This window comes from Rhodococcus sp. FW305-130, assembly GCF_058788335.1.
Genome location: NZ_JBYTAP010000015.1, coordinates 1 through 57671, shown reverse-complemented (window position 1 = coordinate 57671; position 57671 = coordinate 1). Strand labels below are relative to the sequence as shown.

The 57671-nt window shown below is 62.9% G+C and carries 52 protein-coding genes (1 of these 52 running past the window's edge); 26 read left to right on the top strand and 26 right to left on the bottom strand.

Translation table 11 applies throughout. The features are described from left to right. The 4 genes from AC3WQS_RS30700 to AC3WQS_RS30685 form a co-directional block, all read left to right on the top strand. Window positions 1–944, top strand: the 3' portion of a protein-coding gene (locus tag AC3WQS_RS30700) for a sensor histidine kinase (RefSeq protein ID WP_492713235.1). It extends 199 nt beyond the left edge of the window; only the last 944 of its 1143 coding nucleotides appear in the window; its start codon lies off the left edge, out of view; it ends in the stop codon at window positions 942–944. Then, entirely contained in the window at window positions 941–1555 is a 615-nt protein-coding gene (locus tag AC3WQS_RS30695) for a response regulator transcription factor (protein WP_019746140.1), read from the top strand. Before AC3WQS_RS30700 ends, AC3WQS_RS30695 begins: the two co-directional genes overlap by 4 nt. Before the next feature lie 153 nt (window positions 1556–1708). Continuing rightward, window positions 1709–2116, top strand: coding sequence for a YciI family protein (locus tag AC3WQS_RS30690; RefSeq protein ID WP_021346141.1), 408 nt, complete (start codon window positions 1709–1711; stop codon window positions 2114–2116). An 8-nt stretch (window positions 2117–2124) separates the two neighbouring features. Continuing rightward, window positions 2125–3306 carry an RNA polymerase sigma factor gene (locus AC3WQS_RS30685; protein ID WP_021334420.1) on the top strand — a complete coding sequence of 394 codons (1182 nt, stop codon included), beginning with the start codon at window positions 2125–2127 and terminating at the stop codon, window positions 3304–3306. Here AC3WQS_RS30685 and AC3WQS_RS30680 read toward each other — a convergent pair. From AC3WQS_RS30680 to AC3WQS_RS30630, 11 genes are all read right to left on the bottom strand, one after another. After that, on the bottom strand, window positions 3292–4038 hold the full coding sequence (locus AC3WQS_RS30680) for an amino acid ABC transporter ATP-binding protein (protein WP_020909781.1): 747 nt from the start codon (window positions 4036–4038) through the stop codon (window positions 3292–3294). The genes AC3WQS_RS30685 and AC3WQS_RS30680 overlap by 15 nt on opposite strands. A gap of 4 nt (window positions 4039–4042) precedes the next feature. Continuing rightward, window positions 4043–5860: an ABC transporter substrate-binding protein/permease gene (locus AC3WQS_RS30675; protein WP_019746136.1), complete on the bottom strand. Its 1818-nt coding sequence runs from the start codon at window positions 5858–5860 to the stop codon at window positions 4043–4045. A gap of 151 nt (window positions 5861–6011) precedes the next feature. Next, window positions 6012–6926, bottom strand: coding sequence for an SMP-30/gluconolactonase/LRE family protein (locus AC3WQS_RS30670; protein ID WP_492713236.1), 915 nt, complete (start codon window positions 6924–6926; stop codon window positions 6012–6014). A gap of 31 nt (window positions 6927–6957) precedes the next feature. Further along, a complete protein-coding gene (zigA, locus tag AC3WQS_RS30665) occupies window positions 6958–8157 on the bottom strand; it encodes a zinc metallochaperone GTPase ZigA (RefSeq protein WP_020971430.1) in 1200 nt (399 codons plus the stop codon). Between the two features lie 98 nt (window positions 8158–8255). Then, window positions 8256–8894 carry a nitrile hydratase subunit beta gene (gene nthB / locus AC3WQS_RS30660; protein WP_070797546.1) on the bottom strand — a complete coding sequence of 213 codons (639 nt, stop codon included), beginning with the start codon at window positions 8892–8894 and terminating at the stop codon, window positions 8256–8258. Between the two features lie 26 nt (window positions 8895–8920). Further along, window positions 8921–9544: a nitrile hydratase subunit alpha gene (gene nthA, locus AC3WQS_RS30655; protein WP_003946052.1), complete on the bottom strand. Its 624-nt coding sequence runs from the start codon at window positions 9542–9544 to the stop codon at window positions 8921–8923. A gap of 73 nt (window positions 9545–9617) precedes the next feature. Continuing rightward, window positions 9618–11183, bottom strand: coding sequence for an amidase (locus AC3WQS_RS30650; protein ID WP_069147415.1), 1566 nt, complete (start codon window positions 11181–11183; stop codon window positions 9618–9620). Between the two features lie 114 nt (window positions 11184–11297). Then, the gene (locus AC3WQS_RS30645; RefSeq protein WP_029256767.1) at window positions 11298–12704 is read right to left on the bottom strand and encodes a substrate-binding protein; all 1407 of its coding nucleotides are present in this window, start codon (window positions 12702–12704) and stop codon (window positions 11298–11300) included. 45 nt (window positions 12705–12749) lie between these two features. Then, on the bottom strand, window positions 12750–13118 hold the full coding sequence (locus tag AC3WQS_RS30640) for an ArsR/SmtB family transcription factor (protein WP_020909773.1): 369 nt from the start codon (window positions 13116–13118) through the stop codon (window positions 12750–12752). A gap of 115 nt (window positions 13119–13233) precedes the next feature. Continuing rightward, on the bottom strand, window positions 13234–14295 hold the full coding sequence (gene oxdA, locus AC3WQS_RS30635) for an aliphatic aldoxime dehydratase (protein WP_020971427.1): 1062 nt from the start codon (window positions 14293–14295) through the stop codon (window positions 13234–13236). 204 nt (window positions 14296–14499) lie between these two features. Then, on the bottom strand, window positions 14500–15480 hold the full coding sequence (locus tag AC3WQS_RS30630) for a helix-turn-helix domain-containing protein (protein WP_020909771.1): 981 nt from the start codon (window positions 15478–15480) through the stop codon (window positions 14500–14502). Between the two features lie 175 nt (window positions 15481–15655). On the opposite strand from AC3WQS_RS30630, the gene AC3WQS_RS30625 reads away from it, so the two are divergent. From AC3WQS_RS30625 to AC3WQS_RS30615, 3 genes are read left to right on the top strand one after another with little or no spacing between them, the layout of a single operon-like run. Next, window positions 15656–16291 (top strand): TetR/AcrR family transcriptional regulator C-terminal domain-containing protein, encoded by a 636-nt coding sequence (locus AC3WQS_RS30625; protein ID WP_007735239.1) that lies wholly within the window; start codon window positions 15656–15658, stop codon window positions 16289–16291. A gap of 36 nt (window positions 16292–16327) precedes the next feature. Then, window positions 16328–17833 carry a class I adenylate-forming enzyme family protein gene (locus AC3WQS_RS30620; protein WP_492713237.1) on the top strand — a complete coding sequence of 502 codons (1506 nt, stop codon included), beginning with the start codon at window positions 16328–16330 and terminating at the stop codon, window positions 17831–17833. 10 nt (window positions 17834–17843) lie between these two features. Next, window positions 17844–19535 carry an acyl-CoA dehydrogenase family protein gene (locus AC3WQS_RS30615; protein WP_492713238.1) on the top strand — a complete coding sequence of 564 codons (1692 nt, stop codon included), beginning with the start codon at window positions 17844–17846 and terminating at the stop codon, window positions 19533–19535. On the opposite strand, the gene AC3WQS_RS30610 is transcribed toward AC3WQS_RS30615, so the two are convergent. After that, window positions 19532–20410, bottom strand: a complete 879-nt coding sequence (locus AC3WQS_RS30610) for a LysR family transcriptional regulator (RefSeq protein ID WP_031333904.1) — start codon at window positions 20408–20410, stop codon at window positions 19532–19534. The two genes, AC3WQS_RS30615 and AC3WQS_RS30610, sit on opposite strands and share 4 nt — an antisense overlap. A gap of 146 nt (window positions 20411–20556) precedes the next feature. Between AC3WQS_RS30610 and AC3WQS_RS30605 the strand changes: the two genes are divergently transcribed. The 3 genes from AC3WQS_RS30605 to AC3WQS_RS30595 are packed head-to-tail and all read left to right on the top strand — an operon-like array spanning window position 20557 to window position 24868. Continuing rightward, window positions 20557–21927 (top strand): MFS transporter, encoded by a 1371-nt coding sequence (locus tag AC3WQS_RS30605; protein ID WP_042953443.1) that lies wholly within the window; start codon window positions 20557–20559, stop codon window positions 21925–21927. Further along, window positions 21927–23642, top strand: coding sequence for an acyl-CoA dehydrogenase family protein (locus tag AC3WQS_RS30600; RefSeq protein ID WP_492713239.1), 1716 nt, complete (start codon window positions 21927–21929; stop codon window positions 23640–23642). Before AC3WQS_RS30605 ends, AC3WQS_RS30600 begins: the two co-directional genes overlap by 1 nt. Beyond that, a complete protein-coding gene (locus AC3WQS_RS30595) occupies window positions 23639–24868 on the top strand; it encodes a CaiB/BaiF CoA transferase family protein (protein ID WP_492713241.1) in 1230 nt (409 codons plus the stop codon). The genes AC3WQS_RS30600 and AC3WQS_RS30595 overlap by 4 nt, the downstream gene beginning before the upstream one ends. Here AC3WQS_RS30595 and AC3WQS_RS30590 read toward each other — a convergent pair. Next, window positions 24790–25584: an LLM class F420-dependent oxidoreductase gene (locus tag AC3WQS_RS30590; RefSeq protein ID WP_020971420.1), complete on the bottom strand. Its 795-nt coding sequence runs from the start codon at window positions 25582–25584 to the stop codon at window positions 24790–24792. The two genes, AC3WQS_RS30595 and AC3WQS_RS30590, sit on opposite strands and share 79 nt — an antisense overlap. A 254-nt stretch (window positions 25585–25838) precedes the next feature. Here AC3WQS_RS30590 and AC3WQS_RS30585 point away from each other — a divergent pair, with 254 nt between their 5' ends. Then, window positions 25839–26447 carry a ClpP family protease gene (locus AC3WQS_RS30585; RefSeq protein WP_492713242.1) on the top strand — a complete coding sequence of 203 codons (609 nt, stop codon included), beginning with the start codon at window positions 25839–25841 and terminating at the stop codon, window positions 26445–26447. Window positions 26448–26451: 4 nt separating this feature from the next. Continuing rightward, on the top strand, window positions 26452–27039 hold the full coding sequence (locus AC3WQS_RS30580) for an ATP-dependent Clp protease proteolytic subunit (protein ID WP_003945993.1): 588 nt from the start codon (window positions 26452–26454) through the stop codon (window positions 27037–27039). Here AC3WQS_RS30580 and AC3WQS_RS30575 read toward each other — a convergent pair whose 3' ends face one another. The 3 genes from AC3WQS_RS30575 to AC3WQS_RS30565 are packed head-to-tail and all read right to left on the bottom strand — an operon-like array spanning window position 27040 to window position 28785. After that, window positions 27040–27408, bottom strand: a complete 369-nt coding sequence (locus AC3WQS_RS30575; protein ID WP_003946041.1) for a helix-turn-helix domain-containing protein — start codon at window positions 27406–27408, stop codon at window positions 27040–27042. Between the two features lie 58 nt (window positions 27409–27466). Beyond that, window positions 27467–27964 carry a TIGR04338 family metallohydrolase gene (locus tag AC3WQS_RS30570; protein WP_019746117.1) on the bottom strand — a complete coding sequence of 166 codons (498 nt, stop codon included), beginning with the start codon at window positions 27962–27964 and terminating at the stop codon, window positions 27467–27469. Further along, window positions 27961–28785, bottom strand: coding sequence for a DUF2786 domain-containing protein (locus AC3WQS_RS30565; RefSeq protein WP_021346121.1), 825 nt, complete (start codon window positions 28783–28785; stop codon window positions 27961–27963). The genes AC3WQS_RS30570 and AC3WQS_RS30565 overlap by 4 nt, the downstream gene beginning before the upstream one ends. Window positions 28786–28899: 114 nt before the next feature. On the opposite strand from AC3WQS_RS30565, the gene AC3WQS_RS30560 reads away from it, so the two are divergent. The 6 genes from AC3WQS_RS30560 (at window position 28900) to AC3WQS_RS30535 (ending at window position 35996) form a co-directional block, all read left to right on the top strand. Further along, window positions 28900–29973, top strand: coding sequence for an ABC transporter ATP-binding protein (locus AC3WQS_RS30560; protein ID WP_477847737.1), 1074 nt, complete (start codon window positions 28900–28902; stop codon window positions 29971–29973). 170 nt (window positions 29974–30143) lie between these two features. Beyond that, window positions 30144–31433: an ABC transporter substrate-binding protein gene (locus tag AC3WQS_RS30555; protein ID WP_003946022.1), complete on the top strand. Its 1290-nt coding sequence runs from the start codon at window positions 30144–30146 to the stop codon at window positions 31431–31433. A 20-nt stretch (window positions 31434–31453) separates the two neighbouring features. Then, window positions 31454–32629, top strand: a complete 1176-nt coding sequence (locus AC3WQS_RS30550; RefSeq protein ID WP_020971415.1) for a carbohydrate ABC transporter permease — start codon at window positions 31454–31456, stop codon at window positions 32627–32629. Beyond that, window positions 32626–33462 (top strand): carbohydrate ABC transporter permease, encoded by an 837-nt coding sequence (locus AC3WQS_RS30545; protein ID WP_019746113.1) that lies wholly within the window; start codon window positions 32626–32628, stop codon window positions 33460–33462. Before AC3WQS_RS30550 ends, AC3WQS_RS30545 begins: the two co-directional genes overlap by 4 nt. A 22-nt stretch (window positions 33463–33484) precedes the next feature. Beyond that, window positions 33485–33694, top strand: a complete 210-nt coding sequence (locus AC3WQS_RS30540; RefSeq protein ID WP_019746112.1) for a hypothetical protein — start codon at window positions 33485–33487, stop codon at window positions 33692–33694. A gap of 112 nt (window positions 33695–33806) precedes the next feature. Continuing rightward, a complete protein-coding gene (locus AC3WQS_RS30535; RefSeq protein WP_492713243.1) occupies window positions 33807–35996 on the top strand; it encodes a transglycosylase domain-containing protein in 2190 nt (729 codons plus the stop codon). Between the two features lie 24 nt (window positions 35997–36020). Here the strand turns inward: AC3WQS_RS30535 and AC3WQS_RS30530 are convergent, their stop codons facing one another. Both AC3WQS_RS30530 and AC3WQS_RS30525 read right to left on the bottom strand, forming a co-directional pair. After that, on the bottom strand, window positions 36021–37319 hold the full coding sequence (locus tag AC3WQS_RS30530; RefSeq protein WP_256065796.1) for a T3SS (YopN, CesT) and YbjN peptide-binding chaperone 1: 1299 nt from the start codon (window positions 37317–37319) through the stop codon (window positions 36021–36023). Between the two features lie 142 nt (window positions 37320–37461). Continuing rightward, window positions 37462–38520 (bottom strand): SDR family oxidoreductase, encoded by a 1059-nt coding sequence (locus tag AC3WQS_RS30525; RefSeq protein ID WP_492713244.1) that lies wholly within the window; start codon window positions 38518–38520, stop codon window positions 37462–37464. Between the two features lie 91 nt (window positions 38521–38611). Here AC3WQS_RS30525 and AC3WQS_RS30520 point away from each other — a divergent pair, with 91 nt between their 5' ends. Further along, window positions 38612–38923, top strand: a complete 312-nt coding sequence (locus tag AC3WQS_RS30520) for an ArsR/SmtB family transcription factor (RefSeq protein ID WP_492713245.1) — start codon at window positions 38612–38614, stop codon at window positions 38921–38923. Window positions 38924–39073: 150 nt separating this feature from the next. Further along, window positions 39074–40465, top strand: coding sequence for an amidase (locus tag AC3WQS_RS30515; RefSeq protein ID WP_256065794.1), 1392 nt, complete (start codon window positions 39074–39076; stop codon window positions 40463–40465). Here the strand turns inward: AC3WQS_RS30515 and AC3WQS_RS30510 are convergent. Further along, window positions 40457–41188, bottom strand: a complete 732-nt coding sequence (locus AC3WQS_RS30510; protein WP_020909757.1) for an oxygen-binding di-iron domain-containing protein — start codon at window positions 41186–41188, stop codon at window positions 40457–40459. The two genes, AC3WQS_RS30515 and AC3WQS_RS30510, sit on opposite strands and share 9 nt — an antisense overlap. 97 nt (window positions 41189–41285) lie before the next feature. On the opposite strand from AC3WQS_RS30510, the gene AC3WQS_RS30505 reads away from it, so the two are divergent. Beyond that, window positions 41286–41831 (top strand): ATP-binding protein, encoded by a 546-nt coding sequence (locus tag AC3WQS_RS30505; protein WP_230091044.1) that lies wholly within the window; start codon window positions 41286–41288, stop codon window positions 41829–41831. Here AC3WQS_RS30505 and AC3WQS_RS30500 read toward each other — a convergent pair. From AC3WQS_RS30500 to AC3WQS_RS30490, 3 genes are read right to left on the bottom strand one after another with little or no spacing between them, the layout of a single operon-like run. Further along, window positions 41799–42458, bottom strand: a complete 660-nt coding sequence (locus AC3WQS_RS30500; RefSeq protein ID WP_020971410.1) for an enoyl-CoA hydratase-related protein — start codon at window positions 42456–42458, stop codon at window positions 41799–41801. The two genes, AC3WQS_RS30505 and AC3WQS_RS30500, sit on opposite strands and share 33 nt — an antisense overlap. Beyond that, window positions 42455–43114: a TetR/AcrR family transcriptional regulator gene (locus AC3WQS_RS30495; RefSeq protein ID WP_020971409.1), complete on the bottom strand. Its 660-nt coding sequence runs from the start codon at window positions 43112–43114 to the stop codon at window positions 42455–42457. The genes AC3WQS_RS30500 and AC3WQS_RS30495 overlap by 4 nt, the downstream gene beginning before the upstream one ends. Before the next feature lie 43 nt (window positions 43115–43157). After that, complete coding sequence (locus AC3WQS_RS30490) at window positions 43158–44345, bottom strand: CaiB/BaiF CoA transferase family protein (protein WP_020971408.1); 1188 nt, start codon at window positions 44343–44345, stop codon at window positions 43158–43160. 282 nt (window positions 44346–44627) lie between these two features. On the opposite strand from AC3WQS_RS30490, the gene AC3WQS_RS30485 reads away from it, so the two are divergent. The 3 genes from AC3WQS_RS30485 to AC3WQS_RS30475 all read left to right on the top strand — a co-directional run bounded on the left by AC3WQS_RS30485 (window position 44628) and on the right by AC3WQS_RS30475 (window position 49071). Next, a complete protein-coding gene (locus AC3WQS_RS30485; protein ID WP_020909752.1) occupies window positions 44628–45743 on the top strand; it encodes an XdhC family protein in 1116 nt (371 codons plus the stop codon). A gap of 102 nt (window positions 45744–45845) precedes the next feature. Beyond that, the gene (locus AC3WQS_RS30480; protein ID WP_003945987.1) at window positions 45846–47489 is read left to right on the top strand and encodes a PucR family transcriptional regulator; all 1644 of its coding nucleotides are present in this window, start codon (window positions 45846–45848) and stop codon (window positions 47487–47489) included. 148 nt (window positions 47490–47637) lie between these two features. After that, window positions 47638–49071 carry a uracil-xanthine permease family protein gene (locus AC3WQS_RS30475; protein WP_020971407.1) on the top strand — a complete coding sequence of 478 codons (1434 nt, stop codon included), beginning with the start codon at window positions 47638–47640 and terminating at the stop codon, window positions 49069–49071. 96 nt (window positions 49072–49167) lie between these two features. Here AC3WQS_RS30475 and AC3WQS_RS30470 read toward each other — a convergent pair whose 3' ends face one another. The 4 genes from AC3WQS_RS30470 to upp all read right to left on the bottom strand — a co-directional run bounded on the left by AC3WQS_RS30470 (window position 49168) and on the right by upp (window position 54605). Then, window positions 49168–50679, bottom strand: coding sequence for a carboxyl transferase domain-containing protein (locus AC3WQS_RS30470; protein WP_492713246.1), 1512 nt, complete (start codon window positions 50677–50679; stop codon window positions 49168–49170). Beyond that, entirely contained in the window at window positions 50676–51902 is a 1227-nt protein-coding gene (locus tag AC3WQS_RS30465; protein WP_133729496.1) for a CaiB/BaiF CoA transferase family protein, read from the bottom strand. The genes AC3WQS_RS30470 and AC3WQS_RS30465 overlap by 4 nt, the downstream gene beginning before the upstream one ends. A 289-nt stretch (window positions 51903–52191) precedes the next feature. Further along, window positions 52192–53889 (bottom strand): PucR family transcriptional regulator, encoded by a 1698-nt coding sequence (locus AC3WQS_RS30460; protein WP_492713247.1) that lies wholly within the window; start codon window positions 53887–53889, stop codon window positions 52192–52194. 92 nt (window positions 53890–53981) lie between these two features. Next, window positions 53982–54605 (bottom strand): uracil phosphoribosyltransferase, encoded by a 624-nt coding sequence (upp, locus tag AC3WQS_RS30455; protein WP_019746096.1) that lies wholly within the window; start codon window positions 54603–54605, stop codon window positions 53982–53984. Between the two features lie 223 nt (window positions 54606–54828). On the opposite strand from upp, the gene bar reads away from it, so the two are divergent. Further along, on the top strand, window positions 54829–55938 hold the full coding sequence (gene bar, locus AC3WQS_RS30450) for a barbiturase (protein WP_003946033.1): 1110 nt from the start codon (window positions 54829–54831) through the stop codon (window positions 55936–55938). Window positions 55939–56075: 137 nt separating this feature from the next. Continuing rightward, window positions 56076–57554 (top strand): amidase, encoded by a 1479-nt coding sequence (locus AC3WQS_RS30445; protein ID WP_492713248.1) that lies wholly within the window; start codon window positions 56076–56078, stop codon window positions 57552–57554. Window positions 57555–57671 lie beyond the last annotated feature (117 nt).

Sequence of the window (57671 nt, the reverse complement as noted above, 5' to 3'; positions counted from 1 at the left end):
CCATCGCCGTGTCTCGGATGCCAGATCTGGGTGGAGTCGTGGCCAAGCCCGTCCAGATTCCTCTTGCCGTGATGACGTTGTCGGCGTTCTGCTCGGCGGGAATCGCCTTGGGAAGCAATGGCGAGAACGGTCCGTACTTCTGGCTGGCGGCAATCCTTGTCGTGCCCCTTGCCGGGTTGACGTCGTTGCGCTGGCTGATCGTGGGCTCGGTGGCCGCCGGGGTTGTACTGGGACTGCTTGCGGGTCCGGAAAGCGGCGTGTCCGTCGGAATCGTCGCCGCCTTCATGGGGCTGACCGTCTACATGTCGGTGTGGCTGCTTCGCATGGTCACCGAATTGGACGAGGCTCGCGGAGCTGCCGCTGCCCTGTCCGTCGCCGAGGAGCGATTGCGATTTTCGCGCGATCTCCATGACGTCGTCGGGCGGGCACTGTCTGCAATTGCGGTGAAAAGCGAACTAGCAGCGACACTTTCACGACGCGGCGACGATCGTGCAGCCGCGCAGATGGACGAAGTACGCGAACTTGCGCAAGATTCTCTCGACGAAGCGCGCGAGTTGGTTCGGGGATACCGGTCCATCGCCTTGGCGTCGGAGCTGGCCGGTGCGCAGTCTCTGCTCGAGGCCGCCGGAATCTCCACCGCGATACGTGGATCGGCAGATCAAATGCCGGTGGAACTGGCCGAGGCCGCCGCGTGGGTCGTCCGTGAAGGCGTGACCAACATTCTCCGGCACTCCAGTGCCGAGAATTGCAGCATCGAGGTGTCCGCGGACGGCGTCGTGATTGCCAACGACGGCGCACGGATCGCAGAGCCGAACAACGGAACCGGCCTGAACGGCTTACGCGAGCGCGTCGGCGCCGTCGGAGGAACTGTCGAAACCGTGCAGGACGAAGATCGCTTCACCCTCACCGCCCACTTTCCGTCCCGAACGAAGGAGTCTCGGTGACCGAGCCGATCAAGGTACTGCTGGCCGACGACGAGAACCTGATCCGCTCGGCTCTGGCCATGATGTTGTCGCTCGAGGACGACATCGTCGTCGTGGCAGAAGCCGAATCCGGCGAGGATGCCGTGATCGCTGCTGCAAAGCATCAACCTCACGTAGCCGTGCTCGACCTTCAGATGGCGGGTATCGACGGCATCGAGACGGCGCAACAGATTGCGCAGACGGTCTCGGGGTGCGTCTCGATCATCGTGACGAGCCACGGGCGTCCTGGGTACTTGAAGAAGGCACTGTCAGCAGGTGTCCGCGGATTTCTACCGAAGACGACGCCTGCGGCGACGCTCGCCGAGGTGGTCCGCAGCGTCCATGCCGGTGGGAGGTACGTCGACCCGTCGTTGGCTGCCGAGGCGATCGGCGCCGGCGACTCACCGCTTACTCCGCGCGAGGCGGACGTACTCGAATACGCGGCCGACGGGGCATCCATCGAGCAGATCGCTTCCCGGGCACACCTGTCTGCGGGTACCACCCGAAACTATTTGTCGTCAGCTGTCACCAAACTCGGTGCGGCCAATCGGCACGAAGCTGCAGTGATCGCCCGCCGGCAGGGGTGGATTTAGGGCCTCCGGCCCCCGTGCGCCTTTCTGGTTGCGGGCACTACCAAAAAGGCGCACAGGGCCGAAGGCCCTGCGATGTCGAGAATCCCCGACTTGCTTCGTCCCTGTAGTGAAGTGCGACCAGAATGGGTGGCACCGACACAGAGGAGATTCACGATGGCCAAGTACTTGCTGCTCAAGCACTACCGCGGCGCTCCGGCTGCAGTCAACGACGTGCCGATGGACCAGTGGACACCGGAAGAGATCACGGCCCACGTGAAGTACATGCAGGACTTCGCGGATCGGCTCGAGAAGGCGGGCGAGTTCGTCGACGGTCAGGCTCTCGCTCCTGAGGGCACCTTTGTCCGGTACGACGGTGAGGGTCGCCCGCCGGTCACCGACGGCCCGTTCGCGGAAACCAAGGACCTCATTGCCGGCTGGATGGTGATCGACGTCGACAACTACGACCGAGCCGTCGAATTGGCCGGGGAGCTCTCGGCCGCGCCCGGCGCAGGCGGGAAGCCGATTCACGAATGGCTCGAACTGCGCCCGTTCCTGACCGAGCCGCCGACCATCACGGACTGACGACTCTCATGGACGACGCGCTGCTTCGAAGTCTGACTCCGAGCGTGCTCGGCATCCTCGTCCGCCGCGGAGCAGATTTCGCGTCGGCCGAGGATGCCGTGCAGGATGCTCTGCTCGAGGCGGTCAGGACCTGGCCGGACAACCCGCCGAGGGACCCCAAGGGCTGGCTGGTCACAGTGGCCTGGCGGCGGTTCCTCGACGGGATCCGGTCGGATGCGGCTCGTCGCAAGCGGGAGTTTCTGGTTGACGAGCAGCCAGGCGAGCGGCCGGTCAGCGGGTCGGTGCCGGGCGTGGACGACACACTCCAGCTCTACTTTCTGTGCGCTCACCCGTCGTTGACGCCGTCGTCCGCCGTTGCACTTACGCTGCGCGCCGTCGGCGGGCTGACCACTCGCCAGATTGCGCAGGCCTACCTGGTGCCCGAAGCGACGATGGCTCAGCGCATCAGCCGAGCCAAGCGCACGGTCTCCGGCGTGCGGTTCGAGCAGCCCGGCGATGTTGCCACCGTTCTACGTGTCCTTTATCTGGTCTTCAACGAGGGGTACTCCGGCGACGTCGACCTGGCTGCCGAGGCCATCAGGCTCACCCGGCAGCTCGCCGCTGCGATCGATCATCCCGAGGTGGCGGGGTTGCTCGCTCTGATGCTGCTTCATCACGCTCGCCGCGCCGCGCGCACTGCCGCAGACGGCAGCCTGGTTCCGCTTGCCGAGCAGGACCGCGGACGGTGGGACACCGAGACGATCGCGGAAGGGGTCGTGATCCTTCAGGGAGCCCTCGCTCGCGACCGACTGGGCGAGTTCCAAGCCCAGGCCGCGATTGCCGCACTTCATGCCGACGCTCTCACAGCAGACGAGACCGATTGGGTGCAGATCGTGGAGTGGTACGACGAACTCGCAGCCCTGACCGACAGCCCGATCGTCCGGCTCAACCGAGCGGTGGCGGTCGGCGAGGCGGACGGGCCACGCGCCGGCTTGGCAGCTCTTGCAGCGCTGGACGATTCACTTCCGCGCCATGCCGCAGTCGAGGCCTATCTCCGTGAACGCGACGGAGACCTGGAGACGGCGGCGAGGTTGTATGCCGATGCAGCGCACAAGGCATCCAACCTCGCCGAACGTGACCATCTGATGCTTCAGGCGTCGAGGATCAACGCCCGTCGATCTCTGAAGCGTCCTGGGTCAGAGAACCTGTGACAGGAACGCCTGCAGTCGATCGGTCTCGGGATCGTCGAAAAGCTGTTCCGGAGTACCGGTTTCGACAACGGCGCCGCGGTCCATGAAGAGCACCTTGTCGGAAACGGAACGCGCGAAGCCCATTTCGTGCGTCACGACGACCATGGTCATACCGGACTTCGCGAGATCGGCCATCAACGCCAGAACACCCTTGACCAGTTCGGGGTCGAGAGCTGACGTCGCCTCGTCGAAGAACATGACCTCGGGCTTCATCGCCAAGGCGCGGGCAATGGCGACGCGCTGCTGCTGACCACCGGAAAGGTTGCCGGGCCGCGAGTCCGCCTTCTCCTTGAGCCCCACCAGATCCAGCTGCTCGAGCGCGAGCGCCCGAGCTTGTTCCTTGGACAACCCCTTGAGCTTGTTCGGCCCGAGCGCGATGTTCTCGGCGACGGTCTTGTGTGGGAACAGGTTGAAGTGCTGAAACACCATGCCGATTCGCTGGCGAAGCTCGTCGGGGTTGTCCTTCAAGACGGACTTCCCGTCGAGCAGCACGTCACCCTGCTCAGGCTCGTGCAGACGGTTCAGCACGCGCAGGAGCGTCGACTTGCCCGAACCGGAGGGCCCGATGACGGTGACGGTGTTTCCGGCGTCGACGTGCAGGTTGACGCCGCGAAGAACCTTGTTTGTGCCGAAGGACAGATGCAGGTCCTTGCCGGTGAGCGATACGGACTTCAGTTCAGAGCTGGTGGTCATGTCCTCAGCCCCTTTCCACGACGATGGCCTGCTCGAGCGGATCCAACGTGCCTGAAGTGTCGGCGCGTCCGGTCCGGAGCCGGTTGTCGATGTAGTTGACGAGGTGCGTCAGCGGGATGGTCAGAGCAAGGTAGAACAAGCCTGCCGCAACGAGCGGGGACAGGCTGCCGGTCTGGGCGTTGAGATCACGTCCGACGGCAAAGAGTTCCCGCTGGGTGACGAGGAGACCGAGGAAGTAGATCAGCGACGAGTCCTTGATCAGCGAGATGAACTGGTTCATCAACGCCGGCAGAACGCGTCGTACACCCTGCGGGATGACGACAAGCGACATGGACTTGCGGTAGCTGAAGCCGAGGGCGCGGGAAGCCTCGAGCTGCCCGGACTCGACGCTCTGGATACCGGATCTGAAGATCTCACCGATGTATGCCGACGCGAGCAGCGACAGCGCCGCGACGCCCAGCCAGTACGGATTGCTGCCGGTGATTCCCTTGACGATCGGTCCGACGCCGAGCCCGATGATCAAGATGATGACGACGGCGGGCAGGCCACGGAAGATGTCGGTGTAGACGCGGGCGGGCCAGCGCAGCCAACGGGTGCGCGAGATACCGGCGACAGCGAGCAGCATGCCGAGGACCGTGCCGATGATGCCAGACGCGAGCGCAAGGATCAGGGTGTTGGGAAGACCGGTCTTGAGGAGATCGGGGAATGCCTTCTTGTACAGATCCCAGTCGAAGAACGTGTCCTTGAGCTGTTCGAGCGTCGACTTCGGTTGGTACGACGCGGTATCGCCACCGTCACCGTTTGCTGCGTTTTCTGCCGCAATGGCTGCGAAGTCGGGCAGTTCCGGAGTGGCCGCGGCCTTGGATCCGGGCTTCCAGCCTTCAGGGAGTTGGCGCGGTACCCAGTCGGCGTACAGCTGAGACCAGGTTCCGTCGTCGATGACTGCGTCGAGGCCGGAGTTGAGGGCGTCGATCAGCGGCTGGTTTTCCTTGTTCACCGCCCAGCCGACGAAGTTGTTGACCGAGAAGGTGTTCTGGATGATCGAGGTCGGGTCACCGGGAGCGATTGCGCCTTCGGCCTGCTGAGACGGAGCTACCCAGGCGTCGATCTGTCCGGATTTGAGGTTCGCGTACGCCGTGGCGTAGTCGGGAAACTTCACGGGATCGAGCTTGAGCGTGTTCACGACGTAGTCGTCCTGCACGGTTCCCTGCACGACGCCGATGCGCTTGGATGCGTCCAGGTCTCCGAAGCCGGTGATCGGGCTGCCGTTAGGAACGACGAGGGAGAAGTATCCGAAGTCGTAACCGTTGGTGAAGCCGACGGTGTTGCGACGGTCGTCTGTGGTGGTGATGGACGACGAGCCGACGTCGAAGCGTCGACCGGCAACCTGGGCGAGGAGCCCGGCGAACTCGGTGCCGACGAACTCGACCTTCAGGCCCAGCTTGTCCGCGACGGCCTTCAGCAGCTCGTTGTCGTATCCGGTGTACTGATTATCGGAGTTGACGCAGATGCTCGGGGGCGCGTCACCGAGCGTGCCGACCGTGATGACCCCGGGTTTGATCAAGTTCAGCTTCGAGGTGTCGATCCGATCGACCGGGGTGACGGTGGCCGTGGTGTAGCGGTCTTCGGCGCCCGCACCCGCTGCCGCATCCAGATTGGTGGGGGCCGCGGTTGCGGCTCCCACTCCTGGAGGTGCACACAGGTCTGTGGGGGCTGCCGACGAATCCGAACCACTCGAGCACGATGACAGAGTCAGCGCCAGGAGGGCAGTGAGGAGCAGTGCCACCACCAGGCGGATCTTCGCTGCGACGGAAGAAAACATGCGAGCAGCGTAAACCTAAGGGTAGCCATTTCTCCGTGTAGAACTGTTGACAGTTTTCGGACAAGCGGCCGCTGCGCTGCGGGCATGCCTTCAAATCAGCGTGATTTTAAGTATCGCCAGGTCGGAGAATCCCGTCTCGAAGAGAACGGAGTTACCGAACCGGTGCGAGTTCGACGCCCGCCGGAGGTACCAGGCGGCGCAGCGTCCCGTCGAAGCCGGTGACGTAGAGCGCCCAGCCGTCGCCGTCCCGGCCGATACGCACTGAACTCGGCCCGGTCCACCCACCCGACAGACCCGAAGCGACGACGCAGGACTTCCCGGTCTCGGGATCTACACGATAGATCGCGCCCTCGAGGTGAGCAGCGACGTAGAGCATCCCATCCCGCGACACGGTCAGATCGTCGAGACCGGGTACCGGGCTCGGGACGGTTGCGACAACGGCCCACGCATCAGGGGTATCCACAGGGACTCGAATGATCTGACCTGTGAACAGATCATCGGTGTACACGGCTCGATGATCCGGACTGAGCGCGAGCCCCTCCGAACGTGGCACTGCGGCCCAATTGGGTACGTCGGTTCGGGAGTCATGTTGATAGCGCGACACGCCCTTCGACGGGCCGCCCTCCGTTCCGACCCACGTGGTCAGCAGATCGCCGTCAGGTAGGCGGAGCAAGCCGTTGCCCGCGAAGTCGGCGGGCGCGGACAGCTGATCCGTCGTGGTGTCCAGTTGCCACAGCTTGCCGTCCTGTCTGGTGAGGAAGGACAGCCTCGAACCGTCGAGCTGCAAACCGCCAGGAGCAGCAATGCCGTCGAGGACGGTTCGTACCTGTCCTTCGGCGTCGACGTGATAGATCTTCGACTCGCCGGAGAGGTAGAACCCGCCGTTGTCATCGGTCTCGAGGTTTTCGAGCTGTTCCAACCCTTGGGCTACGGCCTCGACCTGCCAATCGCCGCACATCGGCGCGGTTGTCCAGGTGGCCTCCGCCGGTTTCGCCGCGGCAGCGGTCCCGGCTGCGATTGCCGCGACGATCAACAACGCCCGAGTTCGGTTGCGTGATAGCCCCATTGCGCACAACTTACGGCAAATCGGACCAATATCAAACGGTCTGGTCGGTATAGCCGACGCCCAGGGGGTCGCTCCAGGTGGTCCACACGTCTGGCCCGAGTTCGATCTCGGCTGTGGTGAGTAGACACGCGTCGAGTTCTCGGTGCAGTCGAGACGGGTCGATGGATTGGCCGATGAAGACGAGTTCTTGTCGGCAGTCACCGACAGGTTCTTCCCACTTGTCGAGGATTCCGTCGCGACGGTAGTCGTCGGCCGGCCACTCGTCACGGGGTAGAAACTTCCACCAACGGCCGACGTATCCGTGGCGAATGAGATGACCGGCCTGAGAAATACTCCCGATCTCGGTGAACCGGCCGGCATTCCAGTAGTAGCCCTTGGCCCGAAGTAACTTTCCGTTGGTCCACTCGCTGCTCAGGAAATCATGCAGGCGTTGTGGGTGGAAGGGCGCGCGCTCGCGGTACACCACCGAACCGATTCCGTACTCCTCGGTTTCGGGGGTGTGTTCACCTTGGAGTTCTTGTAGCCATCCAGGGGCCTGAGCAGCTTTCTCGAGCGAGAACAAGCCGGTATCGAGAATCGTGTCGAGTGGGATACGGCCGAGAGTCATCGGAACTATCGCAGCAGTTGCGTTCAAAGATCTTAGGACCGAAGTCAATTCGACCAGGTGCTGGTGCGAGACGAGATCGGCCTTGCTCACCAGGATGACGTCGGCAAACTCGATCTGATCGACAAGCAGATCCGCGATGTCGCGTTCATCTTCCGGGGCATCGGCTTCGACGCGACCTCCAGCCGTGTAGTCGCGCAGAAAACTGTTGCCGTCGACGACTGTGACCATGGTGTCGAGTCGGGCGACGTCGGCCAGGGCATGGCCGTCGGTATCGATGAAGGTGAACGTCTCCGCGACGGGCAGCGGTTCGGAGATGCCCGAAGATTCGATGAGAAGGTAGTCGAATCGGCCATCGGCGGCCAAGGCGCTTATCTCGGAGAGAAGATCCTCTCGCAGAGTGCAGCAGATGCAGCCGTTGGTCATCTCGACCAGTTTCTCCTCGGAGCGACTGAGCGAGATCTCACGCTCGACTTCTGCACTGTCGATGTTGATTTCGCTCATGTCGTTGACGATCACCGCAACCCGGCGGCCCTCCCGATTGCGCAGGATCTCGTTGAGTAGCGTCGTCTTCCCGGCGCCCAGGAAACCTGACAGCACCGTGACCGGAAGTCGTGTGTCGACCATGATTTCCAGTGTCCTTCCGAATGAGTGAATCGTTGTGATCAGGCGGCGGTCACGCGAACCGCTGCGATCGCGTGACCGCCGCCTGGAATGCTGGAAGATCAGGCCGCAGGCTCGAGGTAACCCTCGAAGAGGTCGACAACGACGCTTCCGCCGTCGGTGTCGCTGCCGAACAATTCCTCGGCGGCGAACTTCACGTGGTACGTGGGTTCTTCGCCGGCGTCGTTGCGGCCGTGACCGATTGCGTCGGGGAACGGCCACTTCTCGGTGGTCCGGTGAGCGATGGTCCCCACGCGTCCTCGGCAGTAAGCAGGCATTCGAATATGCCCGGGAACGTATTCGTCTCGCACACGTACTCGCTGACCGACCTCGAAGGTGGTTGTGTCGATGCGAGCCGGTCGGCCTTCGGATTCGCTGGGCCGTGAGAGTGGGAACGGTCCTCCTGCAAGGCTTTCGAGCTCTTCCTGCGTCAGGATTCCCTTTTCGACCATCAGTGCCGCGACGCCGATGACGTACCGCTCGTAGTACGGGGTCATCATGTAGTGGCGGGGCTCCATCCGCTCGACGACGTATCGAACTTCGTCGACGCTGAAGGCCCCGAGTTCGGCGACACCGGCGAACATCAGGCTGTACGGCAGGTGTTCCCACTCGGCGTGGAAGGTGGGGCCGATGTCGGCGTTGACGGTATGCGGGACTTTGCCGAAGCCTTGAACTCCGGCAAGATCGTGTACTCCATCCATGGTGTGCTTCTTTCTTGTCGGGGTGGTCAGACGGTGGGGACCTGCGGGACTGCGACGCCGATCAGGCAGTCCTTGGTGACGATTTCCTGCAGTTGTTCCTGGCTCCAGCCTTCGGTGCCTGCGGGACGTTGCGGTAGGACCATGTACCGAGTTTCGGCGGTGGTGTCGTAGACGCGGATCTCGACGTCCGACGCGATCTCGGTTCCCATCTCGGAGAGAACCTTCCGTGGCTCGCGGACCACGCGTGCACGGTATTCGAAACTCTTGTACCAGGTCGGCGGCAGACCGAGGATGGGCCACGCGGTGCATGAACACAGCGAGCACACGATCACGTTCTTGAGGGTCGGGGTGTCTTCGACTGCCACGATGTATTCGCCCTGGGGGCCCAGATATCCGTACTGGGCAACCGCGGCGGTACCGTCGGTGAGAAGCAGCTGCCGGAAATCGGGGTCGGTCCAAGCCCGCGCGACCAATTCCGCTCCGCGCCTTGGACTGAAGTCCTCCTCGAAGGTCTTCTTCCATCCCTCGACGTAACCGTCGGGTACCAATCCCTTACCGTCGAGTGCGCGGAACAGGGCCCACGCGCGATCGGAGACCGGCGCCTGGGCCGGTGCGGCGTTCTCCGTTGTGTGGTCGATCGTTACTGACATCTGGTTCACCTTTTCTATGCGGGCTGATCATGTGTGAATCGGTGGAATTTGTTGTGCAAGTGCGGATACAGGATTAGGTGAGGCTGAGTTGTGGTGCAGAGTCGGAGATGCGGTCGGCAGGCGTCGGAAACGCGCCGCGAAGCTTTTCGAATGCGCGCCCGACCCGGAGGACCGTCGCATCGTCGAAGGTCTTGCCGGTAATCATCATTCCGACCGGAAGCCCGTTTACCAGGCCGGTCGGAACGGACAGGGACGGATGTCCGGTCACGTCGAATGGTGCCGTGTTGGCGATCATCCCGAGAGCCTTCGTGATGAAGGTTGCACGATCCACGTCCTTCGCCGGCAATTCGGATGCGACGTAGGGCAGTGTGGGCATCACCAGGACGTCGAATTGTCTCAAGGCAGTGTCGTAGGCGGCGCGGGCGAGCGGTACGAGGTTCCGGGCTTTGCCGTAGCTCGCGCCGCCGAGGGCGGTAATGCCGTGGTGGCCGGTCAGGGCCACTAGTTTGACGGTTTCGGACAGAGCGTCGGCGTGCTGAATGCGTCGAGAAGCAAAGTGTGCCATCAGTTCCGGATCGTACAAACCTTCGGCGTTCATGCCGTATCCGTTGCCGTCCAACATCTGGTAGGCACCACCGTCCGTGGCGATCACGTTCCAGATGTGGAAAGCATGCAGGTGCCACGGGATGTTTACTTCCTCTACCGTGCAACCGATTTCGGTCAGACTGTGTGCCGCTGCGCGGACTGCGTCGTCGACCTCGGGCTGTGAGACCGCGTGCCCGAAACCTTCTCGAACGATCCCGATTCGCAGACCATCCACATCGGAGTCGAGGGTGGACAGATAGTCACCTGCTTCGACGCTGTCGGCTTGGCGTGGGTCGTTACCGTCGCGACCGGCGATGACCGAGAGCATCAGTGCGGCATCGTGGACCGTGCGTGTGATCGGGCCGAGATGGTCGATTGTCCGCTCGATGGGAAATGCACCGGTATACGGGACGAGCCCGAACGTCGGCTTGTGTCCGACGACGCCGCAGAATGCCGCCGGGATCCGGATCGATCCGCCTTGATCCCCGCCGATGGCAAAATCGACGTCACCGTTTGCAACGAGAGCTGCACTGCCACCGGATGATCCACCTGCTTCACGCTGTGGGTCCCATGGATTGCGGACCGGTCCGCTTGCCGGTGTGAAGCTCGAACCGGAGAAACACAGGTCCTCACACACAGCTTTGCCTGCGACGGTTGCACCGGCCGCCAGTAGTCGAGTGACCACAGTTGCGTCGCGAGACGGAGTGAATCCCTCCACCGTCCGAGATCCGTTCATCATCGGAACTCCGGCCACGGTCACGTTGTCCTTGATCGCCACGCGTCGGCCGGTCAGGACGCCGTCCGACGTCGGCGGGATGCTTGTGGTCACATACCAAGCGCTCAAGGGGTTTTCGTTCGCAGTTGGCACGGCGTGCTCGCGTGACGTGGTCGGCGGGGTTGCCTCGTCGGCGTACAACTGGTCGACGACGTCGTAGGAGCCCAGTGCTCCGTCGATCAGTGCCGGCCACTCGAGCCGGGCTGATTGGTCGAGAGTGATGCCGTAATGCCTTGCAGCGGTGTCTATTGCATTGTCGTCAGGTCGGATTGTCGCCATGAGAAGTGTGCTCCTGATGTGATCGGCTTCACTTGTCTTTCAGACTAGGGCCAGATCCATAATTGCGTCAATAGGTATCGACATATTGACTCGTTAAGTTCGGGTTACGGGCGCTCAGAGAGAGCGGGGGTACAGACGCCCATGGCGTGATTCAGCGATCAGGATCGGGCGATGCAGTGGAACGCCGGTGTCCGTCGAGCCTTTCGACGTTGTGACAAGCTGCCGAAGTACTGTTTCCGGATCGCCAGCCGACGTTCGTTCGACTGCGCGTGCGTAAGCGACGATCGCTTCGTACGTTGTCTCCGACAGGGAACTGAGCGGAGGCAGGAGTTCGTTCGAGCTTGCGCTGTATCGCTTGTCGAGGTCGTGTTCGCCGGCTGCGGATTGAAAGTAGCCGAATGCCGCCCAGACTCCGTCGGCATCGGAATTGCCGATGAGCTGCTGAGTGGCCTCGTCGAGGACCAGCGCGAACGTCCGCGTGGTGGCCCGCAGTCCGTGCTGGGCGCATTGCCGTTCGAAGAAGACCTCGTCATGGCCCACCAGGGTGGAAAGAATCAGTTCCGCCCCGGAGTCGACTATCGACTCGATGATCCGTGAGAAGTCGGTTGTTCCCAACGGTACGTAGACTTCGCCGGCCACCGAACCTGTGGATTCGGCGATCACACGCCGAGCCGCCCAATGTGCTCCGAACGACCACGAATACTGCTGACCGACCAGGAACCAAGTGCGAGAACCGGTCTCGGACATCATTGCGGGTATGCCCGCTCGCGTCTGGTCGAGTGGCCGCTCACCCAATCGAAGGATCCCCGGACGCGATCGACCTCCTTCGTTGAGAACTGTGTGTACCAACAACACACCGGTGTTTTGCAACGCAGATGCGGCGGCGTTGAAGGTCGACGACGTCACGCACGCAAAAATGGCGCGACATCCGCTTTTCATCAATCGCAGTGCGGTCGCCGCTCCGGCCGCCGAGTCGGAAGCGTCATCGCCGATCACCAAGTCGACGAGAACGCCGCCGACACCGCCGTCGGCATTGATCTCTTCGACCGCCAGGGCAGCGAGTGTTTCTGTGGCCTGGGCGAATACAGCCGCCGAGCCGGATTTGCTGACCAGCAGTCCGATCCGATGTCGGTCGGAGCGCGGAGGTTCGGGTGGAGCAAATCCGCGCTTGTTGGCAAGCCAGGAAATGCCGTCCTGATCGAGGCTGGACTCGAGAACGAGTCGGGTGCCGGTGCCGTCGGGAAAGAACCGGATCGTCAGACGGCCGCGCCACGGTTGGTGGTGCACGATTACGACCGAGCGGCCCCGCTTCACGCCGGCGACATACCCCAACAGAGTGATCGGCATTCCGGCTACATCTGCGCGTGCGCCGTCGCCGACGGGAAGGGAGATGGCGACGGCGGCCCCGACCGTCAGTTGCTCACATTCGAGTTCGAGCAGTTGCCCCGTTTCGAAGCGCTCGAAGGCTGACCCTGGTGGGTCCGTCGTCACGATCTGTGCCGTTACGGAGAGACCTGGCACGTTCTACTTCCTGCCTGAAATAGATGCTGGGGCTCAAACAGGGCCTCAAGCCCGGCGACGCACCGAAGCCGCGTCGGAATCCTCAGTCGCCGTGGTCGGCAACTCGGAGGCGTTCGAACCTGCTTCCAGCGCTCGCCCGAGGACGTCGCGCAGGAACTGGAGTGCATCGTTGGCGGGCCCAGACGGATCGATCGAAAACAAGCGATGACGTCCTTGACGGCGTTCGACGATAACTCCGGACAGCCGCAGCGCCTTGAGATGTGTGGATACCGTGGTGCGACCGACCGTCGAAATTTGATCGCTGATGAAGCCTGCGTTGCATTCGCCGTGGGTAGCCAGAGTGTCGAGAATCTGTCGGCGCACCTGGTCGGCCAGCACAGCAAACGCCAACTCTTCGTTTCTTTGAGTAGTCACTGTGTGCTGTCCGCGCTTCCTCGATGGCCTCTACTGAGATATGTCGACACTCGTCAACATATCTCGAGTTGCCTCCGAGGGAAAGAACGTGGCCGAAGATTTCCGGCGGCTTCGGTCAGTGCGCGGCGGTGGTCACCGCGTCGCGCAGCATCCCGGTCCCGGGATGGCAGTTGATGTACTCGTACAGCTGATCGGCGGCATCGAATACCGAGACCTCATGGTAGAGACGTAATTTCGACAGGCCCTCGGCCACCCGGAAGAACGTCGTGAAGATCCGCAGATGGGTCGGGTGGGATTCCGACCACCGCTCGAGTTGGTCGAGTGAGGCCCAGTGACCGATGTTGTAGCTCAGGTCGAGGAAGTTTCCGTCGATGTCGATATTGCGTACGAAACGGTTGCTGTAGCACCCGACGGCCGGGCCGTTGTCGCGGAGGAAGTCCATGCCCGATTGAAGAGTGGGCAGGATTTCGTCGAGGTAGAGGCTGCGCTCGTCTGCTTCCGCGTCGGCCCAGTCCTGCCCGGATCTGATCAGTGCGATGTTGTCGTGTCCCCGCACTACTACGCGTCCACCTGCGGCGGGGTCACCGGCGACGACCCGTAGTTCGCCCGAGGCCTGCATCCAGTCGGTCTGAGAGATCGGAAAGCGCTCGCGCATCGAACCCCAGTAGCCGTGCTCGTTGATCTCGCCGCTGACACCGTCCATGACGGCTCCCACTCCGGGGAGATCGTCCTGGAACGCGTAGAGCGTCTCGAATTGTTCGGCTCTCGGTGCCACGATCTCCCGGAAGAACCCCAATCCGTCGGACAAGCGGTCCTCGGACTCCCACCAGGAGGCCACCGGAGCTGATGTGCTCCAACGATGTTGGGAAGAAACATCTTTCCAGTACCCGACCACGATCAGATTCTCGTAGCCCTGGTTGTCGATGTGGTGGGTCAGATCGTGGTGTGCCGGTCCGTCCGGCAAGTCGAAGCCGGCGACGATATCCCGCATGGACTGCAGTGCTGCCGAGCGCTGATCCTCGCCGCGGAACTGCACGCCGAGATAGCCCATCGCGACCTGGTGCAATGTGTCGTCCGCACGCCCGACCCACATGGGAAATGGTGGCGAATAGGTATCCGGAACGCGCCTGGTCAGCGTGCGCGGGCATTGAAGATGTTCACCGATTGCAGATTCCATGAGTGCTCCCTGTGATGTAGGTGGTCGGATCGGGTGCCTGGCACTTGGCAACGCCGTGCCGAAAATCTACGCCCGCGAGGCCGAGCAAACTTGGCCGTCAGCGCCCGATACTTGGCCTACCGCGCCGAGAATTGTGGATAGGCGTCGGCGACCGAACGTTTTGAACATCATGTTGAATGGGTAAGTGTCCGAGGATGTTACAGATCAGCGGGCAGTACTTGTGGGGGCCACTGCTTGCGACCGGTATTGCCGCGGGCTGATCCCGAACTCCGCCTTGAATGCGCGACTGAAGGCGGCCAGGTCGGTGAATCCCCAGCGGTGAGAAATCTGGGTCAGCGACCGCTCTACGCCGTGGCGTTGCACGATCTCACGACGGCAACCGTCGAGTCGACGGCTGCGAATCGAACGCGACACCGTTGTGCCGTGTTCGGCGAAGGCTCGGTGCAACTGGCGAATGGAGACTTTGACTGATCCCGCGATGTCCACCGGAGACAGGGCCGGGTCAGCGAGGCGGGCGTCTATGGCCGACAGAGCGGATTCGTACAGGCCAGTTCGCCGGGAGACGATCGGACGCGCGGTTGCGTGAAGAACCGACTTGACCAGGCTGCCGATCTCGTTGACGACTTCCTCCTCGTCTCCGCTCGCGTCGGACGTCATGCGGACGGAGGCAAGATCGTGAAGAAAGCGACCCAGCAGGCCACTCAGGCCCGCGTGTCCGTCGAAGGCAATGGCGGTCAAGCTCGTGACCTCCGCGTCGCTGAGTGACAGGTATGACCGTGGCCAGGTGAACACCTCGAGTCCCCAGATGCCGTCGTGTGCGTGTCCCTCGATCTGCCAATCGAAGGGGCGCGTGGTGTCGTACAGGACGTAGTCGCCACGTCGTAGGACGCATTCGCGGTCGTCTTGCCGCACTACCGCGCTACCGCGGCGGATCATTCCGATTTGCAGATAGTCCGCACCGTCACTCTTGATCAGGCTGCTGCTACGGACTATTCGTTGTTCCATCGATTGAACTGCGGACACCCGAACGTGTGCGAGTTGGGCCGAGTGCACGGCCCCACTGAATCCATCGCCGTCTTCGATATCGGATACGTCGAGCGCGACAAAATGCTCACGCAATAAATCTGCCCAGTCGCCCGTGAGAGTCGTGCGTGTGGGCAGGGAGAAGCCGGATCGCGCGAGCATTGCAGGGCGCCTCCTCGCAGAAAAGCCGAAGTTCTCGGGTGCTCGATGTTCAGAGAGTAATCCCGCACATCGGACATGTCGATAGGAGTCGACATGTCATCACGTCGGGAGAAATTGTTTGCCATACAAACAACGCCGAGTTATTGTTTGTCATACAAACAAGTAGGAGTTCGTGATGGTCACCGAGTCAGTTCCCGCAGCGCGCGCGACGCGTGAGTCGGGCAAGCAGACGCGCATGGCACTGTTCAACGCTGCAACCGAGCTCTTCCTCGAACATGGCGACAGCGTGTCCATCGCGCAGATCTGCACCGCCGCCGGCGCCCATCCCAACCAGGTGACCTACTACTACGGCTCAAAAGAGAAGCTCTTCGTCGAGGTGGCGTGTGCAGCCGTTCTGCGCGCAGGCAAGCGTGCCGAGGTCGACGCCGCCGACGCCGACACCGTGGGTGACTACACCGAGAAGCTGGTCGGATCACTCCTCGGCTCGGGCGCTCCCAGTGTCGAACTGTTCGTGGAAGCGATGATGATGACGGGTCGCCGTGGTGAACTCCGCGATCTGATCTCCGAGACGCTTCGCACTCTGCATTCCTCGGGTGAAACAGCCCTCCTCCGTACCTTGATCCGCACCGGCTGGCAGCTGCGCGCGGGCATCGACGTCGAATCCAAGGCCTTCTGGTCTGCGATCTTCGGCCTCGTCATTCAGAAAACTGCCACCGGCGAGAGCTTCGGTTACTCCCTCGAGGAGGCGGTCGCCGTCATCTTCGCCACTCTCCAGATACCCGACGCCGTACTCAACAGCTCGATGGAATGAACTCTCTTCGAGCGTGATTCTCCGACAAGGACTTCGATGAACATCGTTCGCGTATTCGACAGCAACGTCACCAAGACCCCGGACAAACCCTTCCTGATATTCGACGGTCACGATCACACGTACTCCCAGGTTCAGGACGGAAGTCGACGCGCCGCAGGCTATTTGCAGTCGCTGGGCGTGCAGCCGGGCGACCGCGTCGCGCTGATGTGTTACAACACTCCGGGATTCGTGTACGCGATGCTCGGTGCCTGGCGCTTGGGCGCCGTCGTGGTCCCCATCAACCACAAGATGCAGACTCCGGAAGTTGCCTACGTGCTGGGACACGCGAAGGTGTCGGTGTGCGTCTTCGACGGTGAGTTGGCGCCGGTTGTCGGTCGACTGGAGACAACGGCCAAGCTGATCAGCACGGACTCTGTCGCAGACGGTTTCGACTTCTTCGACGACGCCATCACCCGCCAGGAGGGCGTTGACGGTATCGACATCGACGAGAACGATCCGGCTGAAATCCTCTACACCTCGGGGACTACCGGCTCGCCCAAGGGCTGCGTCCACAGCCACCGCAACGTCGTCGGTGTTGCCGTCACAGCGGCCCTCGCCGTGTCGATGACTCGGGACGAGCGCCTGCTCATGGCCGTCCCGATCTGGCACGCTTCCCCGCTCAACAACTGGTTCATGTCCACGCTCTACATGGGCGGAACCGTCGTGCTGCTGCGCGAGTACCGTCCCGTCAAATTCCTGGAAACTGTTCAGGAACAACGTATTACCCTCTGCTTCGGCCCGCCGGTCATCTACACCACTGCACTCAACCTCGTGCCGAACTTTGCCGACTACAACCTCGGTAGCGTTCGTGCGTGGTTGTACGGCGGCGGACCGATCGGCGCGGATGTCGCTCGGCGACTGGTGGAGTCGTACGGCACCACCGAATTCCGGCAGGTCTACGGCATGACCGAGACCGGGCCGGTGGGCACTGTGCTGTACCCCGAGGAGCAGTTGAGCAAGGCGGGCTCGATCGGCCGCGTCGCGCTGGCCGGCGTCGACCTGCGCCTGGTTGCCGATGACGGCACCGACGCGGAGCCCGATCAGATCGGTGAGATCTGGCTGCGCGCCGACACCGTCATGCAGGGGTACCTCGACGACCCCGCTGCCACGAAGGCTGCTTTTGCCGACGGAGGTTGGTATCGCACCGGCGATCTGGCGCGCAAGGATGCGGACGGTTACCTCTTCATCGTCGACCGCGCGAAGGACATGATCATCACGGGCGGTGAGAACGTCTACTCCAAGGAGGTCGAGGACGTGATCTCCGGCCACCCGGACGTCGTCGACGTCGCCGTTGTCGGAAAACCCAACGAAGAATGGGGCGAGACCGTCGTCGCACACGTCGTCTGGCGTGAACCGGATGTCATCAGCGCCGACGACATCAAGGACTACCTCTCGGACAAGTTGGCGCGCTACAAGATTCCGCGTGAAGTGGTGTTCGCGACCATTCTTCCGCGTACACCGACCGGCAAGATCCAGAAGCACCTCATCCGCGCAGCGAGCTGAAAGGCCTGTCATGACTGATATTTCCGAGAAGACCGTCACCCACCCGGCTCCGCATCGCACCCATGCAGTGCTCAACCAGTCGGTACCGCGCACGGACGTCAACGAGTTCCAGCTCGATGCGGTCCTGGTCGAAGGCGTCGCGCGCCACGACGCCGATTGGGCCACAAGCGAACTCACCGATATTGGTGAACTGGTTGGCAGTGCTGGATTCCAGCACGACGCCGAGTTGGCCAACACGGTGATCCCCGAATTGAAGACCTTCGATCGCTGGGGAAACCGCATCGACGAGGTCGAATACCATCCGTCGTATCACCGGATCATCTCTGCTGCCGTTGCGCACGGTGCGCACACCTCTGCCTGGGCTGACCCGAAGCCGGGTGCCAACGTGGCTCGGGCCGCGGCATTCATGCTCTTCTCCCAGGTCGAACCGGGCCACGCGTGCCCGATCTCCATGACGCACGCCGTGATCCCCTCGCTCGAGCTGCAACCCGATGTAGCCGCCATCTGGACCCCGCGTGCCCTTTCTCGGAGCTACACCCCCGAGTTGGATGCTCCCGGAAAGGCATCCGCGATATTCGGAATGTCCATGACGGAAAAGCAGGGCGGCTCCGACGTGCGAGCCAACACGACCATCGCCAAGCCGGCCGGACGTGGCGGCCCGGGTGCGGACTACCTGCTCACCGGACACAAGTGGTTCTGCTCCGCGCCGATGTCCGACGCGTTCCTGGTTCTTGCTCAGGCCGAAGGTGCAGCCGGTGAGGGACTTTCCTGCTTCCTTCTCCCCCGCATCCTGCCCGACGGCACACGCAACATCTTCCGCATCCAGCGTCTGAAGAACAAGCTGGGCAACAAGTCCAACGCGTCGTCCGAGATCGAACTCGACGGCACCGTCGGCACCATGATCGGCGAACCGGGTCGTGGCGTGCGGACCATCATCGAAATGGTGTCCCAGACGCGACTCGACTGCATCCTCGGCAGCACGGCAGGTATGCGTCAGTCGGTCGCCGAAGCGGTGTGGCATGCACGGCACCGCAGCGCTTTCGGTGCCGTCCTGGCAGATCAGCCGGCGATGACGTCGGTGCTTGCCGATCTGGCTCTCGAATCCGAAGCCGCCACCATCACCGCACTGCGATTGGCTCGCGCGCAGGACGAGGACGCGGACGAGCAGGAAAAGGCGTTCCGCCGACTCGCGACGGCTGTTGCGAAGTACTGGATCTGCAAGCGCGGCCCGCACCACTCCTACGAGGCACTCGAATGCCTGGGCGGTAACGGTTACACCGAGGACTTCCCGCTTGCCCGTCGCTACCGTGAGCAGCCCGTCATGGCCGTGTGGGAGGGGTCGGGCAACGTCATCGCACTCGATGTCCTGCGCGCGATGACCCGTGAACCCGATTCCGTTGCCGCCTTCGACCACGAGGTCAACCTCGCTCGCGGCAACAACCCGGTCCTCGATCAGCACCTCGATCGGGTACGACGCCAACTCGGTGAGCTCGCCACGATGGCACCCGCCGACGCCCAGCTCCGCGCTCGGACCGTCGTCGAGGCAATGGCGTTGGCGCTGCAGGCTTCGCTCATGGTGCGCCACTCCCCGGCCGCCTCGTCCGATGCGTTCATTGCCGCTCGCCTCGGCGCCGACCGTGGTCACGAGTACGGAACTCTGGCTGTGGGAACAGATTTCGCGGGGATTCTCGCGAGAGCCTAAGGCTGCTCCCTCAGTACCCTGGTGACGGTGTGTACTGCCGGCGTCGGATTGTTCGGTCGCCATGCCATCGCGATTTTCAGCGTGGGCGTGGCCCCGGCGATCGGCAGGTACACGACCCCGTCCATGGACAGATGCGCCGTCGACTCCACGACGACGGCGATCCCGACCCCCGCTCCGACCATGGCCAACAGGCTGTACGGATCGGGGGCTTCGTGCGCGACGGTGGGCGTGAAACCTGCTGTGGCGCAGACGGACAACGTCGCATCGCGCACCACCGAGCCGTGCTCGGCGGGATACATCACGAATCGCTCGGTTGCCAGGTCTTCCGGTGACACCGAGTCCCTGGTACTGAGGTGATGCCTGGCCGGGACCGCGACCATCAAGGTTTCCTCGCGCACAGTGTGAGTCTCGAATCCGCGCGGAATGGGCAGGCCGACTATGCCCATGTCGAGTGTTCCGCGTCGGAGAGCGTCGAGCACCTCACCCGAGTACATCTGCGGCCGTAGGTCCAGTTCGATTCCCGGATGGGAGTCGGCCAGCGATCGTGTGAGGGCCGACAGCACCGTGTAGCCGCCCGTTCCGCCGAAACCCACCGTGACACGGCCTGTTTCCCCGGTCGACGCCGCTGATGCGATATCCCGTACGACGGCGATCTGCGCTTCGATGATTCGTGCGGGCGTGACCAAGGCTTCGCCGGCTGCGGTCAATTGCACTGATCTGGTGGTCCGGACAAACAGGTCGGTGCCGAGTTCGCGCTCGAGCGCCCGAATGGTCTGGCTGAGCGGCGACTGCCCGATGTGGAGTCGCTCGGCGGCCCGACCGAAATGAAGTTCGTCGGCGACTGCGAGAAACGCGCGCAGCTGACGCAATTCCATGTCGCTCCTCCCGGGTTTCATTATGTGGTTCTTCCACATAAATGAGTCGAACTAAGTCTTGGACTCTACATGGATTTCGGACGATAGTGATTCACGCCTCACATTGCATCCCTTGGTGATGCCCGACGCGAGAATCAGGGAGAACCGTGGATCAACACCCAGGTCAAGACACCAATCCGCCTGAATACAACACCAAACAGGCACGCAAGGCCGGAATCACGGCGTTTGTCGGAACGACTATCGAGTGGTTCGACTTCTACATCTATGGAACCGCATCCGCCTTGGTGCTCGGCCCGCTGTTCTTCCCGGATGCGTCGCCGGCGGTGGGAACACTCGCAGCCTTCGCGACTTTTGCCGTGGGATTCGTGGCTCGTCCGGTCGGCGGAGTGGTGTTCGGTCATTTCGGAGACAAGTTCGGTCGCAAGAACGCCGTGATCATCACCCTCGCGCTCATGGGGTTGGGAACTGTCGGTGTCGGCCTCCTCCCTACGTACTCCCAGATCGGGATCTGGGCACCGATACTGCTTGTGGCACTGCGTGTTCTCCAGGGCATTGCCATGGGCGGCGAATGGGGTGGCGCCGTATTGATCGCCACCGAGTTCGCTCCCCCGAAGAAAAAGGTGCTCTACGGTGCGTTTGCGCAGCAGGGTTCACCGGTCGGCAACCTGCTCGCGACGCTGGCCTTCCTCGGCCTGACGTTGATGTCGGATTCCGTGTTCGAGTCGTGGGGTTGGCGTCTGCCGTTCCTCGGATCCGCAGCTTTGGTGATCGTCGCTCTCTACATCCGACTGCACATCTCCGAGACACCCGAGATGAAGAAGGCTGTTGCGGCACAGGAACGTACACGGATGCCGCTGGTCGAAGTGTTGCGTTCGCATCCCGTCGAACTTGCTCTCGGCGTCGGCGCTGTGGTTGCCGGTGTTGCCATCACGTACGTCAAGACAACCTTTGCGCTCTCCTGGGCGACAACGGATCTCGGCTTCGAGCGCAGTGACTTCCTCCTCGTGATCACCGTGGCACTGGTAGCCCAGGCGCTCGTACAGCCTTTCGGCGCTGTGCTGGCCACGCGGATCGATCCGTCGAAAGCGGTCCGCTGGATGCTGCTTCCGGAGATCGTGCTCCTACCACTGATGTTCGTGCTGGTTCAGACGGGCTCCGTGCCCTTGGCGATTCTGGGGATGGTCCTCGCGACGGCGCCTCACGCAATGTATTACGCCGCGTTGGCCGGCATCCTGGCGCAGGTTTTCCCCACCAATGTTCGGTATACCGGCATCTCTCTGTCGTACCAATTGTCGACCGCCGTATTTGCCGGAACGGCCCCGATGGTCAGCCAGTATCTGCTGACGCGAACCAACTCGATCTGGCCGGTCGTCGCTCTTGGGCTCGTGTATGTCGTTCTCTCCCTTGTCTGTATGACGGCTTTGTTGCGCAGGAGTGCGCTGCACGCGCAAGGGCTGGAGTCGACGAGCTCCTCGAACATGACCGATGCTTCCACCCTGAAAGGCGTTGACCACTGATGAACTTTGCACACACCGACCCCGCTCTGACAGCGGTAGTGGACAGATGGACCGCCGGGGCGGACCGAGAGACGTTGAACGGATTGCTCGACCGACTGGGCCGAGATGCCGCCGGCCGCTTGTCCGAGCTTGCCGACATCGCAGACAAGAACCCGCCGGTGCTGCAGCAATTCGACAAGGCCGGTGACCGCGTCGACCGGATTTCCTATCACCCGGCCTACCTGGAACTGTGCCGGGCGGCGTACAACGAGTACGGCCTGTCCGCGATGTCGCACCGAAAAGGGTTGCACGGATGGGACTCCGTGCATCCGCCACTCGCGAAGTACCTCGCGTCGTACATCTTCGTGCAGGCCGAGTTCGGGCTGGCCTGCCCGGTGTCGATGACAGATGCTGCTGCGCGGACCCTGCGTATGTTCGGTGATCCGGCCGTGTTCTCGCCCTGGATCGACGCGTTGACGTCGACGGACCCCGAGCAGGCGAAGACGGGTGCGATGTTCATGACCGAGATTCAGGCAGGCACCGACATCGCCTGCACCGAAACACGCGCCGAGCGCGACGGTGACGGATGGGTTCTGACGGGCAAGAAGTGGTTCGCCTCCAACCCGGATGCCGATGTGATCATCACCCTCGCAAGATTCCCGGGCGGACAGGATGGTTCGACGCGTGGAGTTGGAATGTTCATGGTGCCCAAGACCTTGGGATCCGGCGAGCGCAACAACCTCACGATCGATCGTCTCAAGGACAAGCTGGGTACGCGTTCCATGCCGAGCGGCGAGGTGACGCTGAACCGCGCGCACGCTCTCCAGGTCGGTGAACTCGATCGAGGGTTCCGCCAGATGGCGGAGATGGTCAACACGTCTCGCCTCTCCAATGCGATGCGTTCGAGCGCTCTCATGCGCCGAGCAGTCCGCGAAGCCGTCGAGCATTCGAAGAGCCGAGTCGTGTTCGGTAAGAGGCTCTTCGAGCAGCCGCTGATGCGGGCGACGCTTCTTCCCCTTGCACTCGATGCCGAGGCTTCGCTGGCCCTGGTCGCGTACAGCGCACAGTGTCTTCAGGCAGCAGACGGCGGCGACGAACAGGCGCGCGCACTGATCAGGGTACTGACACCGATCGCCAAACACTTTGTCTGCAAACGCGCGCGGGTGGTCACCGGCGAGGCCATGGAGGTGCGCGGAGGAAACGGCTACATCGAGGAATGGGCCAACGCGCGACTAGTGCGGGATGCCCACTTGGGCTCGATCTGGGAGGGCTCGAGCAATGTCATTGCGCTGGACGTACTTCGGTGCCTACGCAAGTTCAACTCGCACCGCACGGTCGCGGAAGCGATGACGGACATCTTGTCCACCGTCGGACCGGATTGCGAAGCCGGGGCCGGAGTTCTGTTGCGGCGCTGGGAGGAACTGGTAGAGGAAGGAGATCGTCTGATCTCCGGATCTGACGATGCCGCCCAGGCCGCCAGCGCAAAGTATGCCGACGAGCTCGCTCGTGCCGTCATGGCGACCCTGCTTTTCGATCTTGCGGATCACGGCATCCGACACGGTAATGGGTACCGGTCACTGCTGGTGGCGAATTCCTACCTGGCCGGTCTTGTGAGGAAGGTGCCGTCGGCTGCGCTCGGCAATCTCGACGTGATCACCGACGGCGGTGACGTCGAGCTGGATGATGCACGTGACGTCGTAGCCGAGTTCCTCTCTGTAGCAGGTGGTCATCGGTGAACTCGCCAACAGGCCCCACACCCCTCGCCGGCGTCCGTGTTCTGGATCTGTCGAAGATCCTTGCCGGGCCGTACGCAACCATGTCGCTTGCCGATCTCGGTGCCGACGTCACCAAGATCGAACACCCTGAAGGCGGCGACCCCACGCGTTCGTGGGGGCCTCCCTTCGTCGGGGTAGATGCCGCCTACTACCTCGCGATCAACCGCGGTAAGAAGTCGGTCACGATCGACCTCAAGTCCACCGAAGGACAGGAGATCATCCACCGCATGCTCGAAGAGACCGATGTAGTCGTGGAGAACTTCAAGCCGGGCAGCGGATTACAGAAGATCTTCGACTACCAGGCACTGTCCGAGCGATACCCGCATCTGATCACCCTGCACATCTCTGCCTTCGGTGAAAAAGGACCGCTGCGCGACGAACCGGGGTACGACATGATCGCGCAGGCCGCGGGTGGGCTCATGTCGCTCACCGGTGAACCGGGTGGTGCTCCGATGAAATCCGGGTTTGCGTTGGGAGACTTGGGCGCAGCGCTTTTCGGACTGGTCGGTGTCCTGGCTGCATTGGTCGAGCGAGGCCGGACCGGGCGCGGACAGTACGTGACCACGTCGCTGTACGAGTGCCAACTCGCGATGCACGTGAACTGGGCGACCAGTTACTTCGCCACCGGTGAGCGCCCGACTGCGTTGGGCTCCGGTCATCCGAATCTTGCTCCGTATCAAGCATTTCCTGCCAGCGACGGGTACTTCGTCATCGCTGTCGGCAACGACGGGATGTGGGCGTCGCTGTGCGAGGCCATCGGAAGGAGTGAACTGGTCACCGATCCGCGTTTTGCCCACAACCGCGACAGGGTGGAGAACCGCGAGAGTCTGGAACGAGAACTCACCAGCGCCTTCACATCGGAAACCGTCGAACACTGGTGCGCTCTTCTCGCCGAACGCGCCGTACCGGTGTCACCGATCCGCCATCTCGACGAGATCTACTCCGATCCCCACACCGCCGCGCTCGGAATGGTCGGAACCGTCGACCATCCGACGCTCGGACCGTTGAAGCAAGTGGCCTTTCCGGTCAACTTCTCCGGCCAGAGGCCACGTCTGACGTCGGCGCCGCCCGTTCTCGGCGCCGACAACGACGAAGTCCTTGGTACCGCTCAGGCCAGCCCGCTCAACGCAGGCGGTGTGTTGTCGTCGCGCCAAGCGATGGCCTCGGCAAGCGTCGTGAGGTCGTAGTCCGGTCCGCTGACGCCGACGGTGAAGAGCGAGACACCGTCGGCGACCAGGTCAGCAGCATTCTCGAGCCCAGGCCACGGAACCGAGTGCTCTACTTCCAGCGGGTTCCGGCCTACGTCGGCGCAATGGTCGGAGAGGATGCCTGACTTGCGCAGGTGTGTCTCGCGGTCACCGAAGCTGTGCCAGACGTCGGCGTACTCGGCGACCAGGCGCAGGGTCTTCTTCTCGCCGCCACCGCCGATGAGGACCGGGATGTTGCGCGTCGGCGGCGGGTTGCCCTTCGCCAGGCGGCCCGTGATGCGGGGGAGGTATTCGCCCAGCAGTTTCAGCCGTGAACCGGGAGTGCCGAAGTCGTATCCGAACTGGTCGTAGTCCTTCTCGAACCAGCCGGCACCGATGCCGAGGATCAGGCGCCCACCGCTGATGTGGTCGACGGTTCGCGCCATGTCGGCGAGCAGATCCGGATTGCGGTAGCCACCACCGGTGACCAGGGCGCCGATTTCGACGCGTTCGGTCTGCTCGGCCCAGGCGCCGAGCATGGTCCAGCATTCGAAGTGGGCGCCGTCGGGATCGCCGGTCAACGGGTAGAAGTGGTCCCAGTTGAAGACGATGTCAACCCCTGCGTCCTCGGACCGCAAGACGGCGTCGCGTATCAACCCGTAATCGGGTGCGTGCTGGGGTTGGAGTTGAACACCGATGCGTACCGGACGAGTCATGCCACGCTCCTGACGAGAGGAATGGTTGTCTTCTCCCATCATGGCCGGGTGTGCGCGGTACCGCTACCGCCGCCGTCGGTGACGGGTTTGCCCGCTCTTGTACCCACCCCTTTTCGAGCGAACGGTACTTTCGGCGCCTTAGATCGACTGAACGTGCCGTTCGCTCAAAAAAGGGGGGCGGGTAAAAACAGGGGTGGTCTGCCCACAGCAGACAGGCGGGGTCCCGGCACCGCCGCGCCGGTAGGAATGGATTCATGACTACTGAAGCGCCGACCGATACCGGCTACCGTGACCTGTTGACAGACAGGCTCTTCCGACAACGAACCATTCTGCTCACCGGTGAGGTCAACGACGCCATGGCCGAACGTGTGTGTTCGGAACTGGTGCTCCTCGCCACCACGGACCCCAAGCGCGACATCGTGCTGTACATCAATTCACCCGGCGGATCGGTGTTTGCCGGCCTGGCCATCTACGACACGATGAAGCTCATCCCCAACGACGTCGTGACGGTCGCGATGGGCTTCGCGGCCAGCATGGGCCAGGTGCTTCTCTGCTCCGGCACCCACGGCAAGCGAATCAGCCTGGCGCACAGCCGCATCATGATGCACCAACCTTCGGCAGGTATCGGTGGCACTGCGGTGGACATTGCGATCCAGGCCGAGAGCCTCGAGCTGATGAAGCGCCAATCGCAGGAAATCCTCGCCGCCGAAACGGGCCGGACCGTCGAAGAGATCGAGACCGACAGCGATCGGGATCGCTGGTTCACCGCCGAGCAGGCGCGCGAGTACGGAATCGTCGACCGCGTCGTGACGTCCTTCGCCGAGATCGCATCGCAAGCCACCTTCCCCAAGATCGGATTGTGACGTCATGTCCCAGTACACGATTCCCAGTGTCATCGAGCGAACACCAACGGGTGAGCGATCTTTCGACATCTTCAGCAGGCTGCTCAACGAACGCATCGTCTTTCTCGGCACAGAGATCGACGACGGCGTCGCCAACGTCGTGATGGCTCAGATGCTGCATCTGCAGGCCGACAACCCGGATCGCGAAATCGGTTTGTACATCAACTCTCCCGGCGGTTCCACCACGGCGATGCTCGCGATCTACGACACCATGCAGTTCTTGAAACCGACGATTTCGACGTACTGCATGGGTCAAGCGGCTTCGGCTGCTGCAGTGCTTCTGGCCGCAGGCACTCCGGGCCATCGGCATGTTCTTGCCCATTCGCGGGTGCTGCTGCATCAACCGTCGACGCAAGGTAGCGGCACCATCTCGGACCTCGCGCTTCAAGCAGCCGAGATCCTGAGAATCCGGGAGCAGACCGAGGCGATTCTGAGTAAGCACACCGGTCAGAGCGTCGAGCGGCTCCGTAAGGACACCGATCGCGACAGGATCTTCACTGCCGACGACGCTATCTCCTACGGACTGGCTGACACCCTCATCGAAGGGAACTGATCAGGCTGCCATCAGGACGGGACCGGAGATCGGTGCGGGAGAATGTCCGAAGGTGAGGGAGTTGAGCGCAACGATCCTGTTGCCCGCTCGGAACAGCAGGTGCTCGAGCGGCATCCCGAGCGCTTCGCAGATGGCGCGCAGAATTTCCGACGACGGTTCCTTCTTGCCCCGTTCGATCTCGGAGAGGTACTGCTTCGACATCCCGACCTTTGCGGCTACGTCGTCGAGAGTTCGGTCCTGATCGCGTCGGACCTCCCGCAGCACTCGTCCGTAGGCTTCACGAATCAGCGGGGGTTTGCGCACGGCGACAGCCGGATCGGGGAGTTCCGACTCACCCTTGACCAGGACCAGTCTGCGCGGCGCATCCATAGGCCGAGTATTCCAGCCGACCGGTTCGCACACCACCCGGTTCACCGAGGGCTGACATCTAGTCCGTTCGAACACCACCAGCAAGAAACATCGCTCGAAGAACGAAGGTCGCCTCGGGTCCGATGATCTCACCGACCAGGCTCGTATAGCGGTCGACGAACTCGGGCCCGTGGGAGGCCTCGTCGGAAGTGGGGTCGCCGAGGTGGTGCGCAAGTTCGTGCAAGACAACGAATTCGCGTAGCGCCCACCGGCCGTCACGGTCGTCCGGGACGGCGATGACGTCGTTCGAGTAGTGAGCGGCGGCATTGCCGGCGCGGGAGCGTACGGACACCGGAATGGTTGCGCGAGGCCAGGTCGCGAGTACCCAGTTCAGCCCGAGTAGCTGATCGCAGTACGCCTGGACCGACTCCACGGAACCGAATTTGCGCTCGACCGGCAACGTGATGGTGGAACCCATGACCTCGACGCTCCGAAGTCCGCGCTCGTCGGCGCGATCGAACATGGTGCGCACCAACGTCTCTGCCTCGTAGACGGCGCTCCGCTGCGTATCCCTCACGAGTCGAGCTGCCCGCGCACCCCGCCGATCTCCGGCAGGTTTCCCAGACGTGCGGAGCGCGCCGCCCGATCACCCGCTCGTCGAGCATGCGAGGAGTGCCCGGCACTCGCCCGGCCACCGCCCCGCCACGTCCCACGTGCCTGGGAGTTGGACGAGTAGTAGTCCTTGAGCTCGATTTCCTTGTTGCGCAGCACGAGTGCGGTTTCCGAAGACGACGTGGCAGATTCTGCGATCGCCGCCTTCTCCGTCTCCTGCTTCGTCTCGGCCAACCGAGCGCCGATGCGGGACGCGTACGCCATCTGGAAGTTCAGGCGCGCCGTCACTCCGGCCACAGGCTTGCGAACCTGCGTGTTGACGCGTCGTCGTCCACGAGTTTCGACGACGGTCCGCACGGACGTTTCGCCGCGGTACGCCCCGGAGCGCACGTACGCGTCGGAGTCACGGACCATCTGGAAGAGCAGGCTCGAGTACAGCGCTTCGCACACGTCGATGTCACCGGCGAAGCCGTAGGCGTAGATGACGGCCGACGTCTGCGCGATGTCGCACTGTACGTCGTTGGCAGCGGCGATCGCGATGAACAACTGGGCGTACGTTCGCAGCCCGCGCTTGCCCGGTTCGCCGATGGTGATGAGCCGCTGAGTGGGTGTGGCACGTTTTTCCGAGGACGCGGTGTGCGCCCGCGCGACCGCCAGGTCGATCGCGGAACCGGTGGCCAACCGCTGCGCGGCGGCCATGAAGGCTTCACCTTCGTGTGGATTGTCGGTGGACTCCGCTTGGCGAAGCAGCGCACCGATGCGGGTCAGCATCTTCTCCGAACTCACCGTGAAAGACTACGCTCGCGCGCCGACACGGACGTTTATGCTGCTAGCGCACACGCTCACCCTCAACTTGGATCGTCCGGCACGTTCCTGCCGGTAGAAGGGATCAACCCCGTCATGGCTTCAGTGACTTTCGAGAGCACCACCTGCCTGTTCCCCGGATCGAACACCCCGGCAGTGGACAAGCTCGACCTCGCGATCGAGGACGGCGAGTTCCTCGTCCTCGTCGGACCATCCGGCTGCGGAAAGTCGACCACCCTGCGCATGCTCGCCGGGCTCGAAGACGTCCACAGCGGGCGCATCCTCATCGGCGACCGCGACGTCACCGGTCAGGAACCGAAAGAGCGCGACATCGCGATGGTCTTCCAGAACTACGCGCTGTACCCGCACATGTCGGTGGCCGAGAACATGGGTTTTGCGCTCAAGCTCGCCGGAACCAACAAGACGGAGATCCGCGCCCGCGTCGAAGAGGTCGCGAAGATGCTCGATCTCGAGCCGTACCTCGACCGCAAGCCCAAGGCGCTGTCCGGTGGTCAGCGTCAGCGAGTTGCGATGGGCCGCGCCATCGTCCGCCAGCCGCAGGTCTTCCTCATGGACGAGCCCCTCTCGAACCTCGACGCGAAACTCCGTGTGCAGACGCGTACGCAGATCGCGCAGCTGCAACGACGCCTCGCGACGACGATGGTCTACGTGACCCACGACCAGGTCGAGGCCATGACGATGGGTGACCGCGTCGCCGTCCTCGAAAAGGGAATCCTGCAGCAGTGCGCCTCGCCGCGCGAGCTCTACAACAAGCCGAAGAACGTCTTCGTCGCCGGCTTCATGGGTTCACCCGCGATGAACCTCTTCACCCTCCCCGTCGTCGACGGCGGCGTCGCATTCGGTGACGGGATCGTTCCCGTTCCGCGCGAGACGATGAACGGTGTCGTCGAAACCGAGGTTGTTCTGGGTATTCGCCCCGAGCACCTCGAGATCGCCGCCGAAGGCTTACCGATGGAGGTCGACGTCGTCGAGGAACTCGGTTCCGACGCCTACGTCTACGGACGCACCACGATCGGCGGACGGTTGCAGCAGATCGTTTCGCGTGGTGACTGGCGCAACCCGCCGCAGAAGGGCGAGCGAGTCAACCTGCGCGTCGACCCTGAGAAGGTGCACATTTTTGCCACCACCGACGGGCGTCGCCTGGGTTAGGCGGACCTGTCAAACGACACATGACCGATTCAGGTTCGGCGTAATACCCACAAGTAGGGGTGTCTCGTGCCACAGTAGGGGCCGATGCCGGGAGCCGGCACCCATGGCGCATGCCGTGAGCCGGCTCTCGGTGACCGTCTATTTGTCATACACATACGGGGAGCGAATCCATGGTTCTGAACTCGAAGGCGATGCGCCGCGCTGCAATTGCAGCCACGGCAGCGTCCATGCTGGTACTGGCAGGCTGCTCGTCCGATTCGGACAAGGACAGCGGAACCAGCACCACGGCCGCATCCGGGGGATCGTCCTCGAGCGAAGGCCGCGGACCCATCACGATCGTCGAGGGGCAGGATGCCCTGAACGAGGCGCTCGAAAACATCATCACCGACTGGAATGCGGAGCATCCGGACGAGAAGGTCACGCTCAAGCCGCTGGCCAAGGAAGCCAACGCGCAGGTCGACGACATCACCCAGCGCATGCAGGCCAAGAGCGACGAGTACGACCTCATCGGCGTCGACGTCGTCAACACCGCTCAGTTCGCCGCAAACGGCTGGCTGCTGCCGCTCGAGGGTGACCTCGCGATCGACGAGTCCGGCCTCCTGCCGTCGACCGTCGCTTCGGGCACCTACAACGGCAAGCTCTACGCAGCGCCGAAGAACACCAACGCCGCGTTCCTGTACTACCGCAAGGACCTCGTCGAGAAGGCTCCCACCACGTGGGCCGAGCTCAAGGAAAACTGCCCGAAGGCTGTCGAAGCCGGCATCTCCTGCTACATCGGTCAGTTCAAGAACTACGAGGGCCTGACGGTCAACACCACCGAGATCACCAACGCTTTCGACGGCCCGTGGGTCGGCCCGGACGGACTCACCCCGGCCATCGACGACAAGACGAAGGCAGGCGTTCAGTCGATCGTCGACAACTTCGCCGACAACACCATCCCGCAGGAAGCACTGACCTACTCCGAGGGCGAGTCGCAGACCGCGTTCGGTGACGGCAAGGCACTCTTCATGCGCACGTGGTCCGGCTTCTCGGTCGACGGTGAGAAGACCTCGGTTGCCGGCAAGTACGGCTACACCGTTCTTCCGGGTGTCGACGGACCGGGCGCTTCGACCGTCGGCGGCTACAACGTCGGCATCAGCGCGTACTCCGACGCGCCGGCAACGGCTCGTGACTTCCTCGAGTTCATGCAGACCAAGAAGTCGCAGACGTACTTCACCGAGGTCGGCGGCGCACCCGTCCTCTCGGCTGTCTACGACGACCCGGCAGTGCTCGCCCAGTTCCCGTACTTCGCGACCCTGAAGGAAGCACTCGCTACCGCTCAGCCGCGCCCCGTCACGCCGTACTACACGCAGGTGTCGAAGTCGATCTCCGACAACACCTACGCTGCTATTCGCGGCGAGAAGACCGTCGAGCAGGCTTTGGCGGACACCAAGGCCGGCATCGAAACCGCCGGTAACTGATCTACCAGGAGCAATAAGCAATGGCAGAACCGCAGGATCCTTCCGCGGCTGTGCCTACCAACCCCACGGTCGGGGCCGGTTCAACCGGTCCCGACCGTTCGGGCGTTGGTGGGAGACACCGTGCACCGGAACCGCTAGAAGAGCCGTCGGCATCCGAGGCAGCAGGGACATCCCTGACCAAGGTTCTGCCTGACCTTGCAGCTACTCCACCCCCACCGACCTCGCCCCCGCCTGCGTCGGCCGACAAGCCGAAGAAGCGTCGACGAGTTCCGGTGTGGGCGTTCGTCGCACCGTCGCTGATCGTTCTCGCCGTCATCATTCTGTATCCGCTCGGACGAGCGATCTGGATGTCGATGCACAGCGACGGCAAGAAGCTCGACCCCGAGACCGGCATGTTCGTCACCGGTCAGTTCACGTGGTTCGAGAACTACAAGAACTGGATCACCCAGTCCTGCAACACCGCCAACGGCTCGATTCCCTGCCCGCCCGGCACGCTCGGATCGCAGTTCTGGCAGTCGATCGGAAATACGTTCGGCTTCACCGTCGTCACCGTTCTGCTCGAGACGGTGATCGGTCTGTCGATGGCGCTGATCATGGCCAAGACGTTCCGCGGCCGCGGTTTGCTCCGCGCTTCCGTGCTGATTCCCTGGGCCATCCCCACCGCCGTCACCGCGAAGCTCTGGTTCTTCATCTTCGCCAACGACGGCATTGCCAACAAGATCCTCGGCACCAACATCCTGTGGACGGCGGATCCCTGGCCGGCACGATTCGCGATCGTCGTCGCCGACGTCTGGAAGACCGCGCCGTTCATGGCGTTGCTGATTCTCGCGGGTCTGCAGATGATTCCCGCCGACGTCTACGAGGCCGCCAAGGTCGACGGCGCGACGGCCTGGCAGCGATTCCGCATGATCACGCTTCCGCTGGTCAAGCCCGCACTCATGGTGGCCGTGCTCTTCCGCACGATGGACGCGCTGCGCATGTACGACCTGCCCGCGATCATGATGGGATCCAATCCCGCCACCTCCACCATCTCGGTTCTGGTGGTCGATCAGATGCGCGTCGGCGCCAATTCGGCGTCGGCACTGTCCACCATCACGTTCCTCATCATCTTCGCTGTGGCCTTCATCCTGGTCCGATTCCTCGGAGCCAATGCGGTCAGCACGCAGGAAAAGCAGCGGAAGGGGGAGCCGGTATGAACAAGGCACTACGCGGCAAGATCGGCACCTACATCGGCGTCGTACTGATCATCGTGTGGGGACTCGCTCCCTGCTACTGGATGATTGTGACGGCGTTGCGCGACCCGGCGGACACGTTCTCGACGTCGCTGTGGCCCACAAATCTCACGCTGTCCAACTTCACCGCGGCGCTCGATCCCGACGCGAAGGTGAACTTCACCCGGGCACTGATGAACAGCCTCATCATCGCGGGCGCGACCACGCTGATCGCCTTGGTCATCGGTGTGTTCACCGCCTACGCGCTCTCGCGATTCGATTTCCGTGGCAAATACTTCGTCACCGGAATCATCCTCGGCGCGTCCATGTTTCCGGTCGTCGCCCTCGTGACCCCGCTGTTCCAGTTGTTCACCGACATCGGCTGGATCGGCAGCTACAAAGCGCTGATCATCCCGAACATCTCGTTCGTGCTGCCGCTGACGGTCTACACGCTGACGTCGTTCTTCTCCGAACTTCCGTGGGAGCTCGAAGAAGCGGCGCGTATCGACGGCGCCACCCGTGGCCAGGCCTTCCGTCTGATCATGCTGCCCCTCGCTGCGCCGGCACTGTTCACCACCGCGATTTTGGCTTTCATCGCAACGGTCAACGAGTACCTGCTTTCGCTGCAACTCTCGAGTGACAAAACCGCGCCCGTCACGGTGGCGATGGCCAAATTCTCCGGAACCGACCCATTCGTCACGCCGTACACCTCGATCATGGCCGGCGGAACCCTTGTGATGATCCCGCTGGTCATCATGGTTCTCATCTTCCAGCGACGCATCATCGCCGGTCTGACCGCAGGCGGCGTCAAGTCGTGATGCGCGGCTGCGCGCGGTTTCGATGAGGCGGGCTTCGCGCGCCCAGCGCATGGAGCTGATCGCCGGCTTCATCTCGGTCTTCGCCCTCATGGCGTTGATCGGCGCTGTGGTCGCGATCGTCAAGGGCGACCCCGGCGTGATGCCGTCTTTGGTGCTGCTCGGTTGCGTCGTCGCTCTCGGGCTGGCGTTCCGCGGATATCGGAACGCGGTCCGAGCAGAACGTCGCGAGTAGCCAGCCCGGTAGGGTGACATTTCGGTATCGCAGTTGCCGGGAGTTATCTGATCGAGATATCACCCTGGTGGAATGGTGCCGGTAAGTCCGGATCCACGACCGGGAGTGTTGAGTGAGTCCATCGAACAGATCGAGTGCGACGGGTGGCGATCAGTCGTCGGCTCGATCGGGCAAGTCGGCTAATTCCCCACGGTCGAGCAAGTCGGCCAAGCCGGAGAAGAAGCAGCGCTCCAAGTGGCGGTACGTCCGGCGGACCATCTACGTTCTCGTGCTCCTGATGATCATCGTGCCTGCGTCGGTTTTTGCTGTCGCGTACAGCCGGACCGACGTCCCGCGCCCCTCGGACATGCAGACCAATCAGGTGTCCACCATCTACATGGCCGACGGCACGACCGTGCTCGGCAAGGTGGTGCCGGCGGAGGGAAACCGCACCGAGGTCGCGTTGTCGGCCATCCCGATTCACGTCCGCGATTCGGTGCTCTCGGCGGAGGATCGCAACTTCTACACCAACCCCGGCTTCTCGATCTCCGGATTTGCTCGCGCTGCCCGAGACAACGTGATGGGCAAGGAAAGCGCCGGCGGTGGCTCGACGATCACTCAGCAATACGTGAAGAACGTCTTGGTCGGTGACAAGCGCAGTATCGACAGGAAGCTGCGTGAGCTTGTCATCTCCGCCAAGATGGCGCGCGAATGGTCCAAGGACGACATTCTTGCCGCGTATCTCAACACCATCTACTTCGGTCGCGGTGCCTACGGCATCGCCGCCGCGTCGAACGCGTACTTCGACAAGCCGGTCAGTGAGCTGAGCGTCGAGGAAGGCGCAGTTCTCGCTTCCGTCATCCAGAGCCCGTCGTTCCTGGACCCCGAGACCAATCTGTCCGCGCTGCAAGCGCGCTGGGACTACGTTCTCAACGGCATGGTGGAACTGGGCAGCCTGACCAAGACGGATCGCGACGCGATGCAGTTCCCGGCTGTCGCCCCCGCCAATCGGCCGACCGATCTGAACCAGGCGCCCGGACCCGAAGGCCACATCAAGACTCAGGTACTCAAGGAACTGGCCGAGGCCGGTATCAGCGACCAGACGCTGAACACCGCTGGTCTGCAAATCACGACAACCATCGACCCGGTTGCGCAGGAAGCTGCGCTGGGCGCCGTCAAGCGGAATCTCGACGGTGAACCGGAAGACCTGCGGACCGCAGTAGTGTCCATCGACCCCAAGACCGGTGGCGTCGACGCCTATTACGGCGGTGACGACGGAGCGGGATTCGACTACGCCCAGGCGCCGCTGCAGACCGGTTCAGCGTTCAAGGTCTTCGGCCTGGTCGCAGCATTGATGGAAGACATTCCGCTGTCCGCACGGTTCGACAGTTCACCGCTCACGATCAACGGTGTGACCATCGGGAACGTCGGCGGCGAATCCTGTGGTCGATGCACCATCGCCGAGGCACTCAAGCGTTCGCTGAACACCAGCTTCTACCGGTTGATGCTCTCGATGGAGAACGGTGCCCAGAAGATCGCCGACGCCGCCCATCTGGCCGGCATCCCCGAACAGATTCCCGGACTCGACTACCCGACGCTCACACAGGAGGGTGGCCCACCGGAGAACGGAATCGTGCTCGGCCAGTATCAGTCTCGTGTTATCGACATGGCGTCCGCTTACGCGACGCTCGCCAACTCCGGTGTGTACCAGCAGCCCCACTTCATCCAGAAGGTCGTGACGGCCGAAGGTGAAGTCCTGCTCGATCGCCCGGCCTCTCCCGGTGAGCGTCGTCTCGATGCTGCCGTTGCCGACAACATCACGCAGGCAATGCTGCCGATCGCGTCGTACTCGAACGGTCACGCGCTCGCCGGTGGACGCCCGTCTGCTGCCAAGACCGGCACCGCGCAGTTGGGTGACACGGGGCAGAACAAGGATGCGTGGATGGTCGGTTACACGCCGTCGCTGTCCACCGCGGTGTGGATCGGGACTTCCGACGCGCAGGCCATCACCAACTCCTACGGTGGTTTGATCTACGGCTCCGGAGTGCCTGCGGACATTTGGAAGAGCACGATGGACGGCGCGTTGAAGGGCTCCGACTGGGAGAGCTTCCCGTGGCCCGATCCCATCGGCGGGCAGGCCGGCGTTCCCGCCAACTCCGGTGTGACCTCGGGTGACGGGACGGGCACGCCCACGACGGGCGCGGCCGCTCCCCCAGCGCCCATCGAGGTGCCCGGCCTGCCGCCGATCGAAGTGCCGCAGCTTCCCCAGTTGCCGCGTCAGATCGAGATCTTGCCTGGCATCGTCATCCCGCTACCGGGCTGACAAGTAGCGCTCGATTTCCGGCGCTCAGGCCTGATCGTCGAAGAGGCCGAGCTGGGTCGGCGCTGCATCCTTGGCGGGAAGTACGACGACGCGCAGTCCGCGCCTGAGGTTGCGGATCGCGTGCGTCCACGCGCGCTTTTCGCCCGCACACAGGTCGGTGTCGTCGTCCTTGCGCCGGATGGACTCGGTCAACGCCTCGTGCCAGGCCGTCTCCTGCTCCTGGCTGATCCTCAGGTAGTCGAGAATGGTGTCGCGGTCGTGCTCACAGATCACGGCAACCTCTTCGGCGCTGAGCTCGCCCGTTCCGTCGGCGTCGAGTTCGAGGAGCGCCATGAGTGCCGGAGGAAATTCGTGGCACTCGTGTGATTCGTATTCGGCACCGGGATCTTCGTGCTCGGAGGCCATCCCGTCGTTGAAGGCGGTGTCTCCGGTAGCGCGAATGGGTTGCCCGCCCAGTTCTTCGGCGAGTTCGTCCGATGCTTCGGCCAATTCGGCGAACGAGCGCAGAGCCCGGAGGAGGTGCTCGGCGACGAAGGGTGCGCCGTCCACCCGCACAACGCCCAGCACACTCTGCTCGACGAGAATGAGTTTGATGGTCGGCCACTGCCGATTGAGCTGGGCGAGAACAACAGCAGCGTTATCGACGTTCTCCACCGAATGCACGACCCGCGAGAACACCTCCACGTACTCGTCCTCCTCGAGGACGCGCACATAGGTGACCTGCTCACCGCGGACCAGCGGGATGTCGCCGTCGTCGTCACGCTTGGGTGGATGGCCGAGAAGGCGTTCGACGGCCCCGTCGACCAGGATCCGCAGCATGTCACCCGAACCCGAGGGAGCGTGCGACGGCGTCGTGGCGAACGCCGGCGTCGACTCGCGTCCACTGGTGCTGGCACGCAGGAATGACGGGTGCGCAATGCTCCACATCTCGCGGAAGACACGCAACACCTTTGTCACCAGTTCCTCGGGACGAGTGCGGTCGACGTCGATGTAGAAGGACATGGACCCGTTGCCCTCGGGCTCGTGCTCGCACAGATCGGGAGCGCTGAACCCCATGTCGAGCAGCGCTGAATGGTCTTCCGGTTCGAGCATCCGCAGTGGATGCAGAAACCTGTTGGAAGGGACTTCACAGCGCACGGAGGTCTGATTCCACGCGAAGAACTGGATGCACGCGGGTGCGTCTGCCAGTTCGTCCATGCTGTCGTAATGCGACTCCACCACGAGAGTGTCGTCGTCCTCCATCACGGAGATGTAGCGAGCGAGATGAGTCTCGAAAGTAGTCCAGGCACTCAGGATTTCCAGATCGAAAGTATTGTCCGACATCGTCGCTCCTCTGGTCCGGGGGGCGCATGGGGCCCTACCGACGACTCGCCGAAACCCCTGCTTTTCAAACCCCGCCTACGACGGTAGTCCCGGGGTCCGACAGTGACAGTGTTCGTAGGATCCGAAGTGACGATGTTCGTAGTCAGGGGATTATCTTCCGAGCCTGCAGATTGGCGAAGATGTCGAGGAACATCGCTTCGGTGTCGACGTGGCGGTGAAATCCGAACCGCCGAGCTTTCGATCCGTCAGCGAAAAAGTCGTAGTCCCATCCGAATACGAAGTCACCGAACCCCCAGGACGAGACATCGGAATACGGGGTCCGAGCAAGTTGGTGTTCCTCGACGAGTTCATCCCACACCGACTCCTTGTCCGCCATTGCGACATCGAGGGACATCGGGAGCGGAGGTGCGACGTCCATGTCGAAGAAGGCTGCGATCTTCGGCCACATCTCCTGCCAGCGAAACAGGTCGCCGTTGTTGATGTTGAACGCCTGATTTGCGCACTCGGGATTGGTCGCGGCCCAGACCGTTGCCTCGGCCAGGAGTCCGGCGTCGGTCATCTCGATCAAGCTGGTGTACGCGCCGGGTTTGCCGGGGAATCGGAGTGGGACACCCAGTTTCTTCGAGATGGTCGCGTAGACGGCGATGACCATCGCGAGGTTCATCGGGTTGCCCAACGCGAATCCGGAGACAACCGAGGGTCTGATCGCCGACCACGTCCACGACTTGCCGAGCTGCCTGCGTTCGAGGAACTGCTGTTGGTCTACGTTGAACTCGGGTGGCATGTGCGGTGGATCGCTCTCGCGGGCCGGAGTTTTGAACGGTCCGAGATGTGCCCCGTAAACCTTGTAGCCCTGCATCAGGCTGACGTGCTCGAGTCCGCCGGCAACGGGTTCGATGGCGTCGAGAGTGTTGACCAGCATCGCCAAGTTGGGCGGAACCAGCTCGGCCCGTGTCGGGCGGTCTTGATAGGCGGCGTAGAAGACGTGGGTGACGTCGTGCAGTCCGCTCAGTGCCTCTGCAGTCCGGGAAGGATCGAGCAGGTCGACTGCGATGTGTTCGACCCGGTCGGTGTCCGTGCCGCCTCGGCGCGAGAGTCCGATGATCTTCCATTCGCCGGTTGATTCGAGGTGATCGATCAAGTTCCCACCGATCACACCTCGGGCTCCGACCACGAGTGCGACTTTATTGTGATGCACCATTTCAGCCTCCCATTGGAATATCGCGATGTTGCGATATAGGGAGTGAACCACATATATCGGCATTTCGCGATCTAGCGGTATGATCTCGAGCATGGAAGACGCAACAACCGAGTGGGAAACGGCGTTCAAGGCGCTGGCCAACCCGATGCGTGTACAAATCCTGCAGTGGTTGAAAGACCCCGGGAGCTTTCCCCCTCAGCTCGCGCCTGCCGAGGAGGTCGGAGTGTGCCTCAAGCACATTCAAGCGAGGGCGAAGGTGTCGCAATCGACTGCGTCTCAGTACATGGCCGCACTCCAGGCCGCGGATCTGGTCACCACCACACGAATCGGCCAGTGGAGGCATTACAAACGAAACGAGCAACAGATCGAGAAGCTTGCTGCATTCATCAGGCAGGGCTTGTAGGTACCAGCACCTGACCGATCCCTCCGGAACCGCGGACGTTGTGGCAAAACCTCACATCGCCGGAGCCGTCGGTATGTGCATTGTGGTCGTTTCTCGGGTTGCTTACTGTCCTTACGCTCGGCAGAGGAGTCCGGTGAGGAGAGGCGTGCGATGAGTCGTGAGAGCTGGGTGGGCCGTGATGCCCGATCCATCGCCGAGGCCGTGCGGTCGGGTCAGGCGTCGGCGCGGACCGTCGTCGAAGAACATCTCGCACGGGTCGACGAATGCAACGGCGAACTCAACGCACTGGTCACCGTGTGCGCCGAGGACGCGCGTGCGGCCGCAGACAGCCTGGACGAACGTCGCCTTCTCGGCGAGACACTCGGCCCACTTGCCGGGGTTCCGTTCACGGTCAAGGACCTGATCGCCACAGCCGGCGTGCGTACCACCGCCGGTTCTCGCACTCTGGCGGACAACATACCGGCCGTCGACGCCCCGGCCGTCGCGGCGTTCAAGGCTGCCGGCGCAATTCTGATCGGCAAGACCAACACCCCGGAATTCGGCGCGTGCGGCCTGACGCGCAACGAACTGTTCGGAACCACGGCCAGCCCGGTGCGACCGGACGGCGTCGTCCGGTCCCCCGGCGGATCGAGTGGCGGCGAGTCCGCGTCGGTTGCTGCCGGAATGAGCGTGCTCGGACTCGGTACGGATTTTGGTGGCTCGGTGCGTTGGCCCGCCCACTGCACCGGCCTCATTTCGGTTCGCCCGACGCTCGGCCGTATCGACCCGGAAGGGCAATACCCCGGCGTGCTTTCGGATGGACGGGTACTCGCCAATCCGGCGACGATGCACGGCACGATCCAGACCATCGGCCCACTGGCCCGCAACCTCGGTGATGCGACGCTTGCGCTGCGCGTCCTGTCGAAGCCGCATCTCGCGTGGACCGAGCCGGAGTCGGTCGACGTCGAACACCTCGACATCCGCTGGGCACCCGGCGAGGGAACCATGCCTGTCGACGAAGAAATCCTGGCGGCGGTTCGCTCGGCGGCGAACAGTCTGGACGCGAGCGAGTACGACGGTCTGGCTCTGCCGCGGGCCAACGCGCTTTTCGGCGCGTTGCGATCGGTCGAGACCCACGCGGACATCCACTCTCTCGCCGCAGGTTCAGCGCACTCTTTCGACGCGGACATCACCGCCATGCTTGCGGCAGGCCATGATCGGAGTTCAGCCGAGGTGGAAGCGCTGTGGGCGGATCGCGCGGTGTTGATCACCGACTTCCTCGGCGAGGTGGGCGACGTCCTGATTTTGCCGGTTGCGTCGGTGCTCGCTCCGCCGCTCGGTGTGGAGAGCTTCGAGGTGGGCGGTCGCAAACTCACGTGGATGGACGCGCTCGCGAGTTGCCGGGCGATCAGTGTGCTCGGCCTTCCGTCGGTCGTGGTTCCGGTAGGACTCTCCCGCGACGGTTTACCGATCGGAGTGCAGGTGGTGGCGCGACCGTTCCACGAGCATGTTGCGCTGTCCGTGGCGGCGCGAATCACGTCGAATGCGCAAGCTCTAGTCTGACTTCCATCTTTCGGTTTCGGCTGCGAAACGTGTTGCGTACGAGTCGGCCAGGTCGTGAAGCGTGGTGACGCAGTCGCCGTAGTACGTCGGTGCATGCATGGTAGCCAGAATCCGCGGCTCGAGGTCGGCCAGGGCGCGGATCGTGGGTTCGAGATCCGGGGTGAGGCAGGTGGCGTGGCCCAAGTCCTCGGCTTCCAAAGCGGGACCGACGATTTCGTGCTCGGTGGTCGCGGGGTGGTGCCCGAACGCTGTGAAGAGGTCTCCGCAGAACAGTGTGGACGTCGTCTCCTCGAACATCAGGCCCGCGTCCCAACCGTGCGGGACGTGCGGGGTGTCGATGTGCCGAACGCGGCGCCTGCCGGTTTCGAGGACGTCGCCGTCCTGCAAGGGAAGTGGCGCCCGATCGGCCAGATCGTTGACCTGAACGAAGCACCCCATCGCGCCGTGCGCCACTTGTGCTTCGGGGGCCGCCGCAAGCCAGGAGTTCATGGACCCGCACTCGTCGGCCTCGACGTGACCGAACGTGATCCATTTCAGACGGTCGATGTCGATCAGCGTGGAGAGTGCGTCGGAAGCTGAGGTGAACAACGCTCGCTGCCCGGTGTGGAAGAGCAAGGGTTCCTCGCCGTCGACGAGAAACTGGTTCATCGTGAGGTTCGCTTCGTCCACGAAGGTCGACAGTCGGTAGATGTCCGGCGCGATTTCGGTGATCGTGGTGGTCATCGCTGTGCTCCGATCAGGGCTGTTGTGCACGTCAATCTGTCTTCTCCAGCCTTCTCGCCGCCCCGCGCCTGCACAAGGCTCTGGAATAGTGGAGGACGTGTTCGTACTACTGCTGACAGGCCCGCCGGGCGCGGGGAAGAGTTCCGTGCTGACCGCGCTTCACGATCGACTCGGCGAGGCCGGGGTGAGCAACGCGATGATCGAGGTGGACGAACTCGAGCGGTGCTACCCGCCGCTGGGAACCGAGCGGGCAATCGCACACGTCGGGATGTTGTGCGCGTCGTACCGGGAAGCGGGGTACGAACTCCTGTTCCTCACGGCGACCGTCGAAGACGACGACTACGGGCATGCCTTGCTGGCCGCGACCGGCGCCGAGGGGTACCTGCTGGCGCGCCTCGAGGCCGATCCGGATACGTTGCTCGCCAGAATCGTCGAACGTGAACCGGCCGGCTGGGCCGGGCTGGACGATCTGGTGGAAGCGTCACAACTGCTGGCCGGTTCGATGCCGACGCTCAGTGGGGTCGACGTGGTTCTGAGCACAGAAGGCCGCGATCCCGAAAGTGTTGCCGATGATCTGGAAGCGGCTCTGCGAGAACGCAGTCCAGCGCTCTTAGCCGTCGGTGTTCAGAGCGGTGACCACTGAAGCGAACATCGTCGATTTGATTGCCCCAAGTGTGCCCGCATTCTTCGGGCCGATCGGCGCAACCATTTCGATGGCCTTCGCGGTCAAAGCATCGACGGATGCGGTGAAGTCCACCAAACCGGCTGCGAATGCGTCACTTCCGCCGTATCGCCGCCCCGTGGTCATGGCGACGATTGCCGACGCCGGGCTGAGCTTGGCCTGGATGAGAGCTGCCATTCCTTCGGTGAAGGGGATGTTGATGTCCACCTCCGGGAAGCAGTAGTAGCCGCGATCATCGCGCATGACGCGGTAATCGTGCGCGATGCCGAGCATGGCGCCGGCTCCGAAGGCGTGGCCGTTGATCGCCGCGACGGTGGGCATGGGGAACGTCAGCATCCGGGCGAACAGCGACTGGACTTGCTGCACATACCACTTCGCCTTGTCGCCGTTCGCGCCCAGCCAGTCGAGGTCGAGTCCGTTGGAGTAGAACTTGCCCGTCGCCGTGGTGACCAGGGCATGTGCGCCTTCGCTTAAAGCCTGGTCGAGTAGCTTGTCGACGGAATCGAGCCAATCCGGCGAGAATCGATTCTCGTCCTCACCGAGATCGAGAACGGCGATCTTGTCTTCGAAGCGCAGAGTTGCGGTCATGATTGGCCTTTCCTGTTGCGGGGCTTGGGCAGTGGTGGGTCGAGATGCAGAACCGCTCGAACGGCGGCATCCAACCGCGCGCGTGCTGCGGCGTCGGGGACTCGCCAACCGTCGGCGCGTTTGGCGGGATGAATGAGCAGTCCGGTAGGCAGGCCGACAACACAGGCCTCGATTGCTTCGACGGCTCGGCCGTCCTTGCGGCCCCAGAGCGCGGTCGACAACCGGATGAACAACTCGACCAGAGACCGGTCGAGTTGTGTGAGTTTCTCGGCGATGTCGGCGGGGACGTCGGTGCCGAGCAGTTCGTCGCGCTGAATCGTCAGCAGCAGCAACGCGGATTGTGGGTAGTCGAGCGCGAAGACGGCCGGAACTTCGGCGGCTGCGACGACGGCGGAAACCGCGGAGGTCGGCGATGGGTCCGCGAGAGCGTCGTCCACTCTCGATTGCTGAAGCGCGAGAAATCGTTGCGCGGCACGCAGCCACGCGCTACCGACCAGTCCACTGCGAGAGCCGAATGCGTGATAGATCGCCCCGTTGGATACACCGGTGGCGTCGGAGACCGCCCTGACCGTGACAGCGCTCGGCCCGGCAGTGGCGGCAAGTTTTTCGGCAGCGTCGAGCAGCGTGTCGAGATCGTGGACGCGTGGCCGAGGCATGAACGCACAGTAACAGAGCGTCTGCTCTGTTACTAGTGTGCGGTCAGATCACCGAATTTGCGCGAAGATCCTCGATCTCCTCCGGGCGCAGGCCGAAGTCGGTGAGTACGCCGTCGGCGTCACCGCCGAGAGTCATGGGTGGCGCATTCCTGACGGGAAGGGTCTTGCCGTCCACCCAGAACGGTCCGCGGACAACGGGAATCGATGTTCCGTCGGCGCTCTGGGTCTGCTCGACCATCTGCAATGCCTCGACCTGCGGGTCGGAGAACACCTGATCGATCGAATGAATCGGGCCGCAGGGGATTCCGGCACCGCGGATCTCGGCGATCCACTGTGCCGCGCCCTTCGTGGTCAGTAGGTCCTCGAGTTCTTTGGTCAGTTGGTCTCGGTGCGCCAAACGTTCTTTACCCGTGGCATATTCGGCACGGAAGGCGAGATCGGGGTCGCCGATAACCGAGCACAGCGCGATCCAGTGCTTGTCCGAGCCGGTGGCAATGTTGATCGGGAAGTCGGCAGTGTCGAAAGCGCCGTACGGCGTGATCGTCGGGTGCGTATTGCCGTTCGGCGTCGACACCCGCCCGGTGCTCAGGTAGTCCTGCGCCTGGAAGGTCATGATCGAGATCGCGGATTCCAGCAACGAGGTCTGCACGCGGTGCCCACGACCGTCGCGTCCGCGCGAAGCCAACGCCGCCGTGATACCCAGCGCCGCGTAGATGCCCGAGACCGTGTCGATGATGGGGATACCGACCCGCATCGGGGTCTGTTCCCCGGCGCCGGTGACCGACATCAACCCGGACATGCCCTGGGCCACCTGATCGAGTCCGGGCGCGAACTGGTCCGGGCCCACCGGGCCGAAACCACTGATGCTCATCACGACGAGACCCGGATTCTCCTGCTCGAGCGAATCGGGATCGAGCCCCATGTCGGCCAGCACTCCCGGACGGAAGTTCTCGACCAGCACATCCGCGTCGAGGGCCAGGCTGCGAAGCAGTTTCCGCCCGCGGTCACTGCGCATGTCGATGGCGATCGACCTCTTGCCGCGGTTCACGGAAGCGAAGTAGAGGCTTCGATCGCCGTCGAACGGCGGCCACTGACGCGAACTGTCGCCGGAGCCACGGGTTTCGACCTTGACCACGTCGGCGCCGAAGTCCGAGAGCAGCGACGTGCACAGAGGGCCCGCGAGAGCGCGGGTGAGGTCGAGAACTTTGATACCGCTGAGCAATTGGTCCATGGGAGAAACCTCGGTTCTGTGGTGTGCAACGTCGCCCACTCGATCCGTCGCACCATCTGCGTGAATTACCGCTGCAGTGATCGTCGGAGAGGGGAAGAATGAAGGTCAGGCCTGCTTTCGGCTGGGCTCGGTGACAACACTGGTCGAGAGCGCACGGTGATGCGACGGCGACATTGCACAACTGCAGGGTCCGGATTTAGGCGCATTGTGTGACAGGCAGGATTGCGGTGGGCCGATACCGTGAACTCTCTACGGACGGCGATGCAAGCGGGAGGCGAGGCGATGCGCGACATTTCCACTCAGCTGGCGCAGTGGCACGCTCGCGGCGAGGATTTTGCACTGGCGACGGTTGTCCGTACCTGGCGATCCTCACCGCGCATGCCCGGTGCTTCGATGGCCGTCTCACGCTCCGGGGAGGTAGTCGGCAGCGTCTCGGGCGGGTGTATCGAGAGTGCACTGTACGAGATCGCCCAGGAGGTTCTCGCCGACGGCACCAGTCGCGTCGAGGTCTTCAGTGTCTCCGACGACGACGCCATCGGAGTAGGGCTGACCTGCGGCGGAACCATCGAAGTGTTCGTCCAGGCCGTCGGAGCCGATTTCGCCGAGTTCGGTCAGGTCTGTGAACGGATCGAAGCCGATACGCCCGTCGTCGTGGTCACCGAAGTGCGTCCGGGAGCGCCGGCGCGGCACCTCGTCGTCGAGCACGGCCGACGAAGCGGGGATCTGGATGCCACGGAGGACGAGGTCTCCATCCTGTTGCGCACGATGGACACCGGTGAGTCCGTAGCCTTTGTCGCGCCGGCGGGAACCCTCATCGATTCGCAGCACGACCTGCTGGTCGAGATCTTCGCGCCACTACCGCGGATGTACGTGTTCGGGGCCATCGACTTCGCCGCCTCGATGTGTACGTTGGGCGCCTTTGCGGGTTACCGAGTGACCGTCGTGGACGCACGGCCGGTCTTCGCGACACGGGCGCGCTTCCCCGACGCCCACGATCTGGTCGTGATGTGGCCACACAAGTTCCTCGAAACCGCACCGATCGACAACAAAACCGTCCTGGCCGTGCTCACTCACGACGAGAAGTTCGACATCCCCTTGCTCGAGATCGCGCTGCGTTCGCCGGCTGCGTACGTCGGCGCGATGGGAAGTCGTGCGACGCATGAGCGTCGGGTGGCGCTGTTGAAGGAGCGAGGCGTCACCGACGCCGAGTTGGGGCGTCTGCACTCACCGATCGGGTTGGATCTCGGCGCCAGGACGCCGGAGGAGACTGCAGTGTCGATCCTCGCCGAGATGACCAAGACCCTGCGCAATGCCTCCGGTTTGGAACTGCGGGATCTGCAGGGGCCGATCCACCCGCCACCTCAGGAGAATCCGACCGCCCTGCATCGAACGGCCTGAGTCGACTGCGCTGAATTCGGACATCTTGTGTTCGGTGGGGATAGGATCGTTTCTTTCGTGAACCATCTTCCGTGATCCGAATGAAATCGAGGTGCCTGCCAAGTGGCAAACCCGGCCGTACCGGCATCCGAGGTGAATGCTGTTCTCTCCGAACTTCTTCGAACCCCGCTCCTTCCTGGTGTTCGAAAGGTCGCCGGCGGCTGCGAAGACCCGACGGTAGCCCGGGTGGGATTCATGGCGGTTCCCGACATCGGACCGTGGCTGCGACACGGACAGTTGCTGATCACCACGCCGGAAACCCTCGCCCGGGTCACCGAAACCTTCAAAGCATTTGTCGGACGGTTGTCGACGCGCGGAGTTGCAGCCCTCGCCGTCCAATTCGGCGCAGACGGGGACACTCTCGCGCCGGAACTGGTCGACGCGGCCGAAAGCGCCGGCTTCCCGCTCCTGGTTTTTCACGGTGCGTGCGATCACCCTGCGGCGAGAGACCGTGAGCAGACGGAGTCGGCCCAGATCGACGCCATGTTCGGGGCCGAGCGCCTGCGACGGCTGCTGGTCGACGTCGTGATGGGCGGCGGCGGCCTCCCACAATTGACCGAGGTCATCGCACGGGAGATGAAGGGCGCCGCCCTGATCACCACCTCGGACGGACGCGAGATCTGCCGCGCCGGGGATGCCGCGGAGCGCAAGCATCTGTCTGCCTGTCCCGCCGTCGATTCCACCGGTCGTCTGCGGACCGACACCGTCGAGGGCGGGTTGGGTCTGCACGAGTTCGACGGTCAATTCATCGCGGTGTCCGCGATTTCCGCCAATCACATCGACCACGGGCGTCTCGCGTTGTTCACCGGTGAGCGCGTGATGACGAGTTACGACCAGTACCTGGTCGAGCGAGCGGCGTCGGTGTGCGCGTTGGTCATCACCCGCGAGCAGGCCGTGGCGTCGGTGGAAGAACGCCATCGCGCCAACTTCGTTCACGACCTGCTCCTCGGCCGAGCCGGGGACCACGATCACGTTGTCTCCCACGCCAAGACGTTCGGTTGGGACTTCGATCGCCCGCTGGTGATCGTCTCGATCGAGCCGGACCCGATCGACGAACCGGCCTCGGCGGCGCCCGCTCGGCTGCCTGTCGTCGATCGCCAGGCGATGGCGTTCTCCGGGGCGATCGCCCACCGCGATCCCGGTGCGGCGGTGACCGCGCTGACGGGCGAGACGGTGATCGTCATGGGCGTCGGCACCGACACGATGGCATTGGTGCGGGACCTCGTCACGGTCGTTCGCGGTGAAGGTGGCGGCGGGAGAAGGCCGTTCAGTGTCGGGGTGTCCCGGCCGACAGCGGCGATCGACGCCGTCCCTGCGCTCTACAGTCAGGCGCGCACCGCACTGACCGTCGGACGCCGGATCTCCGGTCCGTGGACGGTGACTCAGTTCGACGATCTCGGTGTGTACAGACTGCTCAGTCTGGTCGAGGACGAAAACGAGCTGGAGACGTTCGCCCGGGAGACATTGCGGGAACTGACGGAGGAAACTGCCGAAGCGCAGGACATGCGCAAGACATTGGAAGTCTTGCTCGCGACCAACATCAACATCGCCGAGACAGCGCGCAAGCTCCACTTCCATTACAACACACTGCGTTACAGGGTCGTTAAGCTGGAGAAAATGCTTGGACCCTTCACGGCGCAACCCGAGCTCCGGCTGGATCTGTCTCTAGCACTGAAGATAACCGCGATGCGCGGCATCAATCACTAATATTGCCAATCCGGGTCCGTGGGTTCTGGCAGATTGTCATCACGTCGATACCCCCGCGCTGTAATAGCGTTTCACTCCAGTCACGGTGTTTTGTGAGCTGGAGCACACTCAGCGTTCGGACACCTTCCTCTGCACGAAAGGTCCCATCATGCCGATTTGGACGTTGCACGGAGATGGAAAGAACATCAGACCGGGTGAAGTGGTCGCTCCCGGCGAGCGGCTCAGCTGGGGAAGAACCATCGGGCTGGGCAGCCAGCACGTGGTGTCGATGTTCGGCGCGACGTTCGTCTTCCCGATCATCATGGGGCTCAATCCTCAACTTGCCGTGATGATGTCGGGCTTTTGTACGCTCTTCTTCCTGCTGGTGGTCAAGGGACGCATTCCCAGCTACCTCGGTACGTCGGCGGCCTTTGTCGGTGGTATCGCCGCCATTCGTGCCCAAGGCGGAACATCCGCAGAGGTGACCGGCGCGATCCTGGTGTCCGGACTGGTCCTGGCAGCCATCGGTATCGCGATCCACTTCCTCGGTGGCCGGGTCGTATTCAAGGTTCTTCCCCCGGTGGTGACCGGGGCAGTGGTGATGCTGATCGGATTCAACCTGGCACCCGTCGTCGCGGGGCTGTACTGGCCGCAGGACCAGTGGGTGGCTCTGATCGTCATGGTGGCCCTGATCGTCATGAGTATCGCGCTACGAGGCTTCATGGCGCGCATCGCCATCTTCCTCGCTCTGATCTTCGGCTACGTTCTTTCCTGGATCCTTGACCGGGTCTCGGGCACGATCACCTCGTACGACGCAGGCACCGGTCAGATCACCGAGCACTTCCGCGTCAACTGGGATTCGGTGCAGTCGGCGTCGTGGTTCGGCCTGCCCCCGTTCTCGGACGAGGCCAACGGAATCGTCGGCATCCACGCTCCGTCGTTCAGCCTGACGTTCATCATCCTGGTTCTTCCCGGTGTCATCGCGTTGATCGCGGAGAATGCCGGCCACGTCAAGGCAGTCGCAGAGATGACCGGCGACGATCTCGACCCGTACATGGGACGCGCGCTCGCCGGTGACGGTTTCGCCACCGCTATCGCCAGCAGCGTCGGCGGTTCGCCCACCACGACGTACGCCGAGAACATCGGTGTCATGGCAGCGACCCGTGTGTACTCCACCGCCGCTTACGCAGTTGCCGGCATCGTCGCGATGATGCTCGGCTTCTCCCCCAAGTTCGGTGCCGTCATCTCGGCGACGCCCGGCGGTGTTCTCGGCGGAATCACCGTGGTGCTCTACGGCATGATCGGTCTGCTCGGCGCCAAGATCTGGAAGGAGAACGGCGTCGACTTCGGCAATCCCCTCAACCTCATGCCGATCGCGGCCGGCCTCATCATCGGTATCGGCGACACGGCTCTGAAGTTCAGTGACACGTTCTCGCTCAGCGGGATCGCGCTCGGCACCATCGTCGTGATCGGGATGTACCACCTGTGCCAGTTCATCGGTTCGAAGAACCCGGAGCTGAATGCGAAGAATCCGGAACCGAACAAACCGGATTCGAAGGCTCCCGGCGGCGAACGGGAAGAACCCGCCCCGCAGCTCACGTGACACTTGGCTGAGTGTGCTCGATTGTCGAAGGCCGGACATCCTCCTTGGAGGATGTCCGGCCTTTCGCGGTGTGTGCGTGTTCTGTGTACTGATCGATCAGACGGCAGTGCTGGCTTCGACCAGGCCGATACGGTCGATGCGTTCGGTGCGGGTGATGAGCCGTTCAGTCGCATCGGTAACACTGAGCACGCTCAGCTCGTAGTGCAGTACCGCTCCGACGCGAGTGCAGAAGGCGGCGGATTCGTCCGCGGCATCGGGAAATTCGGGGATGACCCGATCGACGATGCCGCCCGTGAGCAGATCGAAGGACCGTATCCCTTGACCGGCCGCCATCTCCGGAGCGTGCGTGATGTCGTGGAACATGATCGCGCTCGCCCCCTCGGGAGGTAAGGGCGAGAGCCAACCGTGGCGGGCCGCCAGCACTCGATCGGCCGGAATCAGTGCCAGGGCGCCGCCGCCGGTGCCCTGCCCGAGCAGGAGGGAAATGGTCGGGACCTCGAGTGAAATCATGTCGGCTATGCACCGAGCGATCTCGCCGGCCAATCCACCTTCTTCGGCTTCCTTCGACAGTGCCGCGCCTGCCGTGTCGATGATCGTCACCAACGGCAGGTCGAGCTCTGCGGCAAGCCGCATCCCTCGCCGAGCTTCCCGCAGAGCGCCGGGGCCGAGTGGGGAGTGAGCAGTCTGTCCGCGTCGGTCCTGTCCGAGAAGGACGCAGGGCATGTCGCCGAAGCGAACGAGCGCGAGCATGATGCCGGGATCGTTCTCGCCTTGGCCGGTTCCGTTGAGCGGGAGCATGTCCGAGGCAGAATTGAGCAACACTTCCCGGATTCCCGGTCGGTCTTCGCGTCGGGATGCGACGACGGATTCCCACGCCGACGTATCGGGTGGGCAATCGTACGAGCACGGGTCACTCGGCAACGAGTACCCACGACGTCTCAAGGTGATGATGCGCAATGCGCGGTCGACGATTTCGGCGAGCTGGTCTGGCGGCCTCACCGCATCGATGAGTCCGTGCTCGTGAAGGTTCTCCGCTGTCTGGACACCGACGGGGAAAGGTGAGTTGTACAAAGCCTCGAACACCCGGGGGCCGAGGAATCCCACGAGGGCTCCTGGCTCCGCGATCGTCACGTGACCGAGTGACCCCCAGGACGCGAATACGCCTCCGGTGGTGGGGTTTCGGAGGTAGACGATGTAGGGCAGGTGCGCTTCTTTGTGCTTGATGAGCGCCGCGGTGATCTTGACCATCTGCAGAAATGCCGTTGTCCCCTCCTGCATACGCGTTCCTCCGGAGGTGGGAAGCGCAAGAAGGGGCAGCTGCTCTTGCGTCGCTCGACGGATGGCGACGACGAGGCGTTCGCCCGCCGCCACGCCGATCGATCCGCCGAGAAAACCGAACTCGCAGACGATGATTGCCACACGGCGGCCTCGGACGGAGGCGCTTCCGGTCAGGACGGACTCGTCGAGCCCGGTCTTCTCCTGCGCCCGCAGAAGTGCTTCGGCGTAATCGGAGTCGGTCGCGACGGGGATCGGAGGGGTATCCCACGACTCCCAGGTGCCGGCATCGATCACCAGGTCGAGCAAGTCGCGAGCCGTCAGGCGGTTCATCGGGTGAATCCTTGTAGCCACGACATGACTTCGTCAGTGTCTTCACCGAGTACCGGCGGTGCGGTGTGCCGGGTCTCCGTCACTTCTGTTCCGTCCGGATCGAAGAATCGCAGCGGCGGCCCGGGCAGAGTGATGTTGCCGAGCGTGCTGTGGTCGACGTCGACGAGCAATCCCTGTGATCGGGTCTGCTCCCATTCGTACACTTCGGAGATCGTCCGAACCCGTCCTGCCGGTATTCCGATGCGGTCGAGTTCGGTCAGAAGCTCGTCACGCGAATACGGTTTGAAGGTACGTTCGATCAATTCGACGACCTGGAAATGATTCTCGACGCGTTCGGCGTTTGTTGCCATACCGGGGGCGTCGGGATCGAGTTCGAACCCTTCGCAGAATCTTCTCCACAGGCTTTCACTGCCGACCGAGATCTGTACTGCGCCATCGCCGGTACGAAAGAGTCCGTACGGTGCGATGGAGGGATGGTGGTTGCCTTGCGCTGTGCCTACCTCGCCGGCGACGGTCCACTTCGTTCCTTGAAACGCGTGAACACCGACCACGCTGGCCAAGAGCGACGTTCGAACGACACGGCCTCTCCCCGTCTGTTCGCGTTCCTTCAAAGCCGCGACGACACCGAACGCCCCGTACATTCCGGCGAGAAGATCGGCGATCGGAACTCCGACTCGTTGAATGTCGTCCGGGCTCGAGCCGGTCAGCGACATGAGTCCGGCTTCCCCCTGGGCGATCTGGTCGTAACCGGCGCGGCCACCTTCCGGGCCGTCGTGGCCGAAACCGCTGATGGACAGGACGATCAGTCGAGGATTGAGTTCGGCCAGCCGCTCGGTGGAGAATCCGAGTCGATCGAGAACTCCGGTGCGGAAGTTCTCCATGAGAACGTCGGCGCGGCAGACAAGATCTTCGAGGGTTGCGCGCCCGCTGTCGGATTTGAGGTCGAGCGTGATCGACTTCTTGTTCCGGTTCGTGGACAGGAAATACGTCGATTCCCGTTGCGTGTTCGGTGGTTCCAGCGGTGGCTCCACAAAAGGCGGCCCCCACCCACGGGTGTCGTCGCCACCGTGAGGTGATTCGACCTTGATCACGTCGGCACCCAGATCGCCGAGCATCATTGCCGCGTGAGGACCCGCGAGTGCGCGCGTGAGGTCGACGACAATCACGTCGTGTAGCGGACCACTACGAGCACTTGTGTTGTGAGGCTTCGAAGTCGAGTTCATGTCGCACCGCCGTGTTCTGGTGTAATTGGCTGAGCCAGTTGGTGGTTGAGGCCTCCGTAGTTCGGTCGACTCCGGTCCGCTGGACCGAGAAATCGGCCAGGGCCACTGAAGGAGGTATGTGCGGCCCGTCTTTCGAACCGTAAGCGCGCACCGGTCAACGGCACATGGGTAACCTTGCCGATGACGGGTATCAGTGGTGGGTAAGAAGTGACGAACGCTTAACGCACGGCTGGATTGCGGTTGTATCGAACCGCAATTGGGGCGCTCTGTCAGCCTATTTGGTGCATCTTCATGACATTTCGTGCATCTTCATGACCTGCAGGGCGAGTGAGACGTTCAATCGAAGGACGGGGTCGTCGGTGAACGATCCGACGACGCTCTCCAGCTTTCCGATTCTGTATCGCAAAGTGTTGTAGTGCATATGCAGTGCCCGGGACGCCTCGGCAACATTGCAATTGCAGTCGAGCAACGTCTGGAGTGTCAGACGCAAATCTGCGGCTTCGGCGTTGTCCGCCGACAGTGACTTCAGAACGTCATCGGTGAACGAACGCAGTTCGCTCTTGTCCGTCTGGAGCGAGAGGAGTCGGTGTACGCCGAGTTCGTCGAAGTGCGCGATCTGGCCCGGCCCGTTGATACGTCGGCCGACGACCACGGCCGTACAGGCCTGGTCGTAGGCAGCAGGTAGATCGGCCAGGGAGTAGATCACCCGGCTCACTCCCGTGCTGAAGGAGCGGCGGCCGCTGGTGCGATCTCCGGCAACCTTGCGCACCAACCCTTCGATGTCCCGAACCGCACGGTCGGTGCTGGTGGGGAAAAGCGTGACCACCTCGTGTCGAAACCCGACGGAGGGTGCCGTCCGCTCGTGGGTGCGTACCACTTGTTGCCAGCCGTCGCTGAGTCGATCTTGGTCCGTGCGCGTGGAATTCGCGTGCTGGGATTCCGGGTGATCGACGTCGAGTTCTGCAACCACTACGGCAAGTGGACGAGTGACATCCCACCCCAACTGGGTGAAGTGCGCGCTCACTTCCGCCGGCGAGCCGGCTTCACCTATCAGTGCGTCGCGGAGGAAGTCGCCGCGGAATTTGGATTCCACTGCCGCAACTGCCAGCTGCTTGGTGACGGCCAGCGCAGCAACGGTGGCCGTTCGCTCCAGCGCTTGGACGACAACTGCGCCGAGTTCGTGGGTGCCGGCGTACGCGACCATTCGGCCGTGGTCGGTGCCGCCGGCCACCACCCGGGTGAGCGCCAACTGACCAGGAAATCCTTTGGGCGCGTTCTGTAAACCGACAGCGACCCGTTCGGTCAGGAACCGACCGGTGCTTTCGAACAACGGAAGCGCGTTCAGCGCGGCTGAATCTCCGGCCTCCGTCAACACTCTTCCGTCCGGCGAGCAGATGAGAACGCTGACGTCGAAAAGCGCGGCGAATTCCGCGGCAATCTGGGGTAGATCGCCACCTTCCAAGACGATCGACGTCAACGAGCGGTGAAGACGATCGGCAATGTCGAGTGCCGCAGACTGCTTCGCCACCAACTTGGTGAAGACCTCCGAGATCACCTCGTCGAATCCTGCGGTGACGGGAAGAACCAACAACGGCAGCCCTCGCTGCTCTGCCATGTGCAGCATGGCTTCCGGCAGTTCGTCGAGATAGCGGCCCGTTTTAACGGCAAGTGCCGCGACTCCTCGGCGTGCGAGACCGTCGACGAGGTCGCTGAGATCTGTATCGTCGAGAAGCTCTCCGGTTCGCCCGTAGCGCAGCGGGAACCCGGTTGTCACCAACAGTTCGTTCGGCTTCACCCAAGCGAGGATGTCCGGCACTTCCATCACGTTCACCGATTGAACGAGGTGGCGCAAGCCCCCGTGCCCGGCAAGGACTTCGGCTCCACGCAGACTGGGTAGCTCGAGGACATCCCGAACCGTCAGTCTGTAGTCGCCACCTTCTGGCAAATGTTGAAGCTCTTCGCTCGAATATTTGGCAGATCTATCCATGTCGCGAGACTACGCTCGATCACGCGACGAACATTGTCAACAGTTGACGAAAATAGCCTCTCGAAATGAGTGGTTCTCCGTATGTCTGCCAACTACCGTGGTCCGAATTGGCGATCGCCCGCGTCTCCGAGTCCAGGTACCAGGAAAGCATTTTCGTTCAGGCCGTCGTCGATGCTCGCAGTGAGGAGCCTGACTGGATGTCCGGAGTTCCTCAGTGCTTCGATCCCCTCCGGAGCCACGACGACACATATTGCAGTCACATCGGTGGCTCCGCGTGCAATGAGCAGATCGATTGTGCGGATGATGGATCCACCGGTCGCCAACATCGGATCGAGGACGTAGACGGGGGTGCCCGACAGATCAGCGGGCAGGGACTCCAGATACGGAACCGGTTGGTGTGTCTTCTCGTCTCGTGCCATTCCCACGAAACCGACACCTGCCTGCGGAATGAGGGCACTCGCCTGTTCGACCATGCCGAGGCCCGCTCGCAAGACCGGTACCAGGAGCGGTGGATTTGCCAGCCGCACTCCCAGCGTCGGAGCAACTGGCGTCTCGATGTCGAACTGTTCCACTTCTGCGCCGCGCATGGCCTCGTAGACCAACATATGGGTCAGTCTGCGCAAGGCGGACCGGAAAGTTGCGTTGTCGCTGCGAGCGTCGCGCATGGTCGTGAGCAGCGATGCCGCCAGCGGATGGTCGACAACAGTGGTGTCCATGGTCGAATCGTAAGTGAGAACCGATGGGGCGGCGCACAACCGGTGAATTGGAGTCGAAATAACCAATCGCGGTTTTCGTTTGGGCAACTATTGACGATGCCGAAGGGTTCGAGTCGTCATAGCGTGGTCGGCATGGCAGTTCCGAACCGCTCGGCTGGGCTGGGCGCCAGGAGCTGTCAAGGCCCAATTTTGCCTCCACGATTCCCTATACAAGGAGATGCCAATGCCCGAAGCAATCGAGGTCCGTAAGGTTCCGCTACACAGCGTCTCCGACGCCAGTGAGCTCGCCAAGCTGATCGACGACGGTGTCCTCGAGGCCGACCGCGTCATTGCAGTCATCGGCAAAACCGAGGGTAACGGCGGCGTCAACGACTACACGCGAATCATCGCGGACCGAGCGTTTCGAGAGGTTCTCTCCGCCAAGGGTAATCGCAGCCCCGAAGAGGTGGCGGAGGTGCCGATCGTCTGGTCAGGCGGCACGGACGGTGTGATCAGCCCGCACGCGACGATCTTCGCGACGGTACCGGCAGACAAGGTCACCAAGACCGACGAGCCGCGACTGACCGTGGGTGTCGCCATGAGTGAGCAGCTGCTGCCCGAGGACATCGGTCGTACCGCAATGATCACCAAAGTAGCTGCGGCAGTGAAAGATGCGATGGCCGATGCCGGAATCACCGATCCCGCCGACGTGCACTACGTACAGACCAAGACTCCGTTGCTGACAATCCACACCATCCGTGACGCCAAGAGTCGCGGCAAGACCGTGTGGACCGAACAGACTCATGAGTCGATGGACCTGTCCAACGGCGGTACGGCGCTCGGAATCGCGGTTGCACTCGGCGAAATCGACATGCCGACCGACGAGGATGTCATGCACAGCCGCGAGCTCTTCTCCTCTGTTGCATCCTGCTCGTCCGGCGTCGAGTTGGACCGTGCTCAGATCGTTGTCGTCGGTAACGCACGTGGCGTCGGCGGACGCTACCGGATCGGCCACAGCGTGATGAAGGATCCGCTCGACCAGGACGGCATCTGGGCGGCGATCCGTGACGCCGGACTCGAACTTCCGGAGCGGCCGCACTCGAGCGACCTGGACGGTCAACTCGTCAACGTGTTCTTGAAGTGCGAGGCCAGCCAGGACGGAACGGTCCGCGGCCGTCGTAATGCGATGCTCGACGACTCCGATGTGCACTGGCACCGCCAGATCAAGTCGTGCGTAGGTGGAGTCACGGCAGCTGTCACCGGTGATCCGGCAGTGTTCGTCTCGGTCTCGGCAGCGCATCAGGGCCCCGAGGGCGGCGGCCCTGTCGCCGCCATCGTCGATCTCGGTCAGTAGCCGGTAAGAACCTCGCTGGAAACTTCGACAGTCGCGCGCCGCCACCGGTAATTCGTCCTCGAATCAGTTGCCGGTGGCGGCGAATCCGACCGAGATTCTGCCGGCGCAACCCACTTCACTGCTTGAAAGGATTCACGATGGTTCATGCTGCTGACCCTGTCGACGAGAGCGTTTCCGGTGCGCCCGAGAATCGCGAGCTCGTCATGGCCGATGCGGTCACGCTCAGTGGTCTGATACGCAGGCGTGAAGTGTCGTGTGTCGAGGTGATGGACAGCTACCTCGACCAGATCGAAGTACATAACCCGGCGGTGAACGCGATCGTCGCATTGCGGGATCGGGAAGCGTTGACGGCGGAGGCGCGCGAGCGTGATTCGCAGTTGGCGAGTGGGCAGTATCTCGGTTGGATGCACGGGTTTCCGCATGCGGTGAAGGATCTTTCGGCAGCCAAGGGTCTGCCGTTCACGTCCGGGTCGCCGATGTTCGCGGATCGAATCGCCGAAGAGGACGACCTGTTCGTCAAGCGGATCAAGTCTGCCGGTGCCATCGTGATCGGCAAGACGAACACACCGGAGTTCGGGCTCGGATCGCAGACGTACAACCCGGTGTGGGGTACGACGGTGTCGCCGTACGACAATTCGCGCACTGCCGGCGGTAGCAGCGGAGGCGCCGCAGCGTCGTTGGCGCTTCGCATGCTGCCGGTGGCTGATGGAAGCGATTACATGGGTTCGCTCCGAAACCCGTCGGCGTTCAACAACGTTGTTGGGTTTCGACCTTCCTGGGGTCGGATACCGGAGACGGGATTCATCGCTCAGGGCGCTGTTGTGGGTCCGATGGGCCGAACCGTCACCGACGTGGCTCACCTGCTCTCCACGATGGCGGGACCGGATGCCTATGCACCGTTGGGGATTCGTGAGAATCCCGCTGTGTTCGCCGAAAGCCTCGCACGGGATCTGAAGGGCTCTCGGATCGCATGGGTCGGTGACTGGAACGGGTACCTGGCAACCGAACCTGGAGTTCTCGAGTTGTGCGAATCCTCGTTCGAGGTCTTCGAACAGTTGGGGTGCCGCGTCGAGGCTGCGCTTCCCGACTTCAAACCCGAGGACATCTGGCAACTGTTCCTGCGATGGCGTTGGTGGGCGCAGCTCGGTTTGATCGATCAGTACAACGATCCGAGTTTGCGTGAGTTGATGAAGCCCGAACTGTTGTGGGAACTCGGGCATGCGGTCACCCTCTCGGCACTCGACGTGACCAAGGCTGCGGAGGCCCGCAACGGCTGGCTGTCGGCCATTACCAAGATGTTCGAAACCTACGACTACATTCTCGCGCCGAGTGCTCAGGTGTTTCCTTTCGACAAGAACACTCACTGGCCCGAGACCGTCGACGGGCGGTCGATGGACACGTATCACCGGTGGATGGAGACGGTTGTTCCCTGGACGATGGCCGGGGTTCCGGTTGCGGGGATGCCGGTCGGCTTCGACGATCGTTCGCTTCCCATGGGTATCCAGATCATCGGTCGGCACGGAGCCGACTTGGACGTACTCCAACTCGCCTACGCATTCGAGCAGGCAACCCAGTGGGTCGAGCGGGTTCTTCCTCCCGCACTCCGCGTGAACTGACCTAATCTATTTCGAACGTATCCAGTTGGGAGAGAACGACGATGGCTTCGGCATTGTGGCACGGGTTCGCGGACATGGGCGCTGTGGAGAAGAACGGCGCGTTTGTCGTCTCTCGCG

Bases quoted from the DNA above. Each gene is read 5' to 3' on its own strand.
- AC3WQS_RS30625 (WP_007735239.1), top strand. From the start codon at position 15,656: ATGGTCACCGAGTCAGTTCCCGCAGCGCGCGCGACGCGTGAGTCGGGC.
- AC3WQS_RS30560 (WP_477847737.1), top strand. From the start codon at position 28,900: ATGGCTTCAGTGACTTTCGAGAGCACCACCTGCCTGTTCCCCGGATCG.
- AC3WQS_RS30590 (WP_020971420.1), bottom strand. From the start codon at position 25,584: ATGACTCGTCCGGTACGCATCGGTGTTCAACTCCAACCCCAGCACGCA.
- AC3WQS_RS30490 (WP_020971408.1), bottom strand. From the start codon at position 44,345: ATGGACCAATTGCTCAGCGGTATCAAAGTTCTCGACCTCACCCGCGCT.
- AC3WQS_RS30610 (WP_031333904.1), bottom strand. From the start codon at position 20,410: ATGGAATTGCGTCAGCTGCGCGCGTTTCTCGCAGTCGCCGACGAACTT.
- AC3WQS_RS30485 (WP_020909752.1), top strand. From the start codon at position 44,628: ATGCGCGACATTTCCACTCAGCTGGCGCAGTGGCACGCTCGCGGCGAG.
- AC3WQS_RS30615 (WP_492713238.1), top strand. From the start codon at position 17,844: ATGACTGATATTTCCGAGAAGACCGTCACCCACCCGGCTCCGCATCGC.
- upp (WP_019746096.1), bottom strand. From the start codon at position 54,605: ATGGACACCACTGTTGTCGACCATCCGCTGGCGGCATCGCTGCTCACG.
- AC3WQS_RS30600 (WP_492713239.1), top strand. From the start codon at position 21,927: ATGAACTTTGCACACACCGACCCCGCTCTGACAGCGGTAGTGGACAGA.
- AC3WQS_RS30670 (WP_492713236.1), bottom strand. From the start codon at position 6,926: ATGGGGCTATCACGCAACCGAACTCGGGCGTTGTTGATCGTCGCGGCA.
- AC3WQS_RS30525 (WP_492713244.1), bottom strand. From the start codon at position 38,520: ATGGTGCATCACAATAAAGTCGCACTCGTGGTCGGAGCCCGAGGTGTG.
- AC3WQS_RS30650 (WP_069147415.1), bottom strand. From the start codon at position 11,183: ATGGCGACAATCCGACCTGACGACAATGCAATAGACACCGCTGCAAGG.
- AC3WQS_RS30550 (WP_020971415.1), top strand. From the start codon at position 31,454: ATGGCAGAACCGCAGGATCCTTCCGCGGCTGTGCCTACCAACCCCACG.
- zigA (WP_020971430.1), bottom strand. From the start codon at position 8,157: ATGGTCGACACACGACTTCCGGTCACGGTGCTGTCAGGTTTCCTGGGC.
- AC3WQS_RS30495 (WP_020971409.1), bottom strand. From the start codon at position 43,114: ATGCCTCGGCCACGCGTCCACGATCTCGACACGCTGCTCGACGCTGCC.
- AC3WQS_RS30515 (WP_256065794.1), top strand. From the start codon at position 39,074: ATGAGTCGTGAGAGCTGGGTGGGCCGTGATGCCCGATCCATCGCCGAG.
- AC3WQS_RS30575 (WP_003946041.1), bottom strand. From the start codon at position 27,408: ATGGATGCGCCGCGCAGACTGGTCCTGGTCAAGGGTGAGTCGGAACTC.
- AC3WQS_RS30465 (WP_133729496.1), bottom strand. From the start codon at position 51,902: ATGAACTCGACTTCGAAGCCTCACAACACAAGTGCTCGTAGTGGTCCG.
- AC3WQS_RS30500 (WP_020971410.1), bottom strand. From the start codon at position 42,458: ATGACCGCAACTCTGCGCTTCGAAGACAAGATCGCCGTTCTCGATCTC.
- nthA (WP_003946052.1), bottom strand. From the start codon at position 9,544: ATGTCAGTAACGATCGACCACACAACGGAGAACGCCGCACCGGCCCAG.
- AC3WQS_RS30690 (WP_021346141.1), top strand. From the start codon at position 1,709: ATGGCCAAGTACTTGCTGCTCAAGCACTACCGCGGCGCTCCGGCTGCA.
- AC3WQS_RS30680 (WP_020909781.1), bottom strand. From the start codon at position 4,038: ATGACCACCAGCTCTGAACTGAAGTCCGTATCGCTCACCGGCAAGGAC.
- AC3WQS_RS30540 (WP_019746112.1), top strand. From the start codon at position 33,485: ATGAGGCGGGCTTCGCGCGCCCAGCGCATGGAGCTGATCGCCGGCTTC.
- AC3WQS_RS30580 (WP_003945993.1), top strand. From the start codon at position 26,452: ATGTCCCAGTACACGATTCCCAGTGTCATCGAGCGAACACCAACGGGT.
- AC3WQS_RS30445 (WP_492713248.1), top strand. From the start codon at position 56,076: ATGGTTCATGCTGCTGACCCTGTCGACGAGAGCGTTTCCGGTGCGCCC.
- nthB (WP_070797546.1), bottom strand. From the start codon at position 8,894: ATGGATGGAGTACACGATCTTGCCGGAGTTCAAGGCTTCGGCAAAGTC.
- AC3WQS_RS30630 (WP_020909771.1), bottom strand. From the start codon at position 15,480: ATGCTCGCGCGATCCGGCTTCTCCCTGCCCACACGCACGACTCTCACG.
- oxdA (WP_020971427.1), bottom strand. From the start codon at position 14,295: ATGGAATCTGCAATCGGTGAACATCTTCAATGCCCGCGCACGCTGACC.
- AC3WQS_RS30675 (WP_019746136.1), bottom strand. From the start codon at position 5,860: ATGTTTTCTTCCGTCGCAGCGAAGATCCGCCTGGTGGTGGCACTGCTC.
- bar (WP_003946033.1), top strand. From the start codon at position 54,829: ATGCCCGAAGCAATCGAGGTCCGTAAGGTTCCGCTACACAGCGTCTCC.
- AC3WQS_RS30520 (WP_492713245.1), top strand. From the start codon at position 38,612: ATGGAAGACGCAACAACCGAGTGGGAAACGGCGTTCAAGGCGCTGGCC.
- AC3WQS_RS30460 (WP_492713247.1), bottom strand. From the start codon at position 53,889: ATGGATAGATCTGCCAAATATTCGAGCGAAGAGCTTCAACATTTGCCA.
- AC3WQS_RS30470 (WP_492713246.1), bottom strand. From the start codon at position 50,679: ATGAACCGCCTGACGGCTCGCGACTTGCTCGACCTGGTGATCGATGCC.
- AC3WQS_RS30585 (WP_492713242.1), top strand. From the start codon at position 25,839: ATGACTACTGAAGCGCCGACCGATACCGGCTACCGTGACCTGTTGACA.
- AC3WQS_RS30555 (WP_003946022.1), top strand. From the start codon at position 30,144: ATGGTTCTGAACTCGAAGGCGATGCGCCGCGCTGCAATTGCAGCCACG.
- AC3WQS_RS30620 (WP_492713237.1), top strand. From the start codon at position 16,328: ATGAACATCGTTCGCGTATTCGACAGCAACGTCACCAAGACCCCGGAC.
- AC3WQS_RS30475 (WP_020971407.1), top strand. From the start codon at position 47,638: ATGCCGATTTGGACGTTGCACGGAGATGGAAAGAACATCAGACCGGGT.
- AC3WQS_RS30685 (WP_021334420.1), top strand. From the start codon at position 2,125: ATGGACGACGCGCTGCTTCGAAGTCTGACTCCGAGCGTGCTCGGCATC.
- AC3WQS_RS30510 (WP_020909757.1), bottom strand. From the start codon at position 41,188: ATGACCACCACGATCACCGAAATCGCGCCGGACATCTACCGACTGTCG.
- AC3WQS_RS30545 (WP_019746113.1), top strand. From the start codon at position 32,626: ATGAACAAGGCACTACGCGGCAAGATCGGCACCTACATCGGCGTCGTA.
- AC3WQS_RS30530 (WP_256065796.1), bottom strand. From the start codon at position 37,319: ATGTCGGACAATACTTTCGATCTGGAAATCCTGAGTGCCTGGACTACT.